Source organism: Streptomyces sp. NPDC013157 (assembly GCF_042899865.1).
Classification (GTDB): domain Bacteria; phylum Actinomycetota; class Actinomycetes; order Streptomycetales; family Streptomycetaceae; genus Streptomyces.
In genome coordinates, this window is the sequence record NZ_JBIBAK010000024.1 from 55961 (window position 1) to 112710 (window position 56750).

The 56750-nt window shown below is 73.8% G+C and carries 47 protein-coding genes; 20 read left to right on the forward strand and 27 right to left on the reverse strand.

The window, feature by feature from the left end; translation table 11 throughout:
- Positions 1–209: 209 nt before the first annotated feature.
- From ACFY6U_RS46705 to ACFY6U_RS46725, 5 genes are read left to right on the forward strand one after another with little or no spacing between them, the layout of a single operon-like run.
- On the forward strand, positions 210–1283 hold the full coding sequence (locus ACFY6U_RS46705; protein WP_390048438.1) for a phytanoyl-CoA dioxygenase family protein: 1074 nt from the start codon (positions 210–212) through the stop codon (positions 1281–1283).
- Positions 1265–2584 (forward strand): DUF6271 family protein, encoded by a 1320-nt coding sequence (locus ACFY6U_RS46710; RefSeq protein ID WP_390048440.1) that lies wholly within the window; start codon positions 1265–1267, stop codon positions 2582–2584. Before ACFY6U_RS46705 ends, ACFY6U_RS46710 begins: the two co-directional genes overlap by 19 nt.
- Complete coding sequence (locus ACFY6U_RS46715; protein WP_390048442.1) at positions 2581–3777, forward strand: type III PLP-dependent enzyme; 1197 nt, start codon at positions 2581–2583, stop codon at positions 3775–3777. Before ACFY6U_RS46710 ends, ACFY6U_RS46715 begins: the two co-directional genes overlap by 4 nt.
- Before the next feature lie 59 nt (positions 3778–3836).
- Positions 3837–4319 (forward strand): GNAT family N-acetyltransferase, encoded by a 483-nt coding sequence (locus ACFY6U_RS46720; protein ID WP_390048578.1) that lies wholly within the window; start codon positions 3837–3839, stop codon positions 4317–4319.
- Positions 4297–5478 (forward strand): MFS transporter, encoded by a 1182-nt coding sequence (locus ACFY6U_RS46725; RefSeq protein ID WP_390048444.1) that lies wholly within the window; start codon positions 4297–4299, stop codon positions 5476–5478. Before ACFY6U_RS46720 ends, ACFY6U_RS46725 begins: the two co-directional genes overlap by 23 nt.
- A 16-nt stretch (positions 5479–5494) precedes the next feature.
- Here ACFY6U_RS46725 and ACFY6U_RS46730 read toward each other — a convergent pair whose 3' ends face one another.
- The 8 genes from ACFY6U_RS46730 to ACFY6U_RS46765 form a co-directional block, all read right to left on the reverse strand.
- Entirely contained in the window at positions 5495–6235 is a 741-nt protein-coding gene (locus tag ACFY6U_RS46730; protein ID WP_390048446.1) for a class I SAM-dependent DNA methyltransferase, read from the reverse strand.
- Positions 6222–7100 (reverse strand): LuxR C-terminal-related transcriptional regulator, encoded by an 879-nt coding sequence (locus ACFY6U_RS46735; protein WP_390048448.1) that lies wholly within the window; start codon positions 7098–7100, stop codon positions 6222–6224. Before ACFY6U_RS46735 ends, ACFY6U_RS46730 begins: the two co-directional genes overlap by 14 nt.
- 164 nt (positions 7101–7264) lie before the next feature.
- Complete coding sequence (locus ACFY6U_RS46740; protein WP_390048450.1) at positions 7265–9085, reverse strand: hypothetical protein; 1821 nt, start codon at positions 9083–9085, stop codon at positions 7265–7267.
- A complete protein-coding gene (locus tag ACFY6U_RS46745; RefSeq protein WP_390048452.1) occupies positions 9082–12561 on the reverse strand; it encodes a DUF5682 family protein in 3480 nt (1159 codons plus the stop codon). Before ACFY6U_RS46745 ends, ACFY6U_RS46740 begins: the two co-directional genes overlap by 4 nt.
- A gap of 5 nt (positions 12562–12566) precedes the next feature.
- Positions 12567–13730, reverse strand: coding sequence for an AAA family ATPase (locus tag ACFY6U_RS46750; RefSeq protein WP_390048454.1), 1164 nt, complete (start codon positions 13728–13730; stop codon positions 12567–12569).
- A gap of 46 nt (positions 13731–13776) precedes the next feature.
- A complete protein-coding gene (locus tag ACFY6U_RS46755) occupies positions 13777–18729 on the reverse strand; it encodes a hypothetical protein (RefSeq protein ID WP_390048456.1) in 4953 nt (1650 codons plus the stop codon).
- Positions 18726–19580, reverse strand: coding sequence for a DUF4132 domain-containing protein (locus tag ACFY6U_RS46760; RefSeq protein ID WP_390048457.1), 855 nt, complete (start codon positions 19578–19580; stop codon positions 18726–18728). The genes ACFY6U_RS46755 and ACFY6U_RS46760 overlap by 4 nt, the downstream gene beginning before the upstream one ends.
- A gap of 200 nt (positions 19581–19780) precedes the next feature.
- On the reverse strand, positions 19781–20173 hold the full coding sequence (locus ACFY6U_RS46765) for a DUF5997 family protein (protein WP_390048459.1): 393 nt from the start codon (positions 20171–20173) through the stop codon (positions 19781–19783).
- A 152-nt stretch (positions 20174–20325) separates the two neighbouring features.
- Here ACFY6U_RS46765 and ACFY6U_RS46770 point away from each other — a divergent pair, with 152 nt between their 5' ends.
- Positions 20326–21117: a LysR family substrate-binding domain-containing protein gene (locus tag ACFY6U_RS46770; protein ID WP_390048461.1), complete on the forward strand. Its 792-nt coding sequence runs from the start codon at positions 20326–20328 to the stop codon at positions 21115–21117.
- Between the two features lie 236 nt (positions 21118–21353).
- Here ACFY6U_RS46770 and ACFY6U_RS46775 read toward each other — a convergent pair whose 3' ends face one another.
- The 3 genes from ACFY6U_RS46775 to ACFY6U_RS46785 form a co-directional block, all read right to left on the reverse strand.
- Entirely contained in the window at positions 21354–22835 is a 1482-nt protein-coding gene (locus tag ACFY6U_RS46775; RefSeq protein ID WP_390048463.1) for an MFS transporter, read from the reverse strand.
- Between the two features lie 112 nt (positions 22836–22947).
- Positions 22948–23625 (reverse strand): HAD family hydrolase, encoded by a 678-nt coding sequence (locus ACFY6U_RS46780; protein ID WP_390048465.1) that lies wholly within the window; start codon positions 23623–23625, stop codon positions 22948–22950.
- A gap of 15 nt (positions 23626–23640) precedes the next feature.
- Positions 23641–24117 (reverse strand): Lrp/AsnC family transcriptional regulator, encoded by a 477-nt coding sequence (locus ACFY6U_RS46785; RefSeq protein ID WP_351500967.1) that lies wholly within the window; start codon positions 24115–24117, stop codon positions 23641–23643.
- Positions 24118–24331: 214 nt separating this feature from the next.
- Between ACFY6U_RS46785 and ACFY6U_RS46790 the strand changes: the two genes are divergently transcribed.
- Complete coding sequence (locus tag ACFY6U_RS46790) at positions 24332–25819, forward strand: FUSC family protein (RefSeq protein ID WP_390048467.1); 1488 nt, start codon at positions 24332–24334, stop codon at positions 25817–25819.
- Positions 25820–25941: 122 nt separating this feature from the next.
- Positions 25942–26973 (forward strand): lactonase family protein, encoded by a 1032-nt coding sequence (locus tag ACFY6U_RS46795; RefSeq protein WP_390048469.1) that lies wholly within the window; start codon positions 25942–25944, stop codon positions 26971–26973.
- 141 nt (positions 26974–27114) lie between these two features.
- Here the strand turns inward: ACFY6U_RS46795 and ACFY6U_RS46800 are convergent, their stop codons facing one another.
- The 4 genes from ACFY6U_RS46800 to ACFY6U_RS46815 form a co-directional block, all read right to left on the reverse strand.
- On the reverse strand, positions 27115–28038 hold the full coding sequence (locus tag ACFY6U_RS46800; RefSeq protein WP_390048471.1) for a sirohydrochlorin chelatase: 924 nt from the start codon (positions 28036–28038) through the stop codon (positions 27115–27117).
- Between the two features lie 142 nt (positions 28039–28180).
- Complete coding sequence (locus ACFY6U_RS46805) at positions 28181–29194, reverse strand: N-acetylglucosamine kinase (protein WP_390048473.1); 1014 nt, start codon at positions 29192–29194, stop codon at positions 28181–28183.
- On the reverse strand, positions 29191–29868 hold the full coding sequence (locus tag ACFY6U_RS46810) for a uracil-DNA glycosylase (protein WP_390048475.1): 678 nt from the start codon (positions 29866–29868) through the stop codon (positions 29191–29193). The genes ACFY6U_RS46805 and ACFY6U_RS46810 overlap by 4 nt, the downstream gene beginning before the upstream one ends.
- Positions 29869–29994: 126 nt before the next feature.
- Complete coding sequence (locus tag ACFY6U_RS46815; protein ID WP_390048477.1) at positions 29995–31080, reverse strand: WD40/YVTN/BNR-like repeat-containing protein; 1086 nt, start codon at positions 31078–31080, stop codon at positions 29995–29997.
- 295 nt (positions 31081–31375) lie between these two features.
- Between ACFY6U_RS46815 and ACFY6U_RS46820 the strand changes: the two genes are divergently transcribed.
- Positions 31376–31996, forward strand: a complete 621-nt coding sequence (locus ACFY6U_RS46820; RefSeq protein ID WP_390048479.1) for a hypothetical protein — start codon at positions 31376–31378, stop codon at positions 31994–31996.
- Between the two features lie 39 nt (positions 31997–32035).
- On the opposite strand, the gene ACFY6U_RS46825 is transcribed toward ACFY6U_RS46820, so the two are convergent.
- Entirely contained in the window at positions 32036–34021 is a 1986-nt protein-coding gene (locus ACFY6U_RS46825; protein WP_390048480.1) for a HEAT repeat domain-containing protein, read from the reverse strand.
- A gap of 129 nt (positions 34022–34150) precedes the next feature.
- A complete protein-coding gene (locus tag ACFY6U_RS46830; protein WP_390048482.1) occupies positions 34151–35812 on the reverse strand; it encodes an acyl-CoA dehydrogenase family protein in 1662 nt (553 codons plus the stop codon).
- A gap of 72 nt (positions 35813–35884) precedes the next feature.
- Between ACFY6U_RS46830 and ACFY6U_RS46835 the strand changes: the two genes are divergently transcribed.
- The 4 genes from ACFY6U_RS46835 to ACFY6U_RS46850 all read left to right on the forward strand — a co-directional run bounded on the left by ACFY6U_RS46835 (position 35885) and on the right by ACFY6U_RS46850 (position 39169).
- On the forward strand, positions 35885–36643 hold the full coding sequence (locus ACFY6U_RS46835) for a PaaX family transcriptional regulator C-terminal domain-containing protein (RefSeq protein WP_390048483.1): 759 nt from the start codon (positions 35885–35887) through the stop codon (positions 36641–36643).
- Between the two features lie 75 nt (positions 36644–36718).
- Entirely contained in the window at positions 36719–37699 is a 981-nt protein-coding gene (locus ACFY6U_RS46840; RefSeq protein WP_390048485.1) for a redoxin family protein, read from the forward strand.
- A gap of 24 nt (positions 37700–37723) precedes the next feature.
- Positions 37724–38620, forward strand: a complete 897-nt coding sequence (locus ACFY6U_RS46845; protein ID WP_390048487.1) for a dihydrodipicolinate synthase family protein — start codon at positions 37724–37726, stop codon at positions 38618–38620.
- 141 nt (positions 38621–38761) lie between these two features.
- Entirely contained in the window at positions 38762–39169 is a 408-nt protein-coding gene (locus ACFY6U_RS46850; protein ID WP_390048489.1) for an ester cyclase, read from the forward strand.
- Positions 39170–39229: 60 nt separating this feature from the next.
- Here the strand turns inward: ACFY6U_RS46850 and ACFY6U_RS46855 are convergent, their stop codons facing one another.
- Positions 39230–40024: a pectate lyase gene (locus ACFY6U_RS46855; protein ID WP_390048491.1), complete on the reverse strand. Its 795-nt coding sequence runs from the start codon at positions 40022–40024 to the stop codon at positions 39230–39232.
- A 314-nt stretch (positions 40025–40338) separates the two neighbouring features.
- On the opposite strand from ACFY6U_RS46855, the gene ACFY6U_RS46860 reads away from it, so the two are divergent.
- Positions 40339–41661 carry an SGNH/GDSL hydrolase family protein gene (locus ACFY6U_RS46860; protein ID WP_390048493.1) on the forward strand — a complete coding sequence of 441 codons (1323 nt, stop codon included), beginning with the start codon at positions 40339–40341 and terminating at the stop codon, positions 41659–41661.
- A 76-nt stretch (positions 41662–41737) separates the two neighbouring features.
- Here ACFY6U_RS46860 and ACFY6U_RS46865 read toward each other — a convergent pair whose 3' ends face one another.
- The 7 genes from ACFY6U_RS46865 to ACFY6U_RS46895 form a co-directional block, all read right to left on the reverse strand.
- Complete coding sequence (locus ACFY6U_RS46865) at positions 41738–43090, reverse strand: nucleobase:cation symporter-2 family protein (RefSeq protein ID WP_390048495.1); 1353 nt, start codon at positions 43088–43090, stop codon at positions 41738–41740.
- A 126-nt stretch (positions 43091–43216) separates the two neighbouring features.
- Entirely contained in the window at positions 43217–44560 is a 1344-nt protein-coding gene (locus tag ACFY6U_RS46870; RefSeq protein WP_390048497.1) for an FAD-dependent oxidoreductase, read from the reverse strand.
- 182 nt (positions 44561–44742) lie between these two features.
- Complete coding sequence (locus tag ACFY6U_RS46875) at positions 44743–45417, reverse strand: TetR/AcrR family transcriptional regulator (protein ID WP_390048499.1); 675 nt, start codon at positions 45415–45417, stop codon at positions 44743–44745.
- 136 nt (positions 45418–45553) lie between these two features.
- The gene (locus ACFY6U_RS46880) at positions 45554–46276 is read right to left on the reverse strand and encodes an HAD family hydrolase (protein WP_390048501.1); all 723 of its coding nucleotides are present in this window, start codon (positions 46274–46276) and stop codon (positions 45554–45556) included.
- Positions 46277–46322: 46 nt separating this feature from the next.
- Complete coding sequence (locus tag ACFY6U_RS46885; RefSeq protein WP_390048503.1) at positions 46323–46994, reverse strand: phosphatase PAP2 family protein; 672 nt, start codon at positions 46992–46994, stop codon at positions 46323–46325.
- Positions 46995–47050: 56 nt separating this feature from the next.
- Positions 47051–47986, reverse strand: a complete 936-nt coding sequence (locus tag ACFY6U_RS46890; RefSeq protein WP_390048505.1) for a M56 family metallopeptidase — start codon at positions 47984–47986, stop codon at positions 47051–47053.
- 95 nt (positions 47987–48081) lie between these two features.
- On the reverse strand, positions 48082–48624 hold the full coding sequence (locus ACFY6U_RS46895; protein WP_390048507.1) for a DUF5134 domain-containing protein: 543 nt from the start codon (positions 48622–48624) through the stop codon (positions 48082–48084).
- Positions 48625–48789: 165 nt separating this feature from the next.
- On the opposite strand from ACFY6U_RS46895, the gene ACFY6U_RS46900 reads away from it, so the two are divergent.
- Entirely contained in the window at positions 48790–50472 is a 1683-nt protein-coding gene (locus ACFY6U_RS46900; RefSeq protein WP_390048509.1) for an FUSC family protein, read from the forward strand.
- Complete coding sequence (locus ACFY6U_RS46905; protein ID WP_390048511.1) at positions 50469–51065, forward strand: MarR family winged helix-turn-helix transcriptional regulator; 597 nt, start codon at positions 50469–50471, stop codon at positions 51063–51065. Before ACFY6U_RS46900 ends, ACFY6U_RS46905 begins: the two co-directional genes overlap by 4 nt.
- A gap of 128 nt (positions 51066–51193) precedes the next feature.
- Here the strand turns inward: ACFY6U_RS46905 and ACFY6U_RS46910 are convergent, their stop codons facing one another.
- Entirely contained in the window at positions 51194–51586 is a 393-nt protein-coding gene (locus ACFY6U_RS46910; protein WP_390048513.1) for a VOC family protein, read from the reverse strand.
- Between the two features lie 124 nt (positions 51587–51710).
- Here ACFY6U_RS46910 and ACFY6U_RS46915 point away from each other — a divergent pair, with 124 nt between their 5' ends.
- Entirely contained in the window at positions 51711–52250 is a 540-nt protein-coding gene (locus ACFY6U_RS46915) for a GNAT family N-acetyltransferase (RefSeq protein WP_390048515.1), read from the forward strand.
- A gap of 15 nt (positions 52251–52265) precedes the next feature.
- Here ACFY6U_RS46915 and ACFY6U_RS46920 read toward each other — a convergent pair whose 3' ends face one another.
- Positions 52266–52949, reverse strand: coding sequence for a glycerophosphodiester phosphodiesterase (locus ACFY6U_RS46920; protein ID WP_390048517.1), 684 nt, complete (start codon positions 52947–52949; stop codon positions 52266–52268).
- Positions 52950–53362: 413 nt separating this feature from the next.
- On the opposite strand from ACFY6U_RS46920, the gene ACFY6U_RS46925 reads away from it, so the two are divergent.
- Genes ACFY6U_RS46925 through ACFY6U_RS46935 form a run of 3 tightly spaced genes read left to right on the forward strand, consistent with a single transcriptional unit; the run spans position 53363 to position 56615 of the window.
- Positions 53363–54760 (forward strand): DUF6421 family protein, encoded by a 1398-nt coding sequence (locus ACFY6U_RS46925; protein ID WP_390048519.1) that lies wholly within the window; start codon positions 53363–53365, stop codon positions 54758–54760.
- 38 nt (positions 54761–54798) lie between these two features.
- Entirely contained in the window at positions 54799–55548 is a 750-nt protein-coding gene (locus tag ACFY6U_RS46930) for an SDR family NAD(P)-dependent oxidoreductase (protein WP_390048520.1), read from the forward strand.
- Positions 55527–56615: a threonine aldolase family protein gene (locus ACFY6U_RS46935; protein ID WP_390048522.1), complete on the forward strand. Its 1089-nt coding sequence runs from the start codon at positions 55527–55529 to the stop codon at positions 56613–56615. Before ACFY6U_RS46930 ends, ACFY6U_RS46935 begins: the two co-directional genes overlap by 22 nt.
- The last annotated feature ends 135 nt before the right edge of the window (positions 56616–56750 follow it).

Here is a 56750-nt window from a genome sequence, read left to right on the forward strand (position 1 = left end):
AACGTGCCCTGTTGGCGGAAACGCGCCCTCAACTGCGATGTTTGACAGGAAGAGTTGGTCTAGTCCAAGTTGGAGGTACGCGAGTTCGAAGAGGGGCTGGTGTGGCCCGCGGTGCAGTGACCCTGCCGGCACGGTCCCCGCCCCTCACTCCGCGCAGTTGGCGACCCGGTCGGGCCGCCGGTACCTGATATCGAGGTGTGGAGCACCGCATGCCCACGACTGACCGTTATCTCCATCGAGCCCCCTCGGACATCCCCTACTTCAGCTCGGACGGCGAGACCTACCTCGCCCAGACACCCCTGCGGGACCTGACCAAGACCCGCCCGCTGCGAGTCCTCTCCGAGGAGGACCTCGCCTTCTGGCAGACGTACGGCTACGTGGTGGTCAAGCAGGCCATCCCCGCCACCTCGGCCCGCGAACTGCTGGACTTCGCCTGGGAGTTCCAGGGACTGGACCCCGAACGCCCCGAGACCTGGTACGAGGAGCGCGAGTACCGCTCCGACCTCGACCGGGACCTGCACATCTACGGCTTCGTCGAGGCCTACCACCACCAGCTCATCTGGGACAGCCGCCAGACCCGCCGGGTCTACGACGCCTTCGTCGACGTCTGGGACTGCGAAGAGCTGTGGGTGACGCTCGACCGGCTCAACCTGAACCCGCCCAACATCAGAAACCGTGACCGGGCGCTGATCCCGGGCACGGCCGAGGGCTTCGACATCGAGCTGCACTGGGACGTCGACACCACGCTCGGCGTGCTGCCGCAGCGGGTCCAGGGGATCATCGCCCTGACCGACACCAGGCCGGAACTGGGCGGCTTCCAGTGCTGCCCCGAGCTGTTCAAGCGGTTCGACCAGTGGAAGGCGTTCCAGCCGGAGGACCGCGACCCGATCCGGCCCAGGATCGACCGCGCAGATTTCCCCGTGGTGCGACCCGAGCTCGAGGCCGGCGACCTGCTGATCTTCAACGGCCTGCTGGCGCACGGCGTGGCACCGAACACCTCCGAGCGGACGGTGCGCGCGGTCCAGTACCTGTCGATGATGCCGGCGCTGGAGTCCCACGACGCGCTCCGGCGTTCCCGGGTCGAGTCCTGGCGCACCCTCGCCACGCCCGACTGGAACGCCACGCTGCTGGGCGACGCCACACGGCACGAGTCCCTGAGGTACGGCAGGGCCACGCTCGACGACCTCGGGGCCAGACTGCTGGGCCTCACGTCCTGGACCGGGGCGGACCTCGACGGCGCGCAGCGGCCGGCCGGAGAAGAGACATGCGCCGAATCTGCCTGACCCTGCCGACCAACAGGCCCTGCGCGGCGACGATCACGGCCCTGGCCGAGGAAGCGGCCTACGCCGCCCGGCACTTCGACGCCGAGGTGCACCTCCTGATCCTGGACTCCTGCGCCGCGCCGGCCTACGCCGAACACGCAGAAGCCGTGCGCCGGATACCCGAGCACCCGCGGATCGTCGTCCACCACCTCGACGAGGCACGGCAGCGGGACTTCCTGCGACGCGCGATCGACCGGTCCGCTGTCACGAAGCCCGACCTCCTGCTGGACCTGATGCTGCCGGCCGGCGTGTCCTACGGCGCCTGCACCAACCGCGCCTTCCTTCTGGCCGCCGCGCTCGGCTGCGAGTCCGTGCACCGCAGGGACTCCGACAGCCGGTACCAGTCCCTGGACGGCGAGCCCCTCTTCCCCGTCCACCACGAACTGCTCTCGCTCGGCAGGCGCGCGGCCGACGCCGCCCGCCACGTCACCGAGACCGCACTCGCCGCCGACCGCATGGACCGGCGGGTGGCGATGGTCGGCAGCTCCTTCGTCGGCGAACTGTCCGTGGACATCGGCGAGATACTCCGCATCGACCCGGACGTCTACCACGACATGGTCGCTCTGTGGGCCCCCGTGCACTGGTCGCCCGAGCAGAAGAGGGAACTCGTCGACGAGTCCTTCCGGGGCGCGGGCACGGACGCCTTCACCGCCGACCGCGCCACCCTGACCGTGGTCGACCCCATGCGCGTGGACATGTGCAACATCGCCTTCCACGGCGTGCACGAACACGTGCCCCTGCCGCCCGCCACCGACACGATCGGCAGCGACTACTTCCTGATCCACCTGGTCCACGACGCCGCGCTGCCGGGCGTCCTGCACAACCGCAACATCGTCAACTACTACACCGGCGAACGCCGCACCGACTCCGGGTTCACGGCGTACCAGCTGCGCTTCGTCAAGTTCCTGCTGTCGATGCTCTACTTCAACTTCGTCTACGAGCACATGGCCCGGGCGGGCGAGTCGCTGCTCGACGCGCAGGGGCGGGTGCGCGCATCCGTCGTGGCCCGGCTGGCGAGGGAGAGCGCGGGACTCGACCGGAGCGAGAACGTCCACCGGCTGGACGTCCTCGACACCGCGTACCGGAAACTCGGCGGCCGCTACGCCGAGTCCGCCGACCTCCTGAGCGGGCGCCGCGAACGCCTCCTGGACGAAGCACGCGGCGACATCGAGGACTTCGCCCTGCTCACGGAGGCGTGGGAGCCGCTGGTCGGCGCGGCCCGCCGCACGTCCGTACCCCGGACACCCGGGCCGCAGCGGTGACGGCGACCACGGCCCACGCCTCCGCGCCCCTGCTCGCCGCACTGGCGGGCGCCACCGAGGACGGGATCTTCATCGACCTGGCCGGAATCCGGCGCGGCTACGCCACACTGCGGCGTGAACTGCCCGGCGTCGACGTCAGGTTCGCCCTGAAGTCCTGCCCCGTGGACGAGGTGCTCGGCTGCCTCGCGAGCGAGGGCGCGGGGGTCGACGGGGCGAGCCCCCGCGAACTGGAGCAGGCGCTGCGCGCGGGCGTCCCGGTCGGCAGGACGCACTACGGCAACACCGTCAAGTCCGACCGGGACATCGCCGACGCCCACCGCCTCGGCGTCCGGGACTTCGCGACCGACAGCGTCGAAGACCTGGCGGCGATCGCGGACCACGCCCCGGGAGCCCGCGTCTTCTGCCGGCTGGCGACGAGCGGCGACGGCGCGCTGTGGGGACTGAGCCACAAGTTCGGCTGCTCGCCCGCGGACGCGGTGCGGATCCTGGAGGCGGCCCAGGGGCTGGGGCTGACACCCTCCGGTCTGTCCGTGCACGTCGGCTCCCAGCAGATGACGGCCGACGCCTGGCACAGCGCCGTCGAGTGCCTGGCGGACGTCCTGACCGCCCTGGGCAGGCGCGGGATCGTCCTGGACCACGTCAACCTCGGCGGCGGACTGCCGGCCCTGGGCTACCTCGACCGGCACGGCCTGCCCCTGGAAGCGCCGCTGGACAAGATCTTCGCCGTCATCCGCGAGGGGATGCGGCATCTCAGGAAGGTCCACGGCGAACACCTCTCGTTCGTCATGGAGCCGGGACGTCACCTCGTCGCCGACCACGGGGCCGTCCGCGCCCACGTGGCCCGCCTGGCCGAGCGACGCCGGCCGGACGGCGAACGGCAGCACTGGCTCTACCTCAGCTGCGGCAAGTTCAACGGCCTCTACGAGATGGACGCGCTCCAGTACCCGCTCGTCTTCCCGACCCACCCCGACCACGACTCCGAGCGCCTACCCGCCGTCCTGGCGGGGCCCACCTGCGACAGCGACGACGCCTACCCCCAGGGGCACGCCCTCGTCCACGTCCCCCGCAACCTGGCCTCCGGCGACCCGGTCTGGGTGCTCTCCAGCGGCGCCTACGCGATCAGCTACACGACCCAGGGCTTCAACGGCTTCGCCCCGCTCCCGTACACCTGCGTCGGCGGAGAACAGCCGTGAGCGGCGACGGCGTACGCATACGCCCCATCACCGAGGCGGACTGGGACGCCATCACCGCGATGGAAGCCCGGGCCTACGCGGAACTCGGCCTCTCGGAGGGGCGTGCCGCCCTGCGGTCCAGGGCGGACGCCTCGCCGGAGACGTGTTTCGTCCTGGACGTCGGCCCCCGCCCGGCCGGCTACGTGCTGGCACTGCCCTACCCGTCCTTCGGATACCCCGACCTCGAACGGGCGGAGCAGCCCGCGTTCCCCTCCCTCCCGCCACGCAACCTGCACCTGCACGACCTCGTCGTGGTGGAACGGCTGCGCGGCAGGGGGCTGGGACGGCGTCTCCTGAACCACCTCACGTGGACCGCGGCCGCCCGCGGATTCGAACGCATCTCGCTGATCGCCGTCGGCCGCAGCGAACCGTTCTGGTCGGCACGCGGATTCACCGTCCACCCCGGGATCTCCCCGGACGGATACGGCGCGAACGCCGTCTACATGTCCCGTACGACGGCCGAGCCGACGAAGCGAGTTGATGCGCGTGTTCCCTGTCCGTGATCCCTTCCAGCGCAGCCAGGTGGCGATCGCCGCGCTGTTCTGTTCCCTCGGCTTCCAGTACGCCACCTGGGCCTCCAGGATCCCCGCCGTCAAGGCGGACCTCGGGCTGACCGCGGCCGAGGTGGGGGTGCTGCTGATGGCGGCCGGTATCGGCGCCGTGGCGTCGTTCCCCCTGGTGCCGGTGCTCATGAGACGGCTGGGTTCGGCACGGCTGGCACTGCTGTCGGCCCTCTGCCTGACCCTGCTGCTCCTGGCACTCGCGCTCGCCCCGGACTATCCGGTCGCCCTGCTGGTCATGGTGGCCGACGGCGTGTTCGTCGGGTGCCTGAACGTGGCCATGAACGCACAGGGAACGGCCCTGGAGACCCGGTACACACGCAACACCATGGCCCGCCTGCACGCGACGTTCAGCGCCGGCTCCCTGCTCGCCGCGCTGCTCGCCTCCGGCATGAACGCGGCCACCTCCTCGGTCGCGGCGCACTTCGGCGTGGCCGCGGTCGTCCTCGTGCTCCTGGTGGCCCTGGCGCGCCCCGGTCTGCTCGAGGACGAGACTCCCGCGGCGGAGAAGGACAAGGACAAGGAGAAGCAGAGCACGAGCCGTACCGGATGGAGCCTGCCGTCCCGGGTCACGCTCTGGATGTGCTGCGCCATGGCCTTCGGCACCGTGACCGAGGGCGCCATGAACGACTGGTCCGCCCTCTACCTGCGGGAAGTCGCCAAGGCGACCGCGGAGTTGGCGCCGATGGGCATCGCCGTGTTCTCCGGCATGATGGTCCTGGCCCGGCTCTTCGCGGACGGCTGGCGCAGCCGCTGGGGCGACGGCCGCGTCGTGCTGTTCGGCAGCGCCCTGGCCGCCGCCGGGCTGGCCTTCGCCCTGCTGAGCGGGGGAGTGGCGGCGGCGCTCGTCGGGTTCGCCTGCGTCGGACTGGGCTGTGCGGCGGTGACCCCCTGCGTCTACGTCGCCGCGGCGAAACAGGGCTCGGAGGCGCTGGCCCTGGTCGCGGCCATGGGCACGACGGGCCTGCTGGCCGGGCCGCCGCTCATCGGCTTCGTGGCGAGTTCCAGCAGCCTGGTGTGGGGCCTCGGAGTCGTCGCCGCGGCGGCTGTCGTGGTCTCCCTGTGCAGTACCCGGATCCAGTGGACGCCGGTGAGCGGCTGACCGGTGTCCGGGCCGGTCACTCCGGTTTGCGCCACACCGAGATGTGCTTCGTGGAGTCCTGGGTGAACGGCGAGCCGTCCCAGTCGGCCACCCGGCGCTCCAGCGCGAGGCCCGCGATCCGGGCCATCAGGTCCAGCTCCGCGGGCCACGCGTACCGGTGCCGGGAGGCGTTCCGGCGGTAGCGGCCGTCCTCGCCGTCGCGGGTGAGATGGTGCGAGACGAGGATCTGCTCGGTCAGGTCGAAGGTGTCGAAGCCGAGATGCCCCGCGGAGACGTCGAACGGCACCGCGACCTGGCCGGGCGGCAGCAGCCGCAGCGGCGGCACCCCCAGTTCGATCACGAACCGGCCGCCGGGCCGCAGATGCCGGGCCGCGTTGCGGAAGCACTCGACCTGCTCGTCCTGGGTGAGCAGGTTCGAGATGGTGTTGTAGACGAGGAAGACCAGGGCGAACTCACCGGGCACGGTGGCCGTGGCCATGTCCCCGACCACGACCGGCAGTGTCTCCTCGTCGGTCTTCTGCCGCAGGACCGCCACCATGTGCTCGGAGAACTCGATGCCCGCCACCGGCACCCCGCGCTCCCGGAGCGGGACACCGACCCGTCCGGTGCCGATGGCGAACTCCAAGGCCCGGCCGTCTCCGGCGAGTTCGGCGAGGAAGTCGACGGTCGGGCCGAGCACGGCGGCCGAGGACATCTCGGTCTCCTCGCCGTCGTAGCGGTCGGCCTCGGCCCGGCTCCACAGCTCACTGGTCGTCACGAGCGGTCACTGTGCCGGGCGGACGACGACGATGTCCACCGGGTTTCCCGGCCACCGGCCGCTTTCCGGCCCCGGCCGGACCGGGCGTCGGGACCAGCCCCAGCCGCTGGGCGTGCAGCACCGTGCCGAGGCGGTCGCGGGTGCCGAGCTTGCGGTAGATGTTCTCGACGTGCTTGTGCACCGTGCGCGCCGAGATGCCCAGCCGGCGGCCGATCGCGTCGGCGGTCAGGGCGTCGGTGAGCAGGAGGAGAACGGTGAGCTCCCGGGGCGTCAGCGCACAGTCCGCCGCGCTCTCCGCCGCCTCGCCGGGCGCAGCGGCCGACCGGCGCCACTGCTCCAGCAGCCGGCGCTGCTGCTCGACGGCCGCCAGCAGCGGCTGCGCGCGCTCGGCGATCCGCACGTGGTCGTCGGTGAAGTCCGCACCGGAGCGGTAGACCAGGCAGCCCGTGATCGGTGCGACCGAGCCGGGCAGCGGAAGCGCCAGCACCTCGTCGAGGTCCAGGCTGTCGCCGAGCACCCGCGCGGTCTCGCTCACGGGCCAGGCCCGGCCGGCCAGCCGACGGGCCGTCACCGGAGTACGGCCGAGGCCGGCCGCGTAGTGGTGGGCGAAGGGGTAGCCGGACCGCAGCACCCCCAGCGCCTCGCCGCCGAGCCGGTCCAACGCGTCGGCGGCAGCGGGGGACAGGCCGAGCGTGCCCTTCCCCTCGCTCCAGTCGTCCAGTTTGTAGATCAGCGTCTCCCCGCCGCACAGGCCGGTCACGGCGTCGGCGAGCAGCGGCCAGAGCCGTTCGGGCTCGCGTTCGCTGAGCGCGGCGACGGCCAGTTCGGTGAGGCGTTCATAGGCCCTGTCCAGCCCCTGTACCACGTGTTCCTCTCCGCTCGTGCACCTACGCAGTTGTACGCATACCCAGGCGACGGCCGGGTGTCGCATGCTTCAACCGGGCACCGGCACCGGATGGGACGGCTCCGGTCACACGGGCCGCCGGCACGGGGGAGCGGCGGCCCGCATCCGGTCGCCGTCGTGCCCGGTCATCCGCCCCAGGCGGCCGCACAGAGCACCCGGTCGACCTCGTCCGTGTAGCGCGCCGCGGTCAGCCAGGCCCGGGCGAACCGGCCGGTGTCCGCCGGAAGGAGACGGCCGAAGGCGTCGCGCGAGCGTTCCGCGGCCGCGGCGAGCAACGCGTCGAGGATATCGCCGGCCGTGCCCAGGCCGTGCTGGTGCAGACGGCGGGCGTCGGCCGCGGAGTCGCCGGGGAAGGCCAGCACGCGCCGCCCGCCCGAGGCCGCCTGCTCGATCCGGCGGCGCAGCAGGTGCAGGGGCGCCTCGTCGGGCGTGCGCACCACGCCGGCCGGCGCAGTCGGTGCGGAACCCGACAAGGCCGGCGGAGACGCCGGAGCGGGCAGGTCCGCGTGCCGGAGCCGGTCCAGTCCCAGGTCGGCACGGCTCCCGGTGCTCGTGGGGTGCTCGGTCGCGAGGAGCTGGGCGCGGGCGTGCGGGGCCGCGACGAGGCGGGTGATCACCCGCAGCCGGCTGCCTCGCGCGGCGGCCAGCAGCCGCAGGTTGTCGCGGTGCGGGAGCGCCGGATGGTCGTGCGCCGCCGTCAGCCGCAACGGCACACCGCCGCAGTCGGCCAGCAGACAGTCGCCCGTCGCCTCGCGCACCGCGCCGACCAGTGTCACCTCCAGGAAGAGCAGATCGTGGCCGCCGCTCAGGGCACGCCCGACCTGCTCGGCCACGGGTACCGCCCACAACCGGTCCAGAGGCTCGGCCCGCCACTCCGCCCCGGACGCGCGCACCGCCCGTACCCCCGCGCCGGCGCCCAGCCGGCCGGTCGGGGACACCGTCGCCCCCGACACCGCGAGCCCCGCCCGAGCCAACTCGCGGTGCGTGAGCGCCGTGTCCCCGATGCGTACGGCACGGTCGGCGGCGCCCACCGCCCGGCCCGCGCCGCCCGGCGCCACGTCCGAGACCGTGTACAGCCGCCCCCCGGCGTCGGCGGTCCAGGTGACGGCCCCCGCATAGCCGCTCGCGGTGAGCACCGGCTCCGAGAACAGGCCGTACAGCCGCAGCGAACCGTCCGGTGTGTACGGCTGCCGCACCGTGCCGCGCAATCCGGCCAGCTCGGCACCCGAGGCGTACGGGACACGGTTGGCCACGAACAGAGCCTCCGACACGGCGCCTACGAGTTCGGCGAGCCGGAACGCGGGGTCGGCCGCGCGGGCCGCGCGCAACGCGGTGACCACGGAGACCGCCGCCGCGGCCGCCCGGGGCAGACCCGCGAGGCGCGCGGTGTGCGCAGCCCGCAGCAACTCCGCCTGGAGCACCGCACCGGAACCGTCCGTACCGGCGTCGAGCACGGCGGCCACGGCATCGAAAACGGCGTGCGCGGCGGCGCGTTGCGGGGGTGTCGCCGACTCGTCCACGACGGGTGCCGCACGGTCGCCCGAAAGGGGCGCCGACTGCTCGGCGGTCCCCACGCCCGCGGCGTCGTGCGCGCCTTGTGCGCTCTCCGCAGTCCCCGTGTTCTCCGTGTTCTCGGCGGTGCCCGCCACGTCGGCCACCGGTGCCGCCGAAGCCGCCGCCGCGCGGTGCAGGCAGTCCGGGGCCAGCAGGCAGCCGCAGCGGATGGCCGCGGCGTCGGCCACGACGCCCCCGGGGGCGTGCAGTTCGAGCTCGGAGCCCTCGTCGTCGACGGTGACGCGCACGGTGTCGCCGTCGCGCGCGACCGGCCGGTCCGCCAGCTTGGCGATGCCCGCGTCCAGCCGCTTACGCAACCGGGGCGAGAGGGCCGCGACCAGCTCGGCGGTCACGGCCGGGGCGACGGCGGGCAGTTCCCGTTCCGTGCTCATGCGATCTTCTCCCCTACCCAGCGGGCGAGTTCGAGCGGGCTGAGGGCTGCGACCGGCATCCCGGCGCCGACCAGCTGCCCCGCGATGCCGGTGGAGTAGCGGGGCCGCCCCGAGTCGTCGAGGCTCGCGCAGCCCAGGACCTGACAGCCCGCCCCGACCAGCGCCCTGACCTCGGCGAGCAGCCCGCCGACCGGATAGCCCTCCTCGAAGTCGCTCACCACGACCACCAGCGTGCGGGACGGCACGGTCACCAGCTCGCGCGCGTGCCTCAGCCCGGCCGCGATATGGGTGCCGCCGCCGACATTCACCTCGAGGAGCAGCGACAGCGGGTCGTCGACGTGGCCGGTGAGGTCGATGACCTCGGTGGAGAACGCGAGGAAGTGCGTGGACAGGGTCGGCACCCCGGCCAGCACCGAGGCGGTGAGCGCAGCCCAGATCGTCGACGCCTCCATGGACCCGGACACGTCCGTGACCAGGATCAGCCGCCAGTCGGCGGCGCGCCGGGCCCGGGTCCGGAAGACCGGGCGTTCCGGGATCACCCGGACGGTGCCGTCGGCCGCCCGGCGGGCGGTGGCCAGGTTGGCCCGCAGCGTACGCGGCAGGTCCAGGCCGCCGCCCGGGCGCCTGCTCGGCCGGGGCAGGGCGGTACCGTGCAACGCCGGGCGCAGTCGGGTCGCCAGCTCCCGGGTCAGCGCGTCCACCAGGCGCCGGACCAGCGGGCGGAGCGCGGCCAGCCGGGCCTCGGGCAGCCCGCCCGCGTGCCGCAGCACCGACCGCAGCAGGTCCACGGAGGGCCGCACGCTGTCCGGATCCAGCTCGGCCAGCACGTCCTGACGTCCCGTCGCGGCGGCCGCCGCCAGCACCTCCTCCCGGATGCCCGGCCCGAACAGGGCCGCCAGCTCCTGCGACCACTCCCGCACCCCGGGATACGACGCCTCGCGCCCGCCGCCGGTGCCGCCGAAGTCGCCCCGGCTGCCCTCGCCGCGCCCGCAGCCGTACAGTTCGTCCAGCGCGGTCGCCAAGGCGCGTGCCGACTTGGGGAGTTGATCGGCGCGGCGGCCGAGCAGCAGACGCCAGCGGTCGGCGGGGGCCAGCCGACGGCCCGGCAGGGCCGCCGCGGCCCGGTCCGGTTCGGACTCCGGGTGCGTGCGCGGCGGCGGCAACAGGCCGAGCGTGCGCAGGGATTCGCGGGCGGTGAGGTCCGCGCGGGTCCAGGTGGCCAGCGCGGCCGGGTCGACCGCGCCGGTGTCGGCCACCCGGTCGACGCCGAGCCGCTCCTCGACCCCGGACAGCAGCCGCTCGCGGTCGGCCGGGCTCAGCGTGTCGAAACCGCCGCGCAGGGCCGGCAACCGAGCCAGGAAGTCCTGGTCGGACAGGTCCGACACCCGTTCGACCAGGGGCTCCAACGCCGGTGCCGCCGCCTCCAGCAGCCGCCCGGCGGCCGTCAGCAGCCCCGTCAGCCGGGCGGTGAGCGCCAACCGCGACTCCGGGTCGGCCGCCCCGTCCACCCAGGAGGCGACCCGGTCGCCGAACGCTCCGGGATCCTCCTGCCCGAGCAGTACGCGGACGGCCCCGGCGGCACCCCGCATCAGTGGGGATCCGCCGGCGGCCAGCCGGGCCAGGGCGTCGGCGAGCCGGATGCCGCCCGCCAGGTCGGCGCGGTGCGCGAGTTCGAGCAGGGCGTGGGCGTCGGCCGGGTCCTCGGAGCCGGTCAGGCCGTCGACCTGGCGCACCGCGGCCGCCGTCAGCAGCCCGGCCACGGCGCCGGACCCGGCCGTACGGTCCTCGTCCGTGTCCAGTCCGGCGATGTGACCGGTCCGCAGCCGGTCCAACAGGGCCAGGCCGGCGAGGAGTTCGGGCAGCGTACCGGCGTCGGGCAGCACCTCGGCGGTGTCGCCGAGCCGCTCCTCGACCAGGCCCGCCAGGCCGCAGAGCGCCGCCTGCTCCAGGCCGTCGAGCACCTGCGCCGCCGTCGGGCCGCCCGCGTCCCGCTCCTTGCGGCTCCGCTCGCGCAGCAGGCCCTCGGCCGCCTGGGCCAGGGTGACCCCGCGGACTCCGGCCGCCGTCAGCATCGCGGCGGTCGCCGGGGTCCAGCGCACCTCCCAGCGCGAGGTGAGCGCGTCGGCCCCGCCCGCCCCGGTCACCGGCGTGGACTCGGCGTACGGCACGGAGCACAACGTCAGGCGGCGCAGCAGCAGTTCGCGGCGCCGGTCGAGATCCGAGCGGAGGGGGTCGAGCCGGAGGTCCCGGGTGGTGCCGCCGTCCGCGGGGCCGGGCAGGCCGAGTTCGCTCAGCTCGGCCTCCACGGCCGGGGCGAGACCGCTGCGGGGCGCCTTCGGCGCGGGACGGCCGACGCGGGTGCCGACCAGGACGTTCTCCATCGCTCTCGCCACCGCCCGGCCCCTGCCGTAGGGCTCACCCTGTGCCAGTACGGTCTGGACGGCCTCGACCAACTCGCCGCGGCCCGCGGCGGGGAGGCCGCGGAGGCGGGCGAGGTCTCCGGCCAGGCGGGTGATCTCGCGGGCGTCGGCGGGGCCGGAGGGGTGGCCGAGACCGCGGAGTTCGGCGCAGATCCGGACGGCCGCGCGAGTCAGCATGTCCGTCAAAGCGCCGGGCTCACCTGCCGCTTCGAGGACCATGTGCTGCCATTCGGGGTCGCGGATTCCGGCCGGGTAGCCGGAACGCTCGTCCAGGAGGGCGTAGGTGTAGGGGATGAGGGAGGTTGTCCATTCGGGTGCGGGTGGGTGGGGGCTGGTCGCGCCCACGCGGCGGCAGCCGCATATCGAATGCAGCCCCGCCCCCCTGACGGGGCGCAGCAGTGCCGGTGTGTGAAAGGCACCCACCACCATGGCTGCCCGCGCACCGTTCTTCGTGGCCTCGGCCACCCGGGACCGCATCCACTCCTCCCGCCGCAGGTCCACCTCCGAGACGGCCGACTCCGCCCGCAGTGCCCACCCCGTCAGCAGCGCGGCCCGCCGCAGTGCCTCCGGTGTCGAGCCGGGCGCGGCGGCCTCGACCAGCCGGTCCCAGAGGTCGTCGCCCGGCCGGCCGGTGAGCCGGGAACGCAGGGCGCCGGACAGCCGACCCGGCCCCTGCGGAGCACGCTCTCCTTCCCGCCACCCCCGATCCGCGAGCGGCAGATCGCAGGCGACCACCGGCACACCGTTCCGCGCGGCCCACCGCACCGCCGCCAGTTCGGGGGAGAAGTCGGCGAACGGATAGAACGCCGGGCCGCCGCTGCCGTCGGCCGGTGCCGCGGCGAGGGCGACCGGGGCCCGGGTCTCCTCGTGGGCCAGCCACGGCAGCCACTCCTGCAGCTCCGCGGGCAGCTCGACGAGCAGAACATCCGGGTCCGCCGCGTCCAGCAGGGCCGGGACGGCGGCGGCCAGGGAGGGCGCGTGGTGCCGTACGCCGATCAGGTAAGGCCCCGCCGGGTCGGTGAGAGCGGCGAGGGCCGCCTCGGGGGAGTCGGACACGACCGTCACGCCTCCAGGACCGTGCGCAGGTCCCACAGCGTGCGCCAGGTCGCCGAGCCCTGTTCCGCGCGCCGTCGTACCGGACCGTCCCAGTAGCCGCGCAGCCGGGCCGCGTCGGCGGGATCGTCCTTGCGCACGACGCCGAGCAGATGGCCCGGGAGCAGGCCGAGGACGTCGCGGTCCCCGGGGAAGTAGGCTGCAGCCAGGGCCAGCGCGCCCGCCACCGACACCGCTTCCGCCGTGCTCATCACCGTGGACGGGCGCTCCACCTCCCAGCCCTCCGCCGACCGTCCCTCGCGCAGGTCGCGGAACGCGGTGACCAGCGCTTCGAGGACCGCGTCGTCGACCTGGAAGGGCGCCCCGGCCCGCTCCACCGACGCCCGGGCCTGGCCGCGCACCAGCGCGGTCTCGGCGTCGAGGTCCGGAATCGGGCCCACGGTCTCGAAGTTGAAGCGCCGCTTGAGCGCGGCGGACATCTCGGAGACCCCCTTGTCCCGCAGGTTGGCGGTGGCGATGAGGGTGAACCCGGGGGCGGCATGCGCCAACGCGTCGTCCGTGCCGGCCAGTTCGGGCACCGCGATGCGCCGCTCGGACAGCAACGAGACCAGGGAGTCCTGCACCTCGGGGAGGCAGCGGGTGACCTCCTCCACGCGTGCGACGGCACCCCGGGACATCGCGGTGAGGACGGGCGAGGGCACGAGCGCCTGGCGGCTCGGGCCCTGGGCGAGCAACAGGGCGTAGTTCCAGCCGTACTTGAGCTGGTCCTCCGTCGTGCCGGCGGTGCCCTGCACGACCAGGCCGCTGGTGCCGCACACGGCGGCCGACAGCAGCTCGGACAGCATCGACTTGGCGGTGCCGGGCTCGCCGACCAGCAGCAGCCCCCGCTCACCGGCGAGGGTCACCACACAGCGCTCGACGAGCGCCCGGTCGCCGACGAACTTGCCCTCCACGACAAGCCGGCGCGGCACCCCGTCCGGTGCCCCGGCGTCGTCGGGCAGCCGCAGCGCCTGGCCGCCGCTGCCCATGACGAACGTGACGACGGCCCGGGGCGTCAGCCGCCAGGCGGGCGGGCGCGGACCGGCGTCGTACGCGGCGAGGAAGGCCAGTTCGGTGGCGTACCGGTCCTCGGGCGGGACGATCTGGCGCAGGGGCGCGGTGCTGACGGTCATCGGCGGTCGTCTTTCGAGGAGGTTCGGGCGGTGGTGCGGATCGTGGTCATCGGCGGCGGCCTCCGCGGCCGGCCCGCGTGGCCAGCTGCTCGTACGCGGGGGCGTCCCCGGTGCGCACGCGCTCCCAGGCGCGGGCGAACAGCTCCGGCACCGGGACCAGAGGAAGGGTCCGGTGGCCGTCGGAGACCGGGTAGAGGGCTTCCTTCCAGGTCTCCGAGGGCAGAGCCGGAGCCCTGAGATCGCGCCAGCCGCCGGGCAGGAAGAGGGTGCGGCCGGCCCGCGGGCGCTTCGCCTCGACGACGAGGCCGGTCGCCGCCAGTTCGGCGCGCGCCTTCTTGGTCCGGGCGGGCTTCCAGCCGGTCCAGCGCGCGCAGTTGCGGTCGGTGGGATCGGGCAGCGCCAGCAACTGGAGGTAGAGTGCCGCGGCGTCCGCGCCGAGACCGTGCGCCTCGGCCACCTCCGCGACCAGCGCGGGCACGGAGACTGTGGGGTCCTGGGCGTATCCGGCCGGGCCCTCGGCCGCGAGGGCCCGGGCGAGATCCTCGCCGAGAATCGTCCGGACGGCCCGCAGCCGGGACGCCCGCCCCTCGCCGAGCAGCCCCTCCAGGAGCCCGAAGACGGGGTCGTCGGCTCCGCCGAGCGCTCCCGGCCGGAGCAGCACGTGCTCCGTGTCCGCGTACCAGGGACGCAGCACCAGCGTGTCACCGGCCCTCGTCAGCCCGTGCGCGTCGCCGCCGCCGGCCTCGGGCAGGCCGAAGACCTTGCGCAGCTGCACGGAGGTCGGGCCGCCCTTCTCCGTCCACTCCAGGTCCAGGTCGAGCAGCAGCTCGGGATCGGCCAGCCGCCGGCGCAGGGCGCCGAGCCCGTCCGCCAGCCCGGCCCGCAGCGCATGCCCGTACGGCAGCACGTACGCCAGCGCGGCCAGGCTCTCCATGGCTCCGGCCAGGGTGTACGAACCGGGCACCGCCGACGGGTCGGCGGGCGCGAGGTCGCCGTCCTTGTCGGGCCGGAACACCGTGGTGCGGGCGAGCCAGGGGGTCCGCGCGGGGTTGAGCACCGCTTCGGCGTGCCCGGCGGCCACGCCGGCGAGATCCGTGCTGAGGTCCTCCGGCAGGCGCACCAGGGTGCCGAGGCGCTCCGTCCACAGCCGGCCGGCGGCGGCGGTGGCGGGGCCGGTCGTCCACAGCTCGGCCGGGTCGTCCGGCAGGAGCGCACCGAGGAGCGCCCGCTGCTCGTCCTGGCCCAGCGAGTTCAGCAGCTGTGCGCCGAAGGTCCGCTGCCGGGGCTTCAGTCCGACGGTGGCGAGCCCTTCGGCGACGGGGGCGTGCGGGTGGCCGGCCAGCAGCACGGTGGCCTGGAGGGGGCCGAGGGCGCCGTTCGTCGCGGTGACCAGTGCCTCGGGGGCCGCGGGGCGCCAGGGTGCGGCGCCCTTCTCCCGGACCAGGGTGGTCAGTTCGGCCAGCCGGTCCGCCGGGATCCCGGCGGTGTACCGGGTCTCCCGGACCAGGGTGAACGGCCCGACGGCACCGAACGCCCCGGACGGGTCGTGGTCCAGCGCCAGCCACTCGACCGCTCCCGACTGCCCGTCGACGCTCTGGCAGCCGAGCACCACCACCGTACGGCCGTCCCGGCGGAGCACCTGCCCCACCCGCTGCTGCTTGTCGTGCGGCTCGCTGAGCACGACTTCGCGCAGCGTGGTCCCGAGCCCGGCGAGCGGTCCCTCGGTCAGCGCCTCGAACAGCAGCAGCAGCGGCTCGCGCTGGACGTCGGTCAGGGCCGGCGAGGCGGCGCGGTAGGCGAGGGGCCGCAGGGCGCCCAGGACGGGCGGCCAGACCGCGCCGAGGCCGGGGACGGTGTGCTCGTCGCTCTGCCAGCCGTCGCCGACGGCGGTGAGCCGCTCGTGTTCGGGCAGCGGCTTGCCGTCGGCCGGCCTGCCGGACAGCACGTGGTTCACCGCGCGGATCTGGCGGAGCGCGCCCCAGCCGCCGTGCCACGCGCTCTGCAGGGACACGACTCCGGCCGTGGCGTCGTGCAGCGTCCGGTCCGTGCCGTGCTCCGGGGAGTAGTCGGCGAACATGCCCTCGGTCCGCTGCCGGGGCTGCCGCGGCCGCTCCTGCGCGGGCCTGGAAAGGGACGCGGCCGCCTCGGCGATCCGCAGCGCGGCCTGGACGAGGGCGGCGACACCTGCCAGCAGCCGCCGGTCGGCCAGTCCGGGCAGCGCCCGTACCACCGCGGCCACGGCGACCTCGGCCGTGCTCGGCACCGCGGCCCTGGCCCTGTCGTCCTTCCCGGCCCGGGCCAGCGCCTGCTGCCGTTCGTCCAGCGCCGTCGCCGTCGCCCGCATCAGCGCACCTGCCGAGTCGTCGGTCAGGGCGCGCAGTACGGCCGATCCGCGCTCGTCGCGGGGGCGCAGCGCGTGCCAGAACGGGACCGGCGGCACCAGCCGGGTACCGGCCGCGTACGCCCCGCCGGACTCGCCGAACGAGGCCCTTCCGAGCTCGGTGCCGTCGCCCGCGTGCAGGGCGACGCTCTGGTACATCTGCGCGGCGATCGGCTCGGCCCCGCCCGGCAGCCGCAGGGCGCCCAACGGCACCCCCGGCACCCGGCCGTTGCGGGCCGCCCGCAGGGTCGCCGTCCGTCCGTCCGGCGTACCCGCGGTCGTCCGCGCTTCGGCGCCCTCGCCCTCCGCACGCACCCATCGCCCGAGGACCGTGCCGTCGGTGCCGAACGGGCTGTGCTCCAGCCCGGGTTGCAGCGGCAGCACCTCGCAGGAGCCGTGCAGCAGCGAGGCGTCCTCGCGGACGGCCGACGCCAGCAGCGCGGGCAGCGAGGCCCGCCCGTGCTCGCCGGTCGCCGGGTCGTACTCGAGCCACAGGGACTGCCGCCCCTGCCTGCCCTGACGCCAGTACGTGGTGCCGTCGCCGATGACCGGGCGGCTGGGCGGCAGCACGGTGTCCCCGGCGTGCAGGGTGCGGCCACCGGTGGCCCGGCCGCCGCCGGGCAGCGGGATCGACGCGTTGGCCGCGTCCATGCCGGACCACCAGCTCGGGATCTGCTCACCGCCGAGGGCGACCACCTCGGACGGGCGGTTCGACCAGTAGCCGTACTGCTTCGAGCCGTCCCGCCACATCACCAGCAACTCGCCGTCGACGTACCGGAACCGGGGGCGCTGCCAGCGGTCCAGGTCCGCGGGCAGCCGCAGGTCGTGGGTGAGCAGGATCCCCTCGGGGCCGACGACGATCGCCTTGTGACCCCGGACCAGGATCAGCGCGGGCCACGCCTCGGTCACCGACAGCGCGTCGTCCCGGTCCCTGCGCACCTCGGCGTCGAGCAGCTCCAGCGCCTCCTCCAGCGCGGGCCAGCCCAGTTCGTCCAGGATCCCGGCGCGCAGCGTACGGCCGAGGACCGGGACGATGTCGTACCCGGTGAGCCGGCGCACCGCCTGCGGGCTCTCCTGCACCACCGCCCGGAAGGGGCGCAACCGCTCCAGCTGCGCGTCGGCGCCGGGCAGTCCGGCGGTGGCGGCGAACTCCGCGGTCGCCTCCTGCAGCCACTCGCGCAGCACGTCGCCGAGCACCGGATGCGCGGCCACCTTGGGAAGTTCCGCCGGCCCCTGCCCCCGGCCGAGGCCCTCGACGGCCTCGAACAGCAGCGCGCGGTAACGGGATTCGGCGGCGACGGCCTTCAGGTCCCGCTGTCCGGGCCGCTCGTCGCGCAGCCAGCCGGCCAGCGGCAGGTGCACATGGGTGTCCGCGTCGGGTACGGCCAGCCTGATTCCCTCCGCGACGCACAGGTCCAGCAGATCGAGGTCCGCCCCTGCCTGCCAGCGCCCGGCGAACAGGTCGACGGGGCGGCCGCCCGCCCGCAGCCGGGGCGCCATCCGCTCGGCGAGCGCCAGCGTCGCGGGGGAGCGGTGCGAGTACGCCGCCCCGTGCTTGCGGTGCTGGGCCCACCGGCCGAGCCAGTCCGCCGCGTCGACCTCCCCGCCGCCGTCCTCGGTGAGCAGCAGGTCCGCCCCGCACTCCATGAGCAGCGTCAGCCAGAACTCGTCGTCCTCCACGGTCCGGCCGAGTCCGGCCGGCATGATCTCCAGCAGCCGCACCCGGACCCCCGGCCGCCGCTCGGCGAGGACCGGCAGCACACTCCGGTAGGCGTTCCAGAAGGAGGCGGGCGCGCGGACGGCGGCCGGGGACGCGAGCAGGTCGGCGACGAGCGCGCACTCCTCGGCGACCCGGTCGAGCCCCGCCGCCTTGATCAGCCCGCGCGCGTCCTGCGGCAGCGAGGCGTACGGCGGCATACCGGCCGCGCAGCGCTCCACCGTCAGCTGCCGGAACTGCGCCCAGGCGGTGGCCGGTTCGAGCCGCCGCGCGAGGTCCTTCACGTACTCCTTGAGCGCCTTGACGGTGAGCGCCCCGGCGAAGGCGAACTCCAGGAACACCGCCCGCTGCCGCTCCTCGTCCACGGCCAGGGCGTGCACCCGCTCGGCCTCGCGCGCCTTGCCGAAGAAGGCGGCCGCGTAGGTCGTGTTCTCGTGCTGGAGGAAGATGCGGGCGGCCTGTTCGTAGAAGGTCGGCAGGAAGTGCGGGACCGCGCGGCCGAGCCGCTCGCCGAGCGCCTCGAAGCCGTCCTTCGCGTTGCCCGGCTTGGACTTGGCCTGCCGGGCCAGCCGCTCGACGTCCTTGACCAGGGCGAGGGCGTGATGGCCGTTGGCCGGGTCGTGCACCAGCGCCCAGGCCGGGAAGCCCAGGGTCTCCCGGCGCACCTGACCGACCTCGGGCGCCTCCGGCCGCCGGGTCAGGCCGAGGAACTCCAGCGCCAGGTCCTCGGCCTCGCCGAGGGTGCCCGGCACCAGCCGGACCACCGCCCGCCCGTCCAGGGCGGGGTGCGTGTAGGTGCGTGCGGTGAGGACGTCGGCGTCCTCCCGCGCGGTCGTGCCCGGGGGCAGGATCGCGCCGGCGTCGAGCAGCGCGGGCGTGGTGGTGTCGTCGTACGTGGTCATGCCGCCCGCTCCTCGTCCTCGATGTCCCGCCCCGCGTACAGCGCCGCCGCCATCCGCATCCCCTCCGACCAGGCGACCGGCCCGACCTGCCCCAGCCTCAGCGTGCGGCCTGCCGTATCGGTCCACGCCAGCGGGCCGGTCTCGGTCTCGAAGTAGCTGTCGTAGTCGCCGATCCAGACCCGGGCCTCGACCCCGCGGCCCTCCTCCAGCACGGAGCACACCGCGTAACCGCCGCGCACGCGGTATCCCAACTGCGTGGCCCTGCCGTGCAGGAACCGCAGCTCCTTGAAGACCCCGCCCGCGTACTCCTCGATCTGGGTGCCCTCGGCGTCCAGCGCGGCCGGGCGGTGCCAGACCTCTCGGAAGAGCTGCTGGGCCTTCTGCTCGACGCCGAGCTCGACGGCGAACTCCCGTAGCTCCGCCAGGTCTTCGAGGAGCACCGGGTGCGGCAGCCGGACCAGTTCCGGGGCGATGCGCACGGTGTCGCCGTCGAGGTCGACCAGGCCGAGCCCGCGCCCGGCCTCGGCGTCCCGCAGGAACCCGGCGACCTCGCCGTCGGCGCCGGTGACCACCAGGTCGCGCAGCGCCGCCTGCCAGGCGGGGTCCGGCCAGACCTGCGCAAGGACGGCGAGCGGCACCGGAAGGGACCGGGTCATCCACCGCTCCACGTCGGCCAGGCACTGCCGTTCGTGCCGCTCCAGCCACTCGGCGAGCTGCCGCAGCCCCAGCACGGCCGGGTCGTCCGCCAGCTTCGCGGGCACGGACTTCAGCCGCCGCCCCGCCGCGTTGCGGCAGACCACCTTGCCGTCGTCCAGGGCCACTTCGTAGTCCCCGGCCGTCACCCACCCCATGTGTGCCTCCCCGCACCCCGGTGATCAAGTGATGGCGACTGTAGGGGAGAGCACTGACAACGCCCCACGCGGTCCGTGCCGGGCCGGGGACACCGCGGTTCAGCGGGCGAGCGGGAGGGGAGCCGGCCGGTACGGCGACGGCCCCGTCCGCAGGCGGAGGTGCCTGGGCCGGGGCCGTGGGAAGTCGTGCAGGAGGAGCGTCAGTTCTGCCCCGACTCCTTCTCCCGCTTCAGGTTCTTCAGCCGCACGGTCTCCTTGCGGACCTCGGCCTGCGTGGCGCGCTCCTTCTCCAGCCACTCGGGCAGCTCGCGCCTGAGCTCCTCGATCTGCTCGGTGGTGAGCGGTTCCGTCACCCCGCCGCGCGCCAGTCCGGCGATGGACACGCCCAGCTTGGCCGCGACCACCGGACGCGGGTGGGGCCCGTTGGCCTGCAGCTCGCGCAGCCATTCCGGCGGGTTCTTCTGGAGCTCGGCCAGCTCGGCGCGCGAGACGACGCCCTCCTGGAAGGCGGCGGGCGTGGCGGGCAGGTACACGCCCAGCTTCTTCGCCGCGGTCGCGGGCTTCATCGTCTGGGCGGTCTGGTGCGAACTCATGAGGTCAAGGGTATCGGCCGGGCGCGGAAGCCCTGACCACGGCCGATGGCGCCGGCCCTGCACCGCCGCCGGAGGCAGCCCGCCCCGGCCGCCGCCGGGGGCCGTCCGTGGCCGATGCCGGGCGGTCGTCCGCTCCCCGTTAACCTGGGCTGGTGACAGGCTCGGAGGAAACACCGTCGTTCCGGCTCGCGTACGTTCCCGGCGCGACGCCCGCCAAATGGGTTCGGATCTGGAACGAGCGCCATCCCGGCATCCCCCTCACCCTCCTCCAGGTCCCCGCCGCCGAGGCGTCCGGCCTGCTGCGTGCGGGCGACGCGGACGCCGGTCTCGTACGGCTCCCGGTGGACCGTACGTTCTTCAGCGCGATCCCCCTCTACACCGAGACCACCGTGGTCCTCGTCCCCAAGGACCACGTGATCACGGCCGCCGAGGAGGTCACCGTCGCCGACCTCGCCGACGAGGTTCTCTTCCACCCCCTCGACGACGTCTTCGACTGGGACGCCCCGCCCGGCGAGCCCGCCTTCGAGCGCCCCGCGACCACCGAGGACGCCGTCGAGCTGGTCGCGGCCGGCGTGGGGCTCCTGGTCGTCCCGCAGTCCCTGGCCCGGCTGTACCACCGCCGGGACCTCACCTACCGGCCGCTCACCGACGGCCCGGAGTCGACCGTCGCCCTGTCCTGGCCCGAGGAGGCCACCACGGACATGGTCGACGACTTCATCGGCATCGTCCGCGGCCGCACGGTCAACAGCACCCGCGGCCGCCAGGCCGCACCGGCCTCGAAGCCGACGAAGGCGGCGCAGGCCGCGCCGGAGAAGGCCAAACGGGCGCAGAAGCCGGCCGCCGGGGCCAAGGCGACGCCGGGCGCCCGCACCGCACGCGCGCGTGCCGCCGGCGCGAAGTCCGCCAAGCCCGCGAAGCGCGGCAAGCCCCGCCGTCGCTCGTAGCCGCGGCCGGGCGGGCGCCACCCTGCCTCGCACCCGCTCCCGGTCTGCTCCCTCGCGCCCCGATCGCTTTCCGTGATCCGGGGTCCGCGCAGTGTCACGATGCCTGAGCGTTCCGTCGGAAGGCCGGGGTCTGCCGGATGCGGCGCCGTCGTGGCTGGTCGGGCAGTTCCTCCCCCAGCCTTCGGCCGGGGGTGCCCCCAGCGCCCCTTCGGGGGCGCTGCCCCGGCCCCTCCTGGTCAGGGTGTCAGGCTCTCGGCCTCCGGCATGCCTTGCGCTTTCGGTGTCTCCGGCGCCTTCGCCCGCTCCCCCAGGTCGGCCACCGCCAGGCCCAGCGCCACCAGGATGAACCCGACGGAGGTGACCAGGCCCAGCTGAAGCGCCTCGATGGCCGGGCCGCCGTGCGCGAGGTGGGCGAAGTACACCGAGCCCACCACCGCGATCCCGGCCGCCGAGCCGACGCGCTGGCCGGTCTGCAGCACCCCGCCGGCCGCACCGGCACGCTTCACGGGGACGCGGGTCAGGGTGAGCGTGGTGTTGGGGGAGACCGTGATGCCGGAGCCGATGCCGCCGACGATCATCGGCACCGCCGCGGCCCACCCGAAGCTCTCCAACGGCACCAGCCGCACCACCGCGATGATGCCGAGCAGCCCGAGCGTCACCCCGGTGAGGCCCATGACGACCACCTTGCGGCCGTGGCGCATCACCAGCCGGCCGCCCAGGGCGGCACCGACCGCCGAGGCGACCGCGAACGGCAGCACCGCGACTCCGGCCGCCAGGGCGCTGTATCCCGCCGCGTTCTGCAGGAACAGGGCGAGGACGAAGAAGACCGTGGTGAAGCCGGCGAAGTAGGACAGGCTGATCAGCGCGCCGAGGGTGAAGGACCGCGTCGAGAACAGGCTCAGATCGAGCAGTGGCGCCTTTCCGAGCCGGCCCTGCCGCCGCTCCCACACCCAGAACAGTCCGAGCAGCACCGCGCCCACCGGCAGCAGCGCCCACTTCTCCTGTCCGGTCCACTGCTGCTCCTGCACCAGCGGCAGCATCAGCGCGAGCACGCCGCAGCCGAGGAGCAGCACCCCGAGCGGGTCGAACCGTTCCCGCCGGTCCGCCGACGCGGGATAGCGGGGCAGCAGCCGCAGGCCCGCGGCGAACGCGGCGACCCCGATGGGCAGGTTGACGAAGAACACCCAGCGCCAGCCGTCGTCGGTGCCGACGGCGTCGATGATCACACCGCCCGCCAGCGGGCCGACCGCCGTCGAGACCCCGATGACGCTGCCGAGCAGCCCGAAGGCCTTGGCGCGTTCGGAGACCTGGAACATCTGCTGGATCAGCGCCGAGGTCTGCGGCGCGACCATGCCCGCCGCCGCGCCCTGGATCAGCCGGAACACCACCAGCCGGTCGGGACTCGCCGCGAGCCCGCAGGCCGCCGAGGCCACCGTGAAGACGGCGAGCCCGATCAGGAAGGCCTGGCGCCGTCCGCGCATGTCGCCGAGTCGGCCCGCCGGGACGAGTGCCAGCCCGAAGGTCAGCGCGTACCCGGAGACCACCCAGGCCTGGGCGGCCTCCGTGGCGCCCAGGCCGCGCTCCATCGAGGGCAGCGCCACGTTGACGATCGAGGTGTCGAGCAGCGAGATGAAGCCGGCCGCGAGACAGACCCCGAGCGCCTTCCACCGCCGGTCGTCGGTGGCCGGCTGGGGCGGCTTTGAGCAGGTCGTGGTCATGCGGCCACGCTATGCAGGCATCCCGCGCCTCGCACGACCGGCGGAGCGAACGGATGGCCGGACTGCTCCTTCCGGGTGCCGGCCCGGGCGGCTTCCGCCGGAAGGCCGCCGTTCAGAGCGACGTGAGCCAGTCGTAGGCCGCGCGTGCCGTGAACTCCGCCTGGCCGCCGGGCAGGAGAAGATCGGCCGTGGACAGGAGATCGGCCTGTGCGGCCGCATAAGGGACCGCGATGCAGCGCATCCCGGCGGCGTGCGCCGCCGCCACGCCCGGAGCGGCGTCCTCCAGCACCACGCAGTCCGCCGGTGCGGCGCCGAGGCGGCGGGCCGCCTCCAGGAAGACGTCCGGCGCCGGCTTGCCGCGTGCCACCTCGTCGGCCGAGACCGCGGTGCGCAGATGCGCGCCGAGGCCCGTGCCGGCCAGGATCGCCTCGATCGCCTCGGGAGAGGAGCCGGAGGCCACCGCGGACGGGACGCCCTCGGCCGCCAGCAGCTCCACGAACTTCCGCATCTGCGGGTACGCGCGCGTACGGGTCCGGGCCAGCTCCAGATACCGCCGGTTCGTCTCCGCGAGCAGCTCGGCCACCGGTGGCCGCAGTCCATGACGGTCGCGCAGCAGGGTCACCGTCTCCAGCGTGCTGATGCCGACGAGGCGCTCGTGCACCGCCCAGGTGTAGTCCGTGACACCGTGCCCGGCCAGCATCTGCCGCGTCGCCTCGTAGTAGTTCGGCTCGCTGTCCACGAGTGTTCCGTCGAGATCGAAGATGACCGCGAGGCCGCCGAGATCGCTCATGCGATCAGGATGCCGTTACCCGCGTGCGGCCCGGCCGACGGACTCCACCAGCGGCAGCAACCGGTGCGGAACCCGTTCGCGCAGCGCCACCTCGGTACGGGTGCGCACCACGCCCGGCAGGCTGATCAGCTTCTGGATCACGTCCTCGAGGTGCGCGTTGTCCCGCGCCACCACCCGGGTCAGCAGATCCCCGCCGCCCGTGATCGAGAACGCCTCCACGATCTCCGGCACGGCGGCCAGCGCGTCCCCGACGTCGTCCAGATGCCCCTGGGTGACCTCGATGTGGACGAAGGCCAGCACCGGGTGGCCGAGCGCGGCGGGGGAGAGGGAAGGGCCGGTGCCCGTGATCACACCGTCCCGCTCCAGCCGGTCCAGCCGGGCCTGGAGCGTGCCCCGGGCGACCCCGAGGACCCGCGCGTACTCGCGCACGCTGGTGCGCGGCTGCTCCAGCAGCAGCCGCAGGATGCGGGTGTCGAGCTCGTCCACGGTCATGACGTGCGACTGTACCAATGGCTCAGCGGTGATCCCGGCCGACCTGGACCATTGGCGCTTCGGTCGTTGAGCCACCCTCGTCATGACTGGACCATTGGCACAGCGGAATCGACACCACTTGAGCCAGCAGCCCCTCTGGTGCTCTCATGGGTGTGTCGATGGCGCTGCGGATCCCCGCGGCGCCTTTTCTGTGCCGTCCGCGGGAGGGGAAGCAGTGCTGAAGAGGGTGTTCGTGGCTCCGGACCCGGGGCGGGTCCGGCTGCGCTTCGCCGCGCGCGCCGTGCTGGGCATCGGCCTCGCCGTCGTGGTCTGCGCACTGGCCGGGCACTCCGTCACGGGCGCCGTCACCGGCGGTCTCGCCGCGCTGCTGGCGCTGTTCACCGTCGCCGACGCCACCGTCCGCGGACAGGCCGTCACCACCGCGCTGCTGCCCGTCGTGGGCCTGCCGGTGCTCGCGGCCGCGGCCGAACTGCACGGCTTGCCGGTCGCCCGCGACCTGGTCTTCCTCGCCGTGGTCGGCGGGGGTGTGTATGCGCGCCGCTGGGGTCCGCGCGGACACAGCCTGGGCGTGTTCGCCTTCATGACCTTCTTCGTCGCCCAGTTCCTGCACGCCACCCCCCGACAGCTGCCCGAGCTGTACGCCGCCGTCCTGCTCTCCGTGCTCAGCGCCGCCGCCGTCCGCTTCGGTCTCTGGTGCTACGAGCGCCGCCTGCCCCCGCCGCCGGTTCCCGCTCCGCCCGCCGGCACCGGACTGGCCCGGGTGACCACCCGGCAGGCGGTCCAGGCGACCGCGGGCGCGGGTTTCGCGCTGGTCGCCGGTCAGCTGGTGTCCGGTCAGCGCTGGTACTGGGCGGTCGGCGCCACCTGGTGGATCTTCGTCAACACCGCCTCGCGCGGCGAGACCCTGGTGCGTGGCTTCCGCCGGGTCCTCGGCACCGTCATCGGCATCGCGCTGGGCCTGCTGGTCGCCGCCCCGTTGCAGGGCGCCCCGGTTCCCACCGCCGTCCTGGTCACGGCCGCCGTCTTCGGCATCTTCTACACGGCCGCCGTCTCCTACACCTGGATGATGCTCTGGGTGACCTTCCTCGCCGAGCTGCTCTACGGCCTGCTCGGCGTCCTCACCCCCGGCCTCCTGGGGCTGCGGCTGGCCGAGACCGCGGTGGGCGCCCTCGGCGCCGTCCTCGCCGTGCTGTTCGTGCTGCCGGTCACCACCCACCTCACCACCGACGCCTGGATCCGGCGCGCCCTGCGCTGCGTGCGCGCCTGCACCGCCGAGGCCGCCGCCCGGCTCGCCGGCTCCGCCACCGCCGACCCGGCACCCCGGGTGGCCGAACTCGAACAGCTCCTCGGCCGGGTACGGCTCTCGGTCGCCCCGCTCGTGCACCCGCTCAACCCGATGCACGGCCGCAAGCGCCGCGCCCGCCGCGTCCTCGCCCTGCTGGACCACTGCGCCCGCGAGATCCGCGGCCTGGTGGCGGTCGCCGCCGACCCGGAGGCCTCGCACGACGCCCGGCTGGCCGCCGCCTGCTGGCGCGTCGAGGCCGCCGTCGAGGCGCTCACCAGGGGCTCGCAGCACATCACCGCCCCCGCCGAGCCGCCCGCCGAACCCGCCCTCGCCCATCTGCACGGCCTGGAGCGCGCCCTGTCCGAACTCGCCGAGCCACTGCGCACCCCCTCGCGCTCACCCCTGGTCGGCGCCTGAGACGCGCCGCCCCACACGCCCTGGTCTAGACCGCCAGCTGCTACCGTCGGCCCGGGCGGGACCGAACCGGCCCGTTCTGACTCGTACCGGCTCGTGGTGGCTCGCAGCGATAGGGGACAGCGGTGGCAGACGGCGGCAGGCGGCGCAGGGCCTTCATCGGGTCGTTCACGGCCGCGGGCGGCCCGGGGGTCGTCACGGCGGCGGTCCGTCCGGACAGTGGCGCCCTGGCCCTCCTGGAGAGCGTCGACGGCGTTCCCGACCCGTCGTACCTCGCGCTCGCGCCCGGCGGGCGCATCCTGTACGCGGTCAGCGAGACCGCCGACGGCGCGGTGGCCGCGTACCACGTCCACGACGACAAGCCGCGCCTCGCCGGGCCGCCGGTTCCGGTCGACGCCAGCGGCCCCACCCATCTGAGCGTCTTCGACGGCCATGTCCTGACCGCCAACTACGGCTCCGGCAGCGTCACCGCCGTCCCCGTCCGCCCCGACGGCACCCTCGCCCCCGCCCCCTCCGGACTGCTCCGGCACACCGGTTCGGGCCCGCACGAACGGCGTCAGCGCGGCCCGCACGCCCACCAGGTGCAGCCCGATCCCAGCGGCCGCTGGGCGGTCAGCGTCGACCTGGGAACCGACTCGGTGCGCGTCTGCACCCTGGACGAGGGCGCCCCCTCCCTCCACCGCGAGTTCGCCCTGCGCCCCGGCTCCGGCCCCCGCCACCTGGCCTTCCACCCCGGCGGCCGGTACGCCTACGTCGTCAACGAACTCACCCCGACCGTGACCGTCTGCCGCTGGGACGCCGGCACCGGCACCCTCAAGCCGCTGACCGAGACCCCGGTCCTGCCCGGCGCCCCGGCCGGCGACGCCTACCCGTCCGGTATTGCCGTCTCACCCGACGGCCGTTTCGTCTGGACGGCGACCAGGGGCGAGGACGTCCTGACCACGTTCACGGTCGACGGGGACCAGCTGCACCTGACGGCGACGGTCCCCTGCGGGGGCCACTGGCCGCGGGCGATCACCGAGGCGGGCGGCTTCCTCTACGCCGCCAACGAGCGGTCGGGCAACATCACCTGGTTCACCGTCGACCGGCGGACCGGCCAGCCCCGCTACGACGGCACGGTGGAGATCCCGGCGCCTTCCTGCATCGTTTTCGACTGACGTCGCCTGCAGCGCCCCGCAAGGGGCGCGGAGAGCTGCGCGACCAGCCCCCACCGGCCTGCGGTCAAGGACCGGCCGCAGCACCCCGAAAACAGCCGACGGCCCCCTCTCCGAGAAAGGGAGCCGTCGGCTTGTGTCGGCTCAGCGCACCGGCGCACCTTGCGGCTGCTGCGGCGCGATGCCCAGCGCCGTCGTGTACTTGGCCAGCGCCAGCTTCCCGATCGCCGGGTACGGCCCCAGCGGCTCGGCGGTGGCACAACCGGCCTCCTCCGCGGCCGCGGCCAGCAGCGCCGCGTCGATCTCCGGCCCTATCAGGTACGGCGCCAGCGCCAGCTGCTGCGACCCCGAACCCCGCAGCTGCTCCGCGACGGAGGCGATCGAACCCTCCTGGTCCAGCGCGGCGGCCATCACCGGCACGGCCAGGCGCGCGGCGAGCAGCATGCCGGTGATCCCGGCGGCCTGCACCGCCTCGTCGCCGCCCACCGACGCGAGGATGATGCCGTCCGCGGCCGTCGCCACGGTGAACAGCCTCGCGCGGTCGGCACGGGCCAGCCCCGCCTCCGAGAGGCGCACGTGCAGCGCCTCGGCGAGCAGCGGGTGCGGGCCGAGGACATCGGTCAGGTCGGCGGCGACCCGGCTCTCCATGACCGCGTGGCGGACCTGGCGCAGCAGCGCACTGTCCGGACCGGCCAGCAGCGGCACGACGACGGCGACCGGGCCGTCGGGGGCCTTGATCCCCTCGACGCCGGCGGCGACGGCCTGCTCGTAGCGGGCGGTGCGCTCCTCGGCGGCACCGGCCAGCACGGACTGGAGGGTGGGGAACTCCGCGTCGTCCCCGTCCAGGTACCCGATGCGGGCGTCGAGACCGGGCAGCTCGGAGCGGGCGATGCTCACGACCTCCTCGGCGAGGCTGCGCGTGGTCGCGCTGGGCTTACCCGGCACCGCGAGGACGAGCGCGGGCGCGTCCTCGGGAGCCACCAGCGGCTCGGGGCGGCGGTGCCGTCCGGGCTGGCGGGGGCGCGGCATTCGTACTGGCAGGCCGGCGGGCCCAGTGGGGGAGCTCATGGCGCCGCATGTTACTGGCTATCTGGGCTCCCTTGTTCGGGGAGGGTGCAGGTGAGCGGTATCCGTCCGCTTTTGTCTGATGAGTTACGCATGATTCGAAGGTGATCTCGTCACCTGTCGGACACTTCATGTGCCAACAGGATCAATACCCTTTTGTGTGTACAAGTTTTATGTGTACAACGGAGAGCATTTTCTCATCACCCGGCAGAGTGAGCCGCCCGGTGACCAGGTCACTCGCGACGCGTACCGCGCCGTGCAGCGGATCGCCCTCCGCCGGCACCTGCCGCGCCTGCGGCAGCAGCCGCGCCAACTCCTCGGCCACCGGTACCAGAAGCGGGTCGCCCAGCTTGAACAGGCCGCCGGTGAGGGCGACCAGGGGTTCACCCGCCGCGGGGCAGACGGCGGCGGCCGACTCGGCCAGGTGCCGGGCGGCGGCGCGCAGGATCGCGGCCGCGACCGGGTCGCCCGCCTCGGCGCACTCCGCGACGCGCGGGGCGAACGAGGCGAGCACGGCGGGCCGGTCGGCGCGCGGATAGAGCTGTCCGGGCAGCGCGGGCAGTGGCCCGAACCGGTCCTCGGCGCCGGCCCGCAGCGCGGCCGAGCCGCCGTCGCGCCCGTCGAAGGCGCGCAGCGCAGCCTCCAGGCCGGCCCGGCCGATCCAGGCGCCGCTGCCGCAGTCGCCCAGCAGGTGCCCCCAGCCGTCCGCCCGCCGCCACCGGGTGAGATCGGTACCGGTCGCGATCAGCCCGGTCCCGGCGGCGACCACCGCGCCGGGGCGCGGGCCCAGGGCGCCGACGTACGCCGTCACGGCGTCGGCGGCCAGCGCGACCGTCCGCACCCCGAGCTCGCGGGCCAGCGCGCCCGGCAGCTCGGCTCGCAGCGCGTCCCCGAGACTGGCCAGCCCGGCGGCACCGACGACGGCTGTCGTCATCCGCTCCAGCCCGTACGAGTCGGCCAGCGCCCGTGCCATGGGCAGGAGTTGCTCCAGCAGGTGCCCGGGGTCGATGCCCCGCGCCCCGGTCCGCACCGGCTCCCGGGACTCCTGCGGAGCGGACGGCGCACCTCCCGGCACGCCCACGACGGCCCGTAACCCGGAGCCGCCGGAGTCGACGGCGAGGAACCCCGCCCCCCGGGGCCGGCCGCCCCCGTCGCTCACGGCAGACGCCAGTCCACCGGCTGTCCCCCCTGCTCGATCAGCAGGTCGTTGGCGCGGCTGAACGGGCGGGAGCCGAAGAAGCCGCGGTCCGCCGACATGGGGGAGGGATGCGCGGACTCCACCGCCGGCAACTGGCCGAGCAGCGGGCGGAGATTGCGGGCGTCGCGGCCCCACAGGATGGACACCAGCGGCTTGCCGCGGCCGGCCAGGGCCCGTATCGCCTGCTCGGTGACCTCCTCCCAGCCCTTGCCCCGGTGCGCGGCCGGGGTGCGCGGGGCCGTGGTGAGCGCCCTGTTGAGCAGCAGGACGCCCTGCCGGGTCCACGGAGTGAGGTCGCCGTTGGACGGCTGGGGCACACCCAGGTCGGTGTTCAGCTCCCGGTAGATGTTGATCAGGCTGCCCGGCAGCGGGCGCACCTCCGGCGCGACCGAGAACGACAGCCCCACCGCGTGCCCCGGGGTCGGGTACGGGTCCTGGCCGACGATCAGGACGCGGACGTCGTCGAAGGGCTGCTGGAAGGCCCGCAGGACGTTCGGGCCGGCCGGGAGGTAGGTGCGTCCCGCGGCGATCTCCGCCCGCAGGAAGTCGCCCATCGCGGCGATCCTCCCGGCCACCGGTTCCAGGGCCTTCGCCCAGCCCGGTTCGACGATTTCATGCAAGGGTCGTGGTGCCACGGCGTCACCCTACTGCCGTACACGGGTCGGCGATCAAGCTGAGGCCACCGTGGTCGCGGGACGACCGGGAACGACCGGACCGGCGCCCCGGATGACAGAAACCGCCCTCCTGCGGGGGGCCCGGCATCAGGTGACGACCGCCGCCCGTACGCACAGCACGTCCGGAAGATGGGAGGCCAACTGGCGCCAGCTGTCGCCGTCGTCGGCCGAGGCGAACACCTCGCCGTTGCGGTTGCCGAAGTACACCCCGGCCGGATCCCCGTCGTCCGTGCAGAGCGCGTCGCGCAGCACCGTGCCGTAGTGGTCCTCCGGCGGCAGCCCCGCCGACAGCGGCTCCCAGGTCCTTCCCGCGTCGGCCGTGCGGAAGACCCGGCACCGGTGCCGGGCGGGCACCCGGTCGGCATCCGCGTTGATCGGGAAGACGTACGCCGTCTCCCCGCGGTGCGGATGGGCGGCCGCCGCGAAACCGAACGTGGACGGCAGCCCCTCGCCGATGTCGGTCCAGTGCGCCCCCGCGTCGTCGCTCCGGTACACCCCCCAGTGGTTCTGCAGATACAGCCGGTCCGGATCCGCCGCGTCCTGCGCGATCTTGTGCACGCACTGGCCGAACTCCGGGTCGGGGTCCGGCAGGAAGACCGCGGAGACACCGGAGTTGGACGGCGTCCAGCTCGCGCCGCCGTCGCCGGTGCGGAACACGCCGGCCGTCGAGACGGCGACCGTCACCGCCTTCGGGTCGCGCCGGTCGGTGACCACGGTGTGCAGGCCCTCACCGCCGCCGCCCGGCACCCACTTGTCGCGCGTCGGGTGCTCCCACAGCGGCCGGACCAGGTCGAAGCTCTCCCCGCGGTCCTCGGACCGGTACAGCGCGGCGGGTTCCGTGCCCGCGTAGACCACGTCCGGCTCGGCGGCGGCCGGGTGGAGCTGCCAGACCCGCTCCAGCGAGGCACCGGTGTCCTTGGGGAACCGCACGGCGGGGCGGGCCGGTTCGGTCCAGGTGCGGCCCAGGTCGTCGGAGTGGAAGACCGAGGGCCCCCAGTGCGCGCTGTCGCCGCCCGCCAGGAGCCGGGGCCGCCCGCCCCGGGTGTCGATGGCGACCGAGTAGATCGCCTGCGCGTTGAAGTAGGGAGTCTCGTCGAACTCCCAGGCGCCACCTCGCCGCCTCCCGAGGAAGAGCCCCTTGCGGGTCCCTACGGCGAGCAGTACCTCGGTCATGCCGATCACCTCCATGACGTCCTTGTCACAGTCCTGGCCGCGGTTGCCGTCACAGCCGGCACTCGGATATCGGCCAGTCTGCACCTCACCACTGACAGTCCCCAGGGGGACGACGTCACCGCAGGTCGGAGCCGCCGTGTCGGCCGGTCGAACGCGGCGGCGGAACGCGTTCGGACAGACGCCTGCGCGAGCGGGGTCAGTCGTGCGACCGTCGACTCGGAGTTCGCCGTGAGCAACGAAGCGGCCGCTCCCGTATGGGAGGACGGTCCGGGCTGTCCGTGCGCGCGTGAGGAGGATGCCTTTGAAGGCGTTCCGTGGTCCGAAGGTCTGGCTGTGGCGCTGGCGGCGCAACCCGCTGAAGCGCCGTGCCGACACGATGGAGGCCTGGGTGCTGCTCGGCGCCTGGCTGCTCACCCTGCTCGCCGGGGTGCTCGCCGGGCTCGCGGCGGCCCGGTCGGTCGAGGACGGCCTGGCCCGCGAGCGCGTCGAGTGGCGCCCGGTCGTGGCCCATGTCATGGACAAGGCTCCCGGCTCGGCGGCAGCGAAGTCCGGCTCCTCCGGCTCCTCCGAGTCCTCCGACGCGTCGAACGGCGAACGGGTCTGGGCGCGCGTGGGCTGGACCGTCGCCGACGGCTCCGCGCACACCGGCCAGGCGCGGGTCCCGGCCGGCAGCAAGGTCGGCACCCCGGTCACCGTCTGGACGGACCTCCAGGGGCACCTCGTCACCCGGCCCGCCACCACCTCCGAGGCCCACTTGCGCTCCGCGCTGATCGGCGGCCTGGTCGGGCTGAGCGCGGCAGCCGTCCCGTTCGTCGCCGGGCTGGTGGCGCGCGGCCGGCTGGAGCGGCGCCGGATGGACCGCTGGGACGCGGAATGGGCACGGCTCGGACCGCAGTGGGGCCGCATGACCGGCTGACGCGGGCGTCGGCGCCCGTGCTCTGCGGCCCGGCTTCCCTCAGCTGTCCTGCCGGGCCAGCGCCCGGCGGCAGTCGGCGAGCAGCCGCTCGTCCTGGGCGATGTCGTGGCTGCCGAACCCGCCCGGCCGCGCCGTGTGCCGCCGGGGGCCGGCGAGTTCGGCCGTCACCAGGTCGCGCAGCGGGGCGCCCGCCGGGCCCATCCCGGCCAGACACCCGGCGATCGCGCCCCGCGTGTACGGGTTCTCCGACCAGGCGGCCCGGAACACCGGGAGTACGGGTGCCGGGTCCCCGCCGATCCGCCACAGCGCCTCGGCCGCCGCCACCCGTTCCCACACCCCGCCGGACCCGGCCAGCCGGCGCAGCGCGGGCAGCGCACCGCGGGCGGCCGCCCCCAGCCGGCCCAGCTGCCCGGCCGCCGTCCGCGCGCTGCGGTTGCGGCCGTGCGTCAGCTCCCGCAGCAGCACCGGGAGTACGGCGGCCACGTCCCCCTCCGCCGACCACAGGGCCCCCGCCGCCAGGGCGGCGTGCCGGGTGTCCAGGAGCCCGCGCAGGACCGGCGCCGCCGCCCTGGCCGCCGTCCCCAGGACGTCGAGCGCCCGTACCGCCTGCCCGACGAGGGCCTCCCGCGCCCCCAGCCCGTCCGGTGCGCCGCGCAGCAGCCGCAGCACCTCGGGCACCGCCGCCGGGTCCTTGAGGGCGGTGACCGCCGCCAGCAGTGGAGCGGCCAGCTCGGCGGCCTCGGGGGAGTCCGGGTCGACCTGGCCGAGCCGGCGCCGCAGCGCGGGCGCGAGCGGGGCGGCCGCCGGGCCCAGATGCACGATCTCGAAGCCCAGCCCACCGGGCACCACCGGTCTCGCCAGCAGCTGGGCCAGGGCCGGCACCGCGCGCGGATCGCCGCTCCTGGCCAGCGCCTTCAACGGGCCGCCCAGCGAGGGTCTGCCGCGCTCCCAGGTGTGCACCCACAGGTCGGACCGCACGGTCACCAGCGCGTGCAGCTCGTCGGCCGCCGGCGCGGCCAGCCCGAACAGCTCCACGAGCACCGACACCGCCGCGTCCCGCAACTGGTCCTGTTCGCGGCCCAGTTGTCTGCCTATCAGCGAGACGGGCGCCGTGAAGTCAGCCCGCCAGCCCCGGAACAGCCCGGCCGACATCCACACCGCGTTGCACCGGTCCATCGGGTCCGGGCTGCTCAACTGGCCGACGAGCAGCGCGATCCGGTCCGCCACCCGGTCCTCCAGCGCCCGGTGCAGGGTGCGCAGCAGATACGCACCCTCCTCGTCCGAGGGGCGCAGCCGCCGTATCCGGCCGACCAGGGTGTCCGCGTCCACCCGGTCCGGACCGGCCGTCCGCCGCTCCGAGCGCTCCCTGAGCAGCCGCACCACGGCAGGCACCAGATCGGCGGGCAGCCGCTCCGGCGCGCCGAGGCCCAACTGTCCGAGGGCGGCCAGCCGCGCCGTCGGGGCGTACGGGGGTCCGCTCCGCGCGGCCAGCAACTCCACCGCCCCGGCCGCCCGGTCGGGACGGCACCGTACGAACAGCCCGAGGGCCTCGGTCAGGGCGAGCAGCACCTGTTCGTCGCGCTCGTCCGTGATCCGCCGCCGTAACAGCGCCAGCACCCGCTCCGGTTCGTCGAGGAACCGGACCAGCGCCCCGGGCACCGCGCGGCGCACCCCGGGGCACGGGTCGTCGGCCAGCGGCACGAGCGCCTCGGCACCGGCGCGGACGGCGGCCCGGGCCCGGGAACCGGCGCTCTCCGCGCCGATGCTGACCAGCAGTTCCACTATGGCGCCCCGGTCCTGCACCTCCGGACGGGCAGCGAGCGCGAAGAGGAACGGGACGCAGGCGAGCGTCGAGTCGTACACGTTCCCCTGGTGGTGCACCGAGCCGTACATCCCGTCGAGCGCGACCTCCCGTTCGGCCGCGTCCGCCGAGGCCAGTCCGCGCAGCAGACCGGGCACGTCCGCCGCGCTGCCGTACGCGTGCCGCAGCGAGGCCCAGTCGACCTCGTCGATCCCCGTGAACACCGTTGTCCTCCCCGGGCGAGTACCACCTGTTCGGGAGTCTGCACCACGGCACTGACAACGATGCGGAATCGGACGGCGACTGTGTGCGATCCGTCGGCGGTCACCGGCCGTCGGCGGATCGCACAGGGATCAGTTCCCGCCAGACAGCGCCCGGTCCAGGATCGCGTCGAACCCGGTGCCGGCCGGCAGGGTGCCGAACGCGTGCCCCCAGTCGCCGCCGAGCCGGGTCGCGCAGAAGGCGTCGGCGACGGCGGCCGGGGCGTACCGGACCAGCAGCGAGGCCTGCAGCGCCAGCGCCATTCGCTCGACCAGCCGGCGCGCCCCCGCCTGATCGGTCTCGGCCAGTTCGTTCTTCAGCCGGGTCACGGCCGCGTCCAGCCGGGTGTCCGCGCCGCGCGCGTGCGCGAGCTCGCCGAACAGGGCGTCGGCGGCGCCGGGTTCGCGGGACAGCGCCCGCAGCACGTCGAGCGCGTTGACGTTCCCCGAGCCCTCCCAGATCGACAGCAGCGGGGCCTCGCGGTAGTGCCGGGGCATGCCGGAGTCCTCGGCGTAACCGTTGCCGCCCAGGCACTCCAGGGCCTCCGCGGTGAAGGCCGGGCCGCGCTTGGTGACCCAGTACTTGCCGACGGCGGTCGCGATCCGCCTGAAGGCCCGCTCCCGTTCGTCCCCGCGCACCGCGCGGTCCGCCGCCCCCGCCAGCCGCAGCGTCAGCGTGGTCGCCGCCTCCGACTCCAGGGCCAGGTCGGCCAGGACGTTGCGCATCAGCGGCTGGTCGACGAGCCGGGCGCCGAACGCGCTGCGATGCCGTACATGGTGACCCGCCTCGACGAGCGTCTTGCGCATCAGGGTCGCCGAGTTCATCACACAGTCCAGCCGGGTGCAGTTGACCATCTCGATGATGGTCTTCACCCCCCGCCCCTCGGGCCCGACCAGCCAGGCCACGGTCCCGTCGAACTCCGGCTCGGAGGACGCGTTGGAGCGGTTGCCGAGCTTGTCCTTCAGCCGCTGGATGCGGAACGCGTTGCGGCTGCCGTCCGGCAGGACGCGCGGCACGAGGAAGCAGGAGAGGCCGCCCGGTGCCTGGGCCAGTACCAGGAAGACGTCGCACATCGGCGCCGAGGTGAACCACTTGTGCCCGCGCAGGGTGTAGACGCCCGGCTCGGCGGTGGGCGTGGCGGCCGTCGTGTTCGTCCGTACGTCCGAACCGCCCTGCTTCTCGGTCATGCCCATCCCGGCGAGCAGCCCCGGCTTCTCCGTCGGCACGCGCAGCCCCGGCTCGTACGCCCGGCTGGTCAGCAGCGGTTCGTACACCTTGGCCAGCTCGGGCTGGGTGCGCAACGCCGGAACGGCGGCGTAGGTCATGGACGTCGGACATCCATGGCCGGATTCGGTGTGCCCCCACACCAGTCCGCCCGCCGTCCGCGCGACATGGGCCCCCGCCCGGTCGTCCGCCCAGGCGGCCCCCGCCAGCCCTTCCTCCACCGCCGCCCGCATCAGGTGGTGCCAGCTGGGGTGGAAGTCGACCTCGTCGATCCGGTTGCCGTACCGGTCGTGGGTGCGCAGCTCCGGCTCGTGGCGGTTGGCCAGCTCCCCCCACTCCTGTGCCTCCGCGCTCCCGGCCCGTACCCCGAGCCGCCGGATCCCCTCCTCGGCCCACTCCGCCCCCTCCCGGCGCAGCCCCTCGATCAGGGCCGGGTCGTCGGAGGCGTCGTAGGGGGCGAGCGGGGGCGCCTGGTTGGTGACGTCGTGGGTGGCGTACTGCGGCTGCGGGAGCGCGACGGTCGAGTCCATGGCTTCCATGTTGCAGTAACCCTGCGGTCGCAGCAATAGTGCAATATCGCACCGCACGTACAGTACGTGACCATGCACATGAAGGATGTGTCCGCCGAGCCCGCCGACGTCGGCCTGCGGCCCCTGTCCGCCCGGTCGGTCGTGCTGAGCCTGCTGCTGGGGACGCATCCGCCCCAGCTGCCGGTGAAGGACCTGATCCGGTTCGTCGAGCCCTTCGGGGTCGGCGGCTCCACGCTCCGGGCCGCGCTCAGCCGCATGACGGCGGCCGGCGACCTGCGCCGGACCGACGACGCCGTCTACGGCCTCAGCGACCGGCTGCTGGCCCGCCAGCGCCGCCAGGACGAAGCGGTACGGCCCCGTACGCGCACATGGCGCGGCGACTGGGAGATGCTGGTCATCACGGCCACGGGCCGCGGCCCCGCCGCACGGGCCGACCTGCGCACCCGCCTGGCCTCCCTCCGCCTGTCCGAACTCCGCGAGGGCGTCTGGCTCCGCCCCGCGAACCTGACGAGGCCCCTTCCCGCCGGCCTCGCGGACACCGCCCAGTCCTACACGGCCCGACCCGACCGGCCGGCACCCGAACTGGCCGCCGACCTCTGGCCGTTGACCACCTGGTCCGCCACCGCCCGCGCCCTTCTGGCCCGAGCCTCCGAGGCCCGCCTCCCGGCCGACCGCTTCACGGTCTTCGCGGCAGCGGTACGCCACCTGCTGACCGACCCCGTCCTGCCCCCGGAACTCCTGCCCGCCGACTGGCCGGGCGACGAGCTGCGCGCCGCTTACGCGGACTACCGGGCGGAACTGGACGGGCCGGCGGGGGACTCGGCCGGCTGACCGCTCCGTCGTTCCGTCGTGGCGGCTTGACCTTACCCTCAGGGGCAGGGTTTAGCGTTCTTCGAGGTGAGAGACATGCGGATCGGTGAGCTCGCCCGCAGGGCGGGCGTGACGATCAAGGCGGTGCGCTCCTACGAATCCCTGGGACTGCTCGCGCCCGCCCGGCTGGCCAACGGCTACCGCGACTACGGCGAGGGCGACGTACGGCTGGCGCGGGAGATCCGGGCGCTGGGCAGGCTCGGGATCCCGGTGGAGCGCACCCGTCCCTTCCTGGACTGTCTCGTGGTCGGGCATCAGCACGCCGACGACTGTCCCGCCTCGCTGGCCGAGTACCGGGAGGCGATCGACGAGATCACCCGGCGCATCGACGGGCTCACGGCCCGCCGGACGGCCCTGGTCGCGCACCTGCACGAGGCCGCTCACCGCAACAGCCGTGTCGCACCGGCCGGCCGTGCCGAAGGAGAGGACCCGATGACCGACCACCTGAACCTGCCCGGGGACCTGCCCGTCCCCGAGGACGACGGCGCGGCCGCCCATCTGCCGGGTACGACGATGCCGCACCTGGAACTGCAGGCCACCGGTGGAGAGACGATCGGTCTCGACGCGCTCGGCGCGGGCCGGACGGTGATCTACGTCTACCCGCTCACCGGACGCCCGGGCACCGACCTGCCCCAGGGATGGAACGCGATCCCCGGGGCACGGGGCTGCACCCCGGAGGCGTGCGGCTTCCGCGACCACCACCAAGAGCTGCTCGCCGCCGGAGCGGCCGGTGTGTTCGGCCTCTCCAGCCAGGACACCGACTACCAGCAGGAGGTCGTCGAACGGCTCCGCCTGCCGTTCCGGATGCTCTCCGACCCCACGCACAGCCTGGCCCGCACCCTCGGCCTGCCGACGTTCGACACCGCCGGGCCGACCCTCTACAGGCGGCTCACGCTGATCGTGAGCGACGGTGTGATCGAGCACGTCTTCTACCCGGTCTTCCCGCCCGACGAGCACGCCGGCCGGGTGCTGGACTGGCTGCGCGCCGACCCCGGACGGCGCACCGACCCCCGCTAGGACGAACCACCCTTGGAGCCACCCATGTTCACCGGTCTGAGCGCCTTTCCGCTCACCCCGATCGCCGCCGACGGGGACATCGACGAGAAAGCCTTCGCCCAGCTGGTCCACCGCCTCGCCGCAGCCGGCGTCGACTCGATCGGGGCGCTGGGCTCCACCGGGTCGTACGCCTACCTCACGCTCCAGGAGCGGGCCCGTGCCGCCCGTATCGCGGTGGAGCACGCCGACGGCGTCCCGGTCGTCGTGGGCATCGGGGCGCTGCGCACCCGGGACGTCCTGGCGGCGGCCGAGGACGCGCAGAACGCCGGGGCCGCGGGCGTGCTGCTCGCACCGGTGTCGTACCAGCCGCTGACCGACGAGGACGTGTTCGGGCTGTACGAGGACGTCACCGCGAACCTCTCCGTTCCGCTGGTGGTCTACGACAACCCGCGCACCACCCGGTTCACCTTCACCGACGAGCTGTACACGCGGGTGGCCCGGTTGCCCCACGTGGCGTCGGTGAAGATTCCCGGGGTCCCCGCCGACCCGGCCCCGGCCCGGGCCCGGGTGGATCGGCTGCAGGAGATCCTGCCGCCGCACGTGACCGTGGGCGTGAGCGGGGACGCGCTCGGGGCCGCCGGGCTGAACGCCGGATGCGATGCCTGGTACTCGGTGACCGCCGGCACCTTCCCGCGACCGATCCTCGCCATCACCCGGGCGGCCCGGGCGGGGCAGGCGGACCGGGCCCGCGAGGAGTCGGAGCGGCTCCAGCCGCTCTGGGACCTCTTCGCCCGGCACGGATCGCTGCGGGTCATCGCGGCAGCGGCCGCCGAACTGGGCCTCACGCCGCACCACAGCCTTCCCCTCCCGCTGCGCGGCCTGTCCGGCGACGACCACGAGCAGGTCGCCGACGTACTGCGGCGGCTCCGGCTCGACGCGTGAGACCCGGCGCGGAGCTGCCGTCCTGAGGGCCCGTCGCGCAGACATGCCGGGAACGGGGGACCGGTGTACGGTCGACCTACCGTGCGCACGCGGTTCGCAGCCGACAGACAGGCCAGTGGCCCAGATGCTCCGGGAGTGCCCATGGCACAGCAGACGAACATCGCCGCGCAGACCGCTTTCGGAGAGGCCGTCGTCGCCGGCGACCTCGACGAGATCGTGGCGGCCGACTCGACCGACCATGATCCTGCCCCGGGACAGACGCCGGGGCCCGGCGGGTACAAGACCATGTTCGGTGAGCTGCGAACGGCCTTTCCCGACCTGGACATCCGGGTGGAGCACCTGGTCGCCACCGACGACGAGCTGGCCTTCGCCTACGTCATCTCCGGCACACACCTGGGACCGCTGATGGGGCGGCCGGCGACCGGCAGGAAGGCGAGCTACCGGGGCATGCAGATCAGCCGCTTCGACAGCGACGGCAAACTCGTCGAACGCTGGGGCAGCAGCGACGAACTCGGCATGCTGCGTCAGCTCGGCCTCGTCGAGGTGTGAGACGGGCGGGTGCCGGTGGGGCCGCCGCCCGGCAGAGCGCGGCGGCCCCACCGCCCCGGCTCACTTGTAGGTGATGTCCGAGCTCGCGTACTTGCAGTACGTCCCGTCCGGCCCGCTCCCGTTCGTCGGCGGTTCCGCGCCCGTGTTGTTGCCGATGTACTTCTGGCAGGGCACGATCTTCTTGCTGCTGTCGCCGACGATCGTGATGTTCTTCAGCGTCGCGCTGTCCCCGTAGTTGGTGTTGATCCCGACCAGCGCGCTGCCCTTGTACGTCGCCTCGATGGTGTTGAGGTTGATCGTGCGCTTGTACTGCGTGGAGCAGTTGCCGCACGAGCGGACCAGCTTGCCGAAGTTCTGCACCGCGAAGCCGGACACGTTCAGCGTCCCGGCGCCGTTGAACTGGAACACCTTGTCGCCGGCCTCCTTCGCCCCGCCACCGGAGACGGTGTACACGTTGGACGACGAGGAGCCGCGGAAGGTCGCCGCGTCCTCACCGACGTCCTCCCACCACACGTTCTGCAGGGTGCAACTGCCCTCGCAGTGGATACCGTCCGCCGCGGGCGCGCCGATGATGACGTTCTTCAGGACGGTGCCGGCAGCCAGATCGAGGATCGGGTCCTGGTCCTCGCTCTGCCCGCCGGTGCCCAGGTCGCCGCTGCCGTACAGGCGCAGCATCCCGTAGTCCTTCGTGCCCGACAGCTTGATCGTCGTGGTGACGGCCTGGCTGCCGCTCGCGGTCGGCCAGGTGGCCGCGTCCGCCGAGGCATCGATCATCATGACCATGCCAAATGAGAGTCCCAGGGCGGCCGTGCCGCCCATCAGTGCGCGCGCACTGCTCCGTGCTCGTGAAGTCATGTGCCGTATGCCTTCTCTCGAGTGGGGGGCTATTCGCGTTCTGCTGGGATGTTCAGGTAGTCGTCGGACATTCATGTTCCAGAACGCTCGACGCACATACCTGCGCAGATGTGGGCCCGTCGTGGCCCATCGATCAGGTTCCTGAACGGAACGTAGGATGCAAGCGCTTTCTAGTCAACGCTTCGCGCGGCATCCGTTCCGGTCGTTCGCGCGTTCCGCAAAGTGCCGTGGGAGCGCTTCCATGGATGGCTGTGTCCATGCCACCATGCCGGAAGTTCCCCTGCCGTCGTCCCCTCGCGACAGGAAGGCTCCCCGTGCAGCCGCAGCCCGGCAGAACGCCGCTCGCCACGCTCCTCAGCACCTGTGTGCTCGCGCTCGCCCTGGTGGTGACCGCCACGGCCGTCACCGCGCTGGTCCGCAGTCCTCGCGAGGTCACCTCGGCCACCGGCCGGGGCGGCCACTGGGTGAACACCTGGACCGGGATGCCCCAGCTCACCGAGCCCGGCAATCTGCCGCCCGCGCCCTTCACGGGGGAGAAGTCGGTCCTGGCCGACACCACCCTGCGCCAGACCGTGCGCGTGACCCTCGGCGCCCACCGGCTCCGGCTGCGGTTCTCCAACGCCTACGGTGACACCGCGCTCCCGCTCACCGCGGTGACCGTGGCGCTGCCGGCAGGCGGACGGGCGGGGGTCAGCGCGATCGTTCCCGGCAGCCTGCACCGGGTGACGTTCTCCGGGCGCGCGGCGACCGTCGTACCCGTCGGGGCCCAGGTCGTCTCCGATCCCGTGGACTTCCAGCTGGCTCCGGGGTCCGATCTGACGGTCACGGCGTACACCGCGCAGGGCCAGCCCGATCTGTCGCTCACCTCGCATCCGGGCTCGCGCACCACGACGTACCTCCTCGGCGGTGACCACACCCAGGACCCGGACCTGACCGGCGCGACCGCGGTCGACCACTGGTACCTGCTGAGCGACGTCGAGGTCCTGGCATCGGCGGCGACCCGGGCCGTGGCCGTCCTCGGCGACTCCCTCACCGACGGCCGGGGCTCCACGACCAACGGCAACGACCGCTGGCCCGACCAGTTCTTCGACCGGCTGCAGAACCGGGCCGGTACGTCGGACATCGCCGTGCTCAACCAGGCGGCCGGCGGCAACCGGGTTCTCGACGACGGACTCGGCCCCAACGTCCTGGCCCGCCTCGACCGGGACGTCCTCTCCCGGAGCGGGGTCTCCTGGCTGATCGTCTTCGAGGGCGTCAACGACATCGGCACCGCCGCCGCCACCCCGCAGGCCCAGCAGACGGTCGCCGACGACCTCGTCGCCGCCTACCGGCAGATCGTCGTCCGGGCCCACGCCCAGGGCATCCGTGTCTACGGAGCCACCCTGCTGCCCTTCGGCGGCAATGCCTACGACGACGGCGCGGGCGTGCGCGAGGCGGCCCGGCAGCGCGTCAACGCGTGGATCCGGGGGCCCGGGCACTTCGACGCGCTGATCGACTTCGACCGGGCGGTACGCGATCCGGCCGACCCGAGCCGGCTGCGGGCCGGCCTCCAGGTGGGGGACTGGCTGCACCTCAACCCGACCGGGTACGGGGCGCTGGCGGCCGCGGTGCCCACGGGGCTGTTCGGCGGGCGGTGAGCGCCGGACGGGTCCGGCGCAGTCGGCTCCGGTCCGGTGCGCCCCGAAGTGGCGCGGGGCGCTTCCGGCAAAGCGCTCAGGCGGACTCGGTTTCGCCGGGGACCGGCCCGAGGGTCGAATCCGCCCTCGACGGCAGGTGGTTGAAGAGCAGGTTCAGGACGATCGCCGTCAGGCAGCCCGCGCTGATGCCGCTGTTCATCACCGTCTGGAACCAGTCCGGGAACTTCGCGTAGACCGTCGGCACGCCCACCGGCAGCACGCCGACCGCCACCGAGACGGCCACCACCGTCAGGTTGTCGTTGCCGTGGAAGTCGACGGCCGCCAGGGTGCGCAGGCCGCTGGCCGCGACCGTGCCGAACATCACCAGGCCCGCGCCGCCCAGCACCGGAGCCGGAATCGCCGCGACCACCGCGCCCAGCTTGGGCAGCAGACCGAGCAGAACCAGGATGCCGCCGGCCGCCGCGACCACCCAGCGGCTGCGCACCCGGGTCATGCCGACCAGGCCCACGTTCTGCGCGAACGCCGTGTACGGGAAGGTGTTGAAGACACCGCCGAGGACGGTCGAGAGGCCGTCGGCGCGCAGCCCGTCGGCCAGGGAGCGCGCCTCGACACGGCGGCCGGTGAGCTCGCCGACCGCGAGCAGGTCACCGGTCGTCTCGGTCATCGTGACCAGGGCCACCACCAGCATGGAGACGATCGCCGAGGCCCTGAACGTCGGCGCCCCGAAGTGGAACGGCGTGCTGACCCCGAGCCAGTCGGCGTCCCCGACCCCGCTGAAGTCCGTGAACCCGAAGGGCACCGCCACCGCAAGGCCCACCGCGATGCCGATCAGGACCGCGATCCGGGCGAGGTAGGCGGGCGCGAACCGCTGCACGCCGAGCACCACTGCGAGCACGAAGGCCGCCAGCGCCAGGTTCTTCGGCTCCCCGAAGTCCTTCGCACCGGCGCCGCCCGCCGCCCAGTTGCCGGCGACCGGCAGCAGCGAGACGCCGATGATCAGGATCACCGTGCCGGTGACCAGGGGCGGGAAGAAGCGCAGCAGTCGGCCGAAGACGGGCGCCAGCAGCATGATCGCCAAGCCCGCCACGATCACCGAGCCGTAGATCGCGGGGAGTCCGCCGCCCGTCGTACCGATGAGGACCATCGGCGAGACCGCCGCGAACGTGCAGCCCTGCATGATCGGCAGCCGGACGCCGAAGCGCCAGAAGCCGACGCACTGGATGAGCGTGGCGACGCCGCACACCAGCAGGTCGGCGGTGATCAGATACGCGAGGTCGGCGGGCGACAGCTTCATCGCGCCGCCCACGATCAGCGGGACGGCGACCGCGCCCGCGTACATCGCGAGCACGTGCTGGAGGCCGAACGCGGTCAACTGCCGTACGGGTGGCACCTCGTCGACGGGATGGACGGGAGCGCTGGTGGTGGCCATGGGGACTCCAGAGCGGGGACGACATCCGGACAGCACGAGACCGTAAGCGCTTTAAACAGTTTGTTGATTTCCGGTCTGTTGCCGATACGTGTCATGCCCACCTGAACGCGGACGGATTCGGCTCCGCTACGACCCGGTCCGCGCCGCCGTCAGCAGCGAGTTCCAGTCGGCCAGCTTGACCACGCTGCGGCCGAGCCGGGCGCCGAGCGCAGCCTCGGCCCGCTCGATCGCCTGCCACCCCGTCCACGGCACCGGCTCGAGGCCGGCCGAGCGCAGCGCGGCGACCGGGTCCTCCGGCACCTCCTTGCGCAGCAGCGCGGGCGCGTCCTCCAGGAGGGAGGTCACCGTCTCCTTGGCGTCGGGCCGGTTGGTGCCGATGACGCCGGTCGGGCCGCGCTTGATCCAGCCGGCCACGTAGTCGCCGGGGACGCCGAAGCAGCTGTCCAGGACGCGGCCCGCCTCGTGGGGCACGGTGCCGCTCTCCTCGTCGAACGGGAGCCCGTCCAGCGGCACTCCGCGATAGCCGACCGAGCGCAGCACCAGCTGTGCCTCGACCGTCTCGTACCGCCCGGTGCCGCGCACCCCGCCCCGGCCGTCCGGCTCGGTGCGTTCGAAGAGCACCGCGCCCACCCGTCCGCCATCGTCGAGCAGTTCGACCGGACGCAGGAAGAACCGCAGCCGGATGCTGCGGTCCGCGCCCCGGCCGCCGGCCTCGGCCCAGCCGCGCAGCACCTCCACGTTGCGGCGCTGCGTGGCGGGCAGCGCGGACGGGTCGGCGCAGGCCGGGTCGAGGGCCAGCTCATCCGCTGCCACCCGGACTTCGGTCTCCGGCAGACCGGCCAGCTCGCGCAGCTCCTTCGTGGTGAACCGGGCCTGCGAGGGGCCTCGCCGGCCCACCACGTGGACCTCTCTTATCCGGCTCGCCGCCAGCGCCGTCAGGGCCGCCTGCGGCATGTCGGTGGGGCTCAACTCCGCGACACCCCGGGCCAGCATCCGCGCCACGTCCACCGCGACGTTGCCGACGCCGATGACCACCGCCGACCGGGCGTCCCGCACGAACCCGGCGTCGATCGCGTCCGGGTGTGCGCTGTACCAGGACACGAACTCGGTCGCCGACCAGCTGCCCGGCAGCTCCTCGCCGGGAATCCCGAGCCGCCGGTCGGTCGCGGCGCCCACGCAGTACACCACCGCGTGGTACAGCTCGCGCAGCCGCTCCACCGGCAGTCCGCCCGCGCCCCCGACCCGGACCCCGCCGAGGAACCGCACCCGCTCGTGCTCCAGGACGGTGCGCAGATTCCCCTGCAGCGACTTGATCTTCTCGTGGTCCGGGGCGACGCCGTACCGCACGAGTCCGTACGGGCACGGCAGCCGGTCCAGGACGTCCACGCGCACCGTGGGGTCCAGCTGGACGAGGTTCTGGGCGGTGTAGCACCCGCTCGGCCCGGAGCCGACGACGGCGACACGCAACACGGGGGGACTCCTTGCCCGAGGGGCTGGTGGTTCCAGCATCCCACCGGCCCGGCCGCCTGGGCAGGGGCCGCTGGGGTGACGTGGATGCGCGTCCGGGTGTCAGACGTGTGATCATGTGATCGCGTTGCGTATGCGCTGGGAGCGGTGTGGTCCGCGCCGTCCCCGGGGGGCTCGGACCGTGACTAACCGGGTTCGGACCCGGATGCCGGTTCGGTCCGGTCCTCGGTGGCGAAGAACCGGGACAGGTCCTGTCGTTCGACCGCGGACTCCCGGGGCAGGCCCAGCTCCCGGTCGAGCCCGTACCGCTCGAACAGCTCCGCGCGCAGCGCCGGGATCGGCATCGGCACCCCCGGCACCAGCGCCGCGTACACCGCGCCCATCAGCATGGCGCGCAGCATGGGGTAGTCGACCTCCACGTGGTGGGAGCCGTACCGGGTGACGGTGTCGCCCAGCAGCTCCGCCAGCCGCCGCTGTTCGGGGCACTGCACGAAGCCCTCGCCCTGGAGCAGGCCCGCCATGTGCTGGCGCATCAGCACCGGCCGGGCCTGCGCGAGGCCCAGGATCGAGTCGATGGCCCGGGCCAGTCGCTCCCGTCCGTCCTCGGTGTGCGGCTCGTGCTCCAGCGCCTCCTCCAGCGTGCGGTGCATCAGCCGGTGCACGGCGGACTGGACCAGCTGGCGCTTGCCGGGGAAGTAGTACGACACCAGACCGCGCGCCGACCCCGCCCGGTCCGCGATGGCGCCCAGCGTGGTCGCCTCGAAACCGTGCTCGTCGACCAGTTCCACCGCGGCCTGGAGCAGCCGCTCGCGCGAACGCCTGCGCAGTTCTTCATTGACCGAGGGGCTGCGGGGGGACATCCTGGAACTCCTGCGTTGACTGGCTGCCAGCCAACTATAATCGACGCAGTGGGCACCGCCCTGCGCGGGGCCTGTTCAGGGCTGCCGTCCGTCCGGGGCGACACGGGGGAGCGTCTCGGGCGGACGGCGCGACAGGTCAGGCCTGGGTGGGCGTGGCCGGTCGGCGGGCCACGCCCACCAGGTCCAGGACCGGCAGCAGCGCGTCCGGCCGTTCGGCCACCGGCAGATGGTCCACGAAGTGCACCCGGCAGCCGACCGCCGCCGCCCCGCCGTCGGCGGACCTGCTGTCCCCCACCATCAGCGTCTCGGCCGCCCCGGCACCGAGAGCCTCCAGCGCAACCGTGAAGAGCCGCGGATCCGGCTTCTGCACACCGTGTTCGTACGACAGGACGTAGGCGTCCACGTAGGCGTCGAGCCCGTGCTCGCGGAAGACCGGGCGCAGATCCCAGCCGATGTTGCTGACCACGCCGACCCCGACGCCGTGCTCGCGCAGCGTGCGCAGGACCTGGGCGGCGTCCGGGTACGGCGACCAGGCCCGCGGGTCCATGTGCCGCTCGTACAGGGCGTCGTGCAGGGCGGGGTCCGGCAGCGGCACCCGGCGGGACAGGCCGGTGTACGCGGCCCGGTGCAGCTCCGCGCTCTCGTCCCGCACCGCCCACACCTCGGACAGTTCCGGGGGCAGTGCGGCCGGGAAGGCCCCGCCGGGCTGTGCCCCCGCCACCTCCAGCGCCCGTGCCGCCTCCGCCAACCCGGCCTCGGAGAGCGGTACTGCGGCCTCGGCGAGTACCGCCCGCAGCCAGGATTCGGTGGACTCGACACGGAAGAGGGTCCCGGAGAAGTCGAAGAGCACGGCAGTCATGGGCCGGACTCTACCGACGGCCGGCCGGGCGCGGGCCGCGGACGGGCTACCGTCGAGGGTGTCCGCGGCCGTCGCGCTCCCACTCGTACGCCAGCACCGCCAGTGCCACCACCAGGGCCCCGAGCAGCCAGCCGCCGAGCACGTCCGAGGGCCAGTGGACGCCGAGCCACACCCGGGTCAGGCCGACGCCCACGACCGAGAACCCGGCCGCGGCGAGGGCGGTACGCCATATCGCGCGACCGGCGCCGCAGCGGTGCAGCAGCCACAGCAGCAGACCGCAGACCACCGTCGCCGTCATGGTGTGCCCGGAGGGGAAGGCGGCGTAGTGGGCGGAGTCGACGGGGTCCGGCCACACCGGGCGCGGGCGGCCGACCGCGGCCTTGAGGGACTGCTGGGCCACCGTCCCGAGCAGGCAGGTCAGGGTCAGCCACAGGGCGGTCCGCCACGCCGAGTGCCGCCACACCAGCCACACCGCGACCCCGGCGCACAGCAGGCGCATGGTCAGCGGGTCCCAGACCCAGTCCGCCAGGACGCGCAGCACCCGTGTGGTGCCGTGGTCCGCCACGGCCCAGCGGTGGGTGGCGTCGGCGATGCCCTCGTCCACCGCGACCAGGGGAGGCCACTCGCCGGCGACGAGGGCCAGCAGCAGCGCCGAGGAGAGGGCGAGAACGGCGGTCGTGAGCAGGGGAGCGGGGCGGTCGCCGGGCGGGGGGCACATGGCGTGATCTTTGCCGAATCATTGCCCGCAGGGCAATTCCCCTGACGGATACGGCTTTACCCGAGGGTACGCAGGCTCGGTACGAGCGCCACCAGCACCGGGATCACCGGGACCAGGGCGGCCGTCGCGGTCAGCCGCAGCCGGTGCCGGGCGGGGAGGCGGTCCGGGGCGGTGAGCAACCGGTGGACTCGCTGCGGGACATGGGCCTGCGGGGTCGGCCCGGGGCCGAACACCCCCCGGTCCTCGTTGAGTTCGACCAGGGCGAGCGCGGTGGTGAGGCGGCCGTGGCGCCGGGAGGCCACGTCGTCGGCGGCCAGTTCGACCAGCCGGTGCATCTCGTCGCGGAACGCGGCGAACACCGGGATCTGCGGGAACCCGCCCGCCAGCGCCGCCGAGCAGTGCAGCAGCCAGTCGTGCCGGGCCTGCGCGTGGCCCTGCTCGTGGGCGAGGACCGCGTCCAGCTGACGCCCCTTCAGGCGGCGCAACGCCGCTGTGGTGACGATGAGTTGGGGCGCCGCTCCTGGCAGCCACCAGGCGTCCGGGCGCTCGCCCTCCAGGACGACGAGCCGGCCGTCGGCCGGCTCCTCGCCGGGCAACAGCGGGGACCGGAGCAGCAGTTGGGCCTGCTGCCGGTTGCGCCTGGCCCGGGCCCGCGCGACCTCCCGTACCAGCATCGCCCCGCTCCACAGCCCGGCGCAGGCGAGGGCCACCGCGGTCACCGCCGCCCACGGGCCGGTCGTACCGAGCGCGTAGGCGTCCACCACCCCGCTCGGGGCGGTCGCGAACACGTGCCCGCGCACCGCCAGCCAGGCCGCGGCCGCGCTCAGCGTCATCGACAGCGCACAGCACAGCAGGACGGCCGCCACCACGCACTGCCACACCCACAGTGCGACCACCGGCTCCTGGTCCGTCCAGTCGGCCCGGGCGAGCAGCCGGGGGCCGGCCACGGCGGTCAGGACGCCGAGCAGCAGCAGTGCCACGGGGACCATCATGGCCAGCACCCTATGAGCGGGGGACGGTTCACGGGTACAGGCCATTACGCCAAAGTGACGCAAGCAACGTCTGCGCCGCGTGCACCGTCAGGTCGTCACAGCGCCAGCAGCATGGCGACCATGCCGATCCCCATCGACAGCCGGCACGCCCGTGCCAGCTCCGGCCGGTCGCCCCAGCGGAGGGCTCCCGTCCCGGCGGTGACCGCGACCGGGACGAGCCGCGCGCCGGACAGCAGCACATAACCGGTGAAGTAGAGCAGCAGCAGCCCGGTCACCAGCGGGACTCCGGCGCCGCCGTGATGGTGTGCGCCGGGGGCGGCCGCCATCGCGACCGCCATGTAGACCATCGCCGCCGCCCCCACCAGATGGTGCAGATGGTGCGGGCTGCTGCGGGCGCTCCACAGGGCGCGCAGCGCGGCCGCGCCGAACACCGCCGCGTACAGCGGCCACGCCCACCCCGGCGGCGTGAACACCGTCGCGGGCACGGCCATGACGGCCATGCCGAACCCCATCAGCGCCTCGCCGCCCGCGGCGCGCCGCTGTTCCCGGACGCTGCTGCGCATCCGCAGCAGGCAGTAGGCCCCGGTCGCCGCGCACAGCGCGACCAGCAGCCAGCCGGGCGAAGCCGGTCCGTGCACGGCGCACCTCCCCGCTCGACGTCGCGTCGATGGTTGCGATGCCCCGGCCGAACGGCGCGCACGCGAGCGCAAGGGTGTACACGGGGAGCATTCGCCGGAGCACAGCCTGTGACCAGGACTGTTCGAAGATGCTTTACTGATAAAACACATGCTAAATTTATGGGTATGAGCACCGCGACCCCCACCACGACCCGCCGTCTGCCCCTCGCCGGTGTGCTGCGCCTCGGCCGGCCCTCCGAGATCTGGTTCAAGCCCGCCTGCAGCGTGGTCGCCGCGGTCGCCCCGCCCAACCTGGCCCTGCTGGCCCTCGGCCGCCTCGACCTGGCGATGTACACGATGGCCGGATCGCTGTGCGCCCTCTACGGCCACAACCGCCCCTACCCGGCACGCGCCCGCACCCTGGCCCGGGTGATCCTCGGCATGGCCGGCGGCCTCGCCGTCGCGCTGACCGCCGCCTCGCTCACCACGAACGCCGTCGTCCTGGTCACCGTCGGCGCGCTCATGGCCGCGGTGCAGAAGGTCCTCTGCGACGCCACCCGCGTCGGGCCGCCCGGGAACGTGGTCCTCACCTTCATCAGCTCCGCCTCCCTGTTCGCCCCGCAGACCCTCGGCCAGGTGCCGGGCCATGTCGGCCTCGCCCTCGCGGCGGGCGCCTGGGCCTGGCTGGTCGGCATGGCCCCCGGGCTGCTGCGCCCGCACGGCCCCGAACGCCGGGCCACCGCCCACGCCCTCACCGCCACCGCCGCCTACGCCGCCGCCCACGGCACCGGCTCCGGCTCCGCGTCCGGCACCGGCGACGGCCACGACCGGGCCCGCGCCGCCGCGGCCGCCGCCGTCCAGGCTGCCTGGCAGTCCCTGCTCGCCACCGGCGCCCGCACCGACCGCACCCGGCGCGCCCTCGAACACCTCGTCGTCCGCGCCGAGGTCGCCCTCGCCGCCCCGGCCGACGCCGACCCGGCGCTGCTGCGCGGCTGGGCCCGCGCCCTGCGCGGCACCGGACGCGTCCCGCGCGTCGCCGGTGCTGACGACGACCTCCTCGGCGTCGACGCCGAACGCGACGTACCGCAGCCCCCGTTGTGGCGCCGGCTCGGCCCGCTCGCCCCCTTCGCCGTCCGCACCGCGCTCGGCTGCGCCCTGGCCGGCTACGCCTCCCTCGCCCTCGGCGTCGGGCGCCCCTACTGGGCGCTGGTCACCGCCGCCTCCCTCTACCAGGCCAACGTCACCCTCACCTGGAGCCGGGGCGTCCAGCGCGTCGTCGGCAACCTCCTCGGCGTCCTCGTCTTCGCCGCCGTCGTGCCGCTCGCCCACCTCCACCCGGCCGCCCTGGTGCTGTGCTGCCTCGCCTTCAACTTCGGCGCCGAGGCGCTGATCGGCCGCAACTACTGGCTCGGCAGCGTCTGCGTCACCCCGATGGCCCTGCTCGTCACCGAGTTCGCCCGTACCCAGGACGCGGGGCAGCTGATCACCGAGCGGGTCGTGGACACCCTGGTCGGTGCGCTCGTCGGCTTCGCCACCGCCGTCGTCGTCACCAACCGCCGGGCCGGCGACCGCATCGAACACGCCCTGACCGGCGTCGAACAGGCCCGCGAACAGGCCGCCCGCCTGCTCGCCGGGCCGCAGCCGGCCCCGCGCGCCCTGGAGGCAGCCCGGCGCACCCTGTCCGCGGCCCTGGCCGACCTGCGCGCCACGGCCGACGCCGCATCCGGCGAGTGGTGGCAGCGCGCGCTGCCCCAGGAGCGGGTCGTGCTCGCCGAGCAGTCCGGACACCGTACGCTCGCCGCGACGGTACGACGCCAGGGAACGCACTCCTGGGACGGCGCGAGGACAACGGAGGACGTACGGCCATGACGGCGACCAACGGACGACCGGCGGCCGAGAGCGACGCGGGCACGGGCCCGGGAGAAGGTGTGGGCAGAGGCGCCGGCAGAGGCCTCGGCAGGGACGACACGGTCGCGGCCGTCGTCCGGCAGTGGCGGAGCGTCCATCCGGCGCTGGACACGGGTCCCATGGAGGTCATCGGCCGGATCAACCGCTGCGCCGCCCTCCTCCAGCAGTCCGAGGACGCCCCGCTGCGCCGGGCCGGCCTCAGCCGCCCCGAGTTCGACCTGCTCGGCGCGCTCCGCCGCACCGGCCACGAGCTGACCCCGAGCGAACTCGCCAAGGAGACCTTCTCCTCCGGCGCCGCCGTCACCAAACGCCTCAAGCAGCTCACCGAACGCGGCCTGGTCGAGCGGCGCGGCGACGCCCGTGACCGCAGGGTCGCCCACCTGCGCCTGACCGACGCGGGCCGCGACCTCGTCGACGGCATCCTGCCCGAGCAACTCGCCTACGAGACGGCCGTGCTGTCCGTCCTCGCCCCCGAGGGCCAGGGTGAACTGGCGGGACTCCTGGCCGAGTTGCTGGGCCGGCTGGAGGGCCGGATGGGCGCGCTGCGGGCCTGACCGCGGGCTCGGCCAAGCGCTCCGCTGGAAGTGCCGCGACATGCCGTCTGCCGACTGCGACGCCGTCGTGGCCGGTCGCGCAGTTCCTCCCTCAGCGCCCCGAAGGGGCGCTGCCGAACCGCAGCCGCTCAGATCCCCGGCCGATAGCGCAGCGGGTGGTCGGCCGGTACCTCCACCAGCACGATCCGGATGCCGTCAGGATCGGCGATCCACATCTCGACCAGGCCCCACGGCTCCTTCACGGGCGGGCGCACGATCCCGACGCCCTTCGCCACCAGCTCCTCGTGCGCCGCCGAGACGTCCGCGACCTGCAGCCACAGCTGTACGTCCGGCGGGGCCGGGAGGTCCGACCGCCCGGAGACCTCCAGGAACCCGCCGCCGAGGAAGTAGACCGTGCCGCGCTCCGGGCCCTCCCCGAACTCGCGGTAGACGGCGAGCCCGAGCTGCTCCCCGTAGAAGGCGCGGGACCGCTCGGGGTCGGTGGGGCGGATCAGCGTACGGCTGCTCAGTACATGCACCATGCGACCGGAGCGTAGTGGCAGGCCGAGGCGGGAGCCGGATGGCGCGGGCGCCGGGAAGGGGAGCGGGGGAGCGGGGATAGGCTCGGGGCCGGCTCAGTAGCGCTTGAGATCGGAGAACCCGCCCATGGAGAACGCCGTCGCCGGACCGACCTTCCGCGACGCCACCGACGCCGACGTGGACGTCCTGGTCGCGTTGATCGAGTCGGCCTACCGGGGCGACGACAGCCGGGCCGGCTGGACCACGGAGGCGGACATCCTGGAGGGGCAGCGCACCGACCCCGAGGGCGTCCTCGAAGTGATCAAGGCGCCGGACGGCAAGCTGCTCGTCGTCGAGCGGGACGGCCGGGTCGTCGCCTGCTGCCAGCTCGAACACCGCGGCGACCACGCCTACTTCGGCATGTTCGCGGTGAGCCCCGCCCTCCAGGGCGCCGGCCTGGGCAAGGTCGTCATCGCCGAGGCGGAGCGCCAGGCGCGCGAGGGCTGGGGCGTGACCGAGATGCACATGACGGTGATCTCGGTGCGCGACGACCTCATCGCCTGGTACGAGCGGCGCGGTTACCGCCGTACGGGAAAGACGACCCCGTTCCCGTACGGCGAGGAGCGCTTCGGCATTCCGCTCCGCGACGACCTGCGGTTCGAGCTCCTGGTGAAGCCGCTGGTGTGAGGTGCGGGCCGGTGGTCAGGCCGTGAAGCGGGCGGTGCGCTTGATCTCCGGGTAGTCGGTCGTCGCGCCGTCCAGCTGCAGCGCGCGCACCAGCCGCAGCTGGTCCTGGGTGTTCACCACCCAGCCGATCACCCGCAGGTCCGCCTTGCGGGCGTGCTCGACGACCTCCAGGGTCAGCCGCCGGATGTTCAGGCAGACGGTCGCCGCCCCCGCCTCCTGGGCCCGCTCCACCACGTCGGGGCCGTAGCGGCTGGCGATCAGCGCGGTCCGCACCCCCGGCACCAGCCGGCCGATCTCGGCGACGGCCTCGTCGTGGAACGAGGACACCTCCACCCGGGACACCAGGTCCCGCCGCTGCATGACCTCGGCCAGCGCCCGGGCCGCGGCCACGTCCTTGATCTCGGCCTGCAACGGCGTCCGTACCGCGTCCAGGACCTCCTCGAACACCGGCACCCGCTCGCCCCGGCCCGCGTCCAGTCCGCGCAGCTCCTCCAGGGTCTTCTCGGCGATCGGGCCGGTGCCGTCGGTCGTGCGGTCCACCTCCGCGTCGTGCATGACGACCAGGGCGCCGTCCTTGCTCAGGTGGAGATCGAGTTCGATCAGGTCGAGGCCGGCCTGTTGGGCGGCGGCGAAGGAACGGAGGGTGTTCTCGGGCTCGACGCCCATCACTCCGCGGTGACCGATGGTGAGGAAGTTCAAGATTCAACTCGCTTCCGTCGACGGCGGCGGTGGGTGCAGGCGCGCGGACCGTACGACGGACGTCGCTGTCCACGCGGCTGGGCGCAGCCTAATGGCCGCCCGACGCGATGAACCCGTACGTACACGGGGGGATTGGTGTGCCGGGTGCGCGGCACCTGGCCCGTGCCCCGGTCGGCGGTCACCCGGTGGTGGGCGCGTCCCCTCGTGCATTGACCGGCCGGATCCGTGCGGTCCGCCGGAGCTGACGCCACGTCACGGGATGTAGTGAATGTGAGCGCCTTCACGGTTTCGGACAGGAAAAAGCGCGGCGAAGGCGGGATGGCGCAGGATAATTTCCCGAAGGCCCCCTTGCTGGGAGAAACCCCGTATGCATACGGTGTCCTAACGGAAGCTTCTCCCGTGGAGGATGGGTCATGACGGAAATTCTTGTGCAGGTGGGTTCGGAGGAGCAGGTTCCTCCCGTGACCAGGGTGGTCGAGCACCCGGCGTGGCCCGTGCTCAAGGATGCCGTGGAACGGATCCGGCCATGGCAGTCGAAGGACGGGGCGATCGACTTCGACGCCGAGGGCGCGCCCGCACGGGCCGACGCGGAGGCGGCCGTACGGCGCGTCGTCGAGGCCGTCGAGGAGCTGTCCCCGCTGCTCCCGCACGACGCCGACTACCACCAGGCGCTGGTGACGGACCTGCGGCGCTGGGCCGTCGGCGGCTTCCAGGTGCCCGACTTCCTCGACTCGCTGCTCGCCTTCCAGCCCGCCGCGGGCCGTGCGGACGGCCTCCAGCACCTGGTCGTCTTCCCGATGTACACGCAGAACGGCAACCCGGACCGCAACCTGGAGGCGGTCGTGCTGCGCATGGTCTGGCCGGACTGGCTGGCCGAGCTGGAGCGCACCCGGTACGACAACCCGCTGTTCTGCGGCATCACCTTCGAGGACTTCACGGCCGGCTACGACACCAACTCGGCCGTCCTCTTCCCCGAGACCATCGCCGTGCGCGAGGCGCCGGAACGATTCTCCTGGGGTGGCATCTTCTGCGACCGCGAGGCCGCCCGGTTCCGCCGGGTCACCGACGCGGCCGTCGACATCCTGGGCCTCGAACTCCCCGAGGACGTCGCCGCGATGGTCCACGACCAGAAGCGCTGCGAGGAGGCCTTCGTGCTGTGGGACATGATCCACGACCGCACCCACAGCCACGGCGACCTGCCGTTCGACCCGTTCATGATCAAGCAGCGCCAGCCGTTCTGGATGTACGGCCTGGAGGAGCTGCGCTGCGACCTCACCGCCTTCAAGGAGGCCGTGAAGCTGGCGGCCGACGGCGTCCCGCAGGCCCGTGACGTCCAGTACGCGGTGCTCTTCGACCGCATGTTCCGCTTCCCGGTCACCGGCGACCGGGTCCGCAACTACGACGGGCTCGGCGGCCAGCTGCTCTTCGCCTACCTGCACAAGCACGACGTGGTCCGCTGGACCGACAACAAGCTCGCCATCGACTGGGAGCGTGCCCCGCAGGTCACCAACCAGCTGTGCGCCGAGATCGAGAAGCTGTACAAGGACGGCATCGACCGCCCGAAGCTCGTCCACTGGTTCGCCGGGTACGAGCTGGTCGCCACCTACCTCGCCCCGCACCCCGGCTCGAAGTGGGCCAAGGGCCCGGACGCCCTCGACCTGGCCCTGCCGCCGCGCAAGCTCGTGGACGACGTGCTTCCGGACGAGTTTCCGCTGAGCATGTTCTACGAGGCCCTGTCCAAGAAACTGAAGAACGTGATCGCTGCCACTCGCGGCATCACGGCGGACAGCGCCGAGCCGGTCGCCGCGTGAGCGACCGGCGGCGGAACACTGCTCAAGAGGGGATGCACATGGCGGGCAACGGGTCTCTCAGTGGTGCGGTCATCGCGGTGGCCGGGGCGGGCGGACCGGCGGGCCGGGCGACGCTGCTGCGCCTGGCGGAGGCGGGCGCGACCGTTGTAGGGGCGGACAACGATCCGCAACGGCTCTCGGAGGCCGTGGACGCGGCTCGCTACGCGTCCGGCGGCGCGAGTGTCACGGGTGACACGGTGGATCTGCTCGATCTCCAGTCCACCCGGAACTGGGCCACCCACGTCGAGAAGGACTTCGGCCGCGTCGACGGCCTGGTGCACCTGGTCGGCGGCTGGCGCGGCAGCGAGACCTTCACCAAGACCAGCCTCGACGACTGGGACTTCCTGGAGCTGCTGCTCGTCAAGACCGTGCAGCACACCTCCCTGGCCTTCCACGAGGCGCTGCAGCGCAGCGAGCGCGGCCGGTACGTCCTGATCAGCGCCGCGGCCGCGAGCAGGCCCACCGCGGGCAACGCCGCGTACGCGGCGGGCAAGGCCGCCGCCGAGGCGTGGACGCTCGCGCTGGCCGACTACTTCCGCAAGGCCGGGGGCGCCGAGGGTCCGACCTCCGCCGCTGCCATCCTGGTGGTCAAGGCGTTGGTGCACGACGCGATGCGCGCCGAGCGTCCCAACGCGAAGTTCGCGGGCTTCACCGACGTCAAGGACCTGGCCGAGGCCATCGAGGGCGTCTGGAGCAAGTCCGCCGCCGAAGTGAACGGAAACCGTCTGTGGCTGACCGAGAAGCCGTAAACCCTCCCAGGACCGACGCGCGTCGCCACCACGACCCGCAGGTCCGCGGTTTCGCCAGTGACAACTACGCCGGCGCCCACCCCGAGGTGCTGGCCGCCCTGGCCCTCGCCAACGGCGGCCACCAGGTGGCGTACGGCGAGGACGAGTACACCGAGAACCTCCAGCGGATCGTCCGCAGTCACTTCGGGGCCACCGCGGAGGCCTTCCCGGTCTTCAACGGCACCGGCGCCAACGTCGTCGCGCTCCAGGCGGTCACCGACCGCTGGGGCGCGGTGATCTGCGCCGAGAGCGCACACATCAACGTCGACGAGGGCGGGGCCCCCGAGCGCATGGGCGGCCTCAAGCTGCTCACCGTGCCCACCCCCGACGGCAAGCTCACCCCTGACCTCATCGACCGGCAGGCGTACGGCTGGGACGACGAGCACCGCGCGATGCCCCAGGTGGTGTCCATCACCCAGAGCACCGAGCTGGGCACCCTGTACACGCCGGACGAGATCCGCGCGATCTGCGAGCACGCCCACGCGCACGGCATGAAGGTGCACCTGGACGGCTCCCGGATAGCCAACGCGGCGGCCTCCCTGGACGTCCCGATGCGCACGTTCACCAACGCCGTCGGCGTCGACCTCCTCTCCCTTGGCGGCACCAAGAACGGCGCCGTGTTCGGCGAGGCGGTCGTGGTGATCAACCAGGACGCCGTCAGCCACATGAAGCACCTGCGCAAGCTGTCCATGCAGCTCGCCTCCAAGATGCGCTTCGTGTCGGTCCAGTTGGAGGCCCTGCTCGCCAAGGACCTGTGGCTGCGCAACGCCCGGCACGCCAACGAGATGGCCCAGCGGCTCGCCGAGGGCGTCCGGGCCGTGCACGGCGTGGAGATCCTCTACCCGGTGCAGGCCAACGGCGTCTTCGCGCGGCTCCCGCACGACGTGAGCCTGCGGCTGCAGAAGCGCTTCCGGTTCTACTTCTGGGACGAGGCGGCCGGGGACGTGCGCTGGATGTGCGCCTTCGACACGACGGAGGAGGATGTGGACGCGTTCGTGGCGGCGCTCAAGGAGGAGATGGCGCGCTGAGGGCTCCGCCGGGAGCGCCGTGTTCTGTCGGCTGCGGCGCCGTCGTGGCCGGTCGCGCGGTTCCCCGCGCCCCTTACGGGGCGCTGCAGAGCTCCCAACGTTGCATAGATATGCGGTGATCTGAAAAGTCATTGA

What these genes read in the sequence shown, in the direction of transcription:
- ACFY6U_RS46705 (WP_390048438.1), top strand. Translation starts at nt 210, where the DNA reads ATGCCCACGACTGACCGTTATCTCCATCGAGCCCCCTCGGACATCCCC.
- ACFY6U_RS46710 (WP_390048440.1), top strand. Translation starts at nt 1,265, where the DNA reads ATGCGCCGAATCTGCCTGACCCTGCCGACCAACAGGCCCTGCGCGGCG.
- ACFY6U_RS46720 (WP_390048578.1), top strand. Translation starts at nt 3,837, where the DNA reads ATGGAAGCCCGGGCCTACGCGGAACTCGGCCTCTCGGAGGGGCGTGCC.
- ACFY6U_RS46725 (WP_390048444.1), top strand. Translation starts at nt 4,297, where the DNA reads ATGCGCGTGTTCCCTGTCCGTGATCCCTTCCAGCGCAGCCAGGTGGCG.
- ACFY6U_RS46740 (WP_390048450.1), bottom strand. Translation starts at nt 9,085, where the DNA reads ATGAGCACGGAACGGGAACTGCCCGCCGTCGCCCCGGCCGTGACCGCC.
- ACFY6U_RS46750 (WP_390048454.1), bottom strand. Translation starts at nt 13,730, where the DNA reads ATGACCGTCAGCACCGCGCCCCTGCGCCAGATCGTCCCGCCCGAGGAC.
- ACFY6U_RS46755 (WP_390048456.1), bottom strand. Translation starts at nt 18,729, where the DNA reads ATGACCACGTACGACGACACCACCACGCCCGCGCTGCTCGACGCCGGC.
- ACFY6U_RS46760 (WP_390048457.1), bottom strand. Translation starts at nt 19,580, where the DNA reads ATGGGGTGGGTGACGGCCGGGGACTACGAAGTGGCCCTGGACGACGGC.
- ACFY6U_RS46765 (WP_390048459.1), bottom strand. Translation starts at nt 20,173, where the DNA reads ATGAGTTCGCACCAGACCGCCCAGACGATGAAGCCCGCGACCGCGGCG.
- ACFY6U_RS46775 (WP_390048463.1), bottom strand. Translation starts at nt 22,835, where the DNA reads ATGACCACGACCTGCTCAAAGCCGCCCCAGCCGGCCACCGACGACCGG.
- ACFY6U_RS46780 (WP_390048465.1), bottom strand. Translation starts at nt 23,625, where the DNA reads ATGAGCGATCTCGGCGGCCTCGCGGTCATCTTCGATCTCGACGGAACA.
- ACFY6U_RS46785 (WP_351500967.1), bottom strand. Translation starts at nt 24,117, where the DNA reads ATGACCGTGGACGAGCTCGACACCCGCATCCTGCGGCTGCTGCTGGAG.
- ACFY6U_RS46800 (WP_390048471.1), bottom strand. Translation starts at nt 28,038, where the DNA reads ATGAGCTCCCCCACTGGGCCCGCCGGCCTGCCAGTACGAATGCCGCGC.
- ACFY6U_RS46815 (WP_390048477.1), bottom strand. Translation starts at nt 31,080, where the DNA reads ATGACCGAGGTACTGCTCGCCGTAGGGACCCGCAAGGGGCTCTTCCTC.
- ACFY6U_RS46820 (WP_390048479.1), top strand. Translation starts at nt 31,376, where the DNA reads ATGCCTTTGAAGGCGTTCCGTGGTCCGAAGGTCTGGCTGTGGCGCTGG.
- ACFY6U_RS46830 (WP_390048482.1), bottom strand. Translation starts at nt 35,812, where the DNA reads ATGGACTCGACCGTCGCGCTCCCGCAGCCGCAGTACGCCACCCACGAC.
- ACFY6U_RS46835 (WP_390048483.1), top strand. Translation starts at nt 35,885, where the DNA reads ATGCACATGAAGGATGTGTCCGCCGAGCCCGCCGACGTCGGCCTGCGG.
- ACFY6U_RS46840 (WP_390048485.1), top strand. Translation starts at nt 36,719, where the DNA reads ATGCGGATCGGTGAGCTCGCCCGCAGGGCGGGCGTGACGATCAAGGCG.
- ACFY6U_RS46845 (WP_390048487.1), top strand. Translation starts at nt 37,724, where the DNA reads ATGTTCACCGGTCTGAGCGCCTTTCCGCTCACCCCGATCGCCGCCGAC.
- ACFY6U_RS46850 (WP_390048489.1), top strand. Translation starts at nt 38,762, where the DNA reads ATGGCACAGCAGACGAACATCGCCGCGCAGACCGCTTTCGGAGAGGCC.
- ACFY6U_RS46855 (WP_390048491.1), bottom strand. Translation starts at nt 40,024, where the DNA reads ATGACTTCACGAGCACGGAGCAGTGCGCGCGCACTGATGGGCGGCACG.
- ACFY6U_RS46865 (WP_390048495.1), bottom strand. Translation starts at nt 43,090, where the DNA reads ATGGCCACCACCAGCGCTCCCGTCCATCCCGTCGACGAGGTGCCACCC.
- ACFY6U_RS46875 (WP_390048499.1), bottom strand. Translation starts at nt 45,417, where the DNA reads ATGTCCCCCCGCAGCCCCTCGGTCAATGAAGAACTGCGCAGGCGTTCG.
- ACFY6U_RS46880 (WP_390048501.1), bottom strand. Translation starts at nt 46,276, where the DNA reads ATGACTGCCGTGCTCTTCGACTTCTCCGGGACCCTCTTCCGTGTCGAG.
- ACFY6U_RS46885 (WP_390048503.1), bottom strand. Translation starts at nt 46,994, where the DNA reads ATGTGCCCCCCGCCCGGCGACCGCCCCGCTCCCCTGCTCACGACCGCC.
- ACFY6U_RS46890 (WP_390048505.1), bottom strand. Translation starts at nt 47,986, where the DNA reads ATGATGGTCCCCGTGGCACTGCTGCTGCTCGGCGTCCTGACCGCCGTG.
- ACFY6U_RS46900 (WP_390048509.1), top strand. Translation starts at nt 48,790, where the DNA reads ATGAGCACCGCGACCCCCACCACGACCCGCCGTCTGCCCCTCGCCGGT.
- ACFY6U_RS46905 (WP_390048511.1), top strand. Translation starts at nt 50,469, where the DNA reads ATGACGGCGACCAACGGACGACCGGCGGCCGAGAGCGACGCGGGCACG.
- ACFY6U_RS46910 (WP_390048513.1), bottom strand. Translation starts at nt 51,586, where the DNA reads ATGGTGCATGTACTGAGCAGCCGTACGCTGATCCGCCCCACCGACCCC.
- ACFY6U_RS46915 (WP_390048515.1), top strand. Translation starts at nt 51,711, where the DNA reads ATGGAGAACGCCGTCGCCGGACCGACCTTCCGCGACGCCACCGACGCC.
- ACFY6U_RS46925 (WP_390048519.1), top strand. Translation starts at nt 53,363, where the DNA reads ATGACGGAAATTCTTGTGCAGGTGGGTTCGGAGGAGCAGGTTCCTCCC.
- ACFY6U_RS46930 (WP_390048520.1), top strand. Translation starts at nt 54,799, where the DNA reads ATGGCGGGCAACGGGTCTCTCAGTGGTGCGGTCATCGCGGTGGCCGGG.